The 54,819-nt window shown below is 61.6% G+C and carries 63 protein-coding genes and 1 tRNA gene; 47 read left to right on the top strand and 17 right to left on the bottom strand.

The window, feature by feature from the left end:
- Positions 1-110 precede the first annotated feature (110 nt).
- Positions 111-968 (bottom strand): 3-keto-5-aminohexanoate cleavage protein, encoded by an 858-nt coding sequence (locus BCY78_RS19950; RefSeq protein ID WP_068305353.1) that lies wholly within the window; start codon positions 966-968, stop codon positions 111-113.
- A 97-nt stretch (positions 969-1,065) separates the two neighbouring features.
- On the opposite strand from BCY78_RS19950, the gene BCY78_RS19945 reads away from it, so the two are divergent.
- Together BCY78_RS19945 and BCY78_RS19940 are read left to right on the top strand one after the other, a co-directional pair.
- The gene (locus BCY78_RS19945; protein ID WP_068305351.1) at positions 1,066-1,650 is read left to right on the top strand and encodes a TetR/AcrR family transcriptional regulator; all 585 of its coding nucleotides are present in this window, start codon (positions 1,066-1,068) and stop codon (positions 1,648-1,650) included.
- Between the two features lie 61 nt (positions 1,651-1,711).
- The gene (locus tag BCY78_RS19940) at positions 1,712-2,611 is read left to right on the top strand and encodes a CPBP family intramembrane glutamic endopeptidase (RefSeq protein ID WP_083195189.1); all 900 of its coding nucleotides are present in this window, start codon (positions 1,712-1,714) and stop codon (positions 2,609-2,611) included.
- A gap of 934 nt (positions 2,612-3,545) precedes the next feature.
- Here the strand turns inward: BCY78_RS19940 and BCY78_RS19935 are convergent.
- Entirely contained in the window at positions 3,546-5,189 is a 1,644-nt protein-coding gene (locus BCY78_RS19935) for a 3-(methylthio)propionyl-CoA ligase (RefSeq protein ID WP_068305349.1), read from the bottom strand.
- Between the two features lie 172 nt (positions 5,190-5,361).
- On the opposite strand from BCY78_RS19935, the gene BCY78_RS19930 reads away from it, so the two are divergent.
- Positions 5,362-7,308, top strand: coding sequence for an acetoacetate--CoA ligase (locus BCY78_RS19930; RefSeq protein WP_068305347.1), 1,947 nt, complete (start codon positions 5,362-5,364; stop codon positions 7,306-7,308).
- Between the two features lie 660 nt (positions 7,309-7,968).
- Here BCY78_RS19930 and BCY78_RS24810 read toward each other — a convergent pair.
- Positions 7,969-8,331 (bottom strand): Stf0 family sulfotransferase, encoded by a 363-nt coding sequence (locus BCY78_RS24810; protein ID WP_158515968.1) that lies wholly within the window; start codon positions 8,329-8,331, stop codon positions 7,969-7,971.
- Between the two features lie 303 nt (positions 8,332-8,634).
- Here BCY78_RS24810 and BCY78_RS19920 point away from each other — a divergent pair.
- Positions 8,635-8,720 (top strand) — tRNA-Leu (locus tag BCY78_RS19920).
- 90 nt (positions 8,721-8,810) lie between these two features.
- Here BCY78_RS19920 and xerC read toward each other — a convergent pair.
- The 6 genes from xerC to BCY78_RS25665 all read right to left on the bottom strand — a co-directional run bounded on the left by xerC (position 8,811) and on the right by BCY78_RS25665 (position 11,572).
- A complete protein-coding gene (gene xerC, locus BCY78_RS19915; protein ID WP_068305344.1) occupies positions 8,811-9,851 on the bottom strand; it encodes a tyrosine recombinase XerC in 1,041 nt (346 codons plus the stop codon).
- Complete coding sequence (locus BCY78_RS19910; RefSeq protein WP_068305342.1) at positions 9,842-10,021, bottom strand: hypothetical protein; 180 nt, start codon at positions 10,019-10,021, stop codon at positions 9,842-9,844. Before BCY78_RS19910 ends, xerC begins: the two co-directional genes overlap by 10 nt.
- A gap of 1 nt (position 10,022) precedes the next feature.
- Positions 10,023-10,325 (bottom strand): hypothetical protein, encoded by a 303-nt coding sequence (locus BCY78_RS19905; RefSeq protein ID WP_068305340.1) that lies wholly within the window; start codon positions 10,323-10,325, stop codon positions 10,023-10,025.
- Between the two features lie 169 nt (positions 10,326-10,494).
- On the bottom strand, positions 10,495-11,163 hold the full coding sequence (locus BCY78_RS19900) for a hypothetical protein (protein ID WP_068305339.1): 669 nt from the start codon (positions 11,161-11,163) through the stop codon (positions 10,495-10,497).
- Positions 11,160-11,423 (bottom strand): acyl carrier protein, encoded by a 264-nt coding sequence (locus tag BCY78_RS19895; RefSeq protein ID WP_068305338.1) that lies wholly within the window; start codon positions 11,421-11,423, stop codon positions 11,160-11,162. Before BCY78_RS19895 ends, BCY78_RS19900 begins: the two co-directional genes overlap by 4 nt.
- On the bottom strand, positions 11,423-11,572 hold the full coding sequence (locus tag BCY78_RS25665; protein WP_158515967.1) for a hypothetical protein: 150 nt from the start codon (positions 11,570-11,572) through the stop codon (positions 11,423-11,425). Before BCY78_RS25665 ends, BCY78_RS19895 begins: the two co-directional genes overlap by 1 nt.
- Positions 11,573-11,782: 210 nt before the next feature.
- Here BCY78_RS25665 and BCY78_RS26225 point away from each other — a divergent pair, with 210 nt between their 5' ends.
- Positions 11,783-11,917, top strand: a complete 135-nt coding sequence (locus tag BCY78_RS26225; protein WP_255403194.1) for a hypothetical protein — start codon at positions 11,783-11,785, stop codon at positions 11,915-11,917.
- Positions 11,918-12,150: 233 nt separating this feature from the next.
- Here BCY78_RS26225 and BCY78_RS19885 read toward each other — a convergent pair whose 3' ends face one another.
- The 3 genes from BCY78_RS19885 to BCY78_RS25355 are packed head-to-tail and all read right to left on the bottom strand — an operon-like array spanning position 12,151 to position 13,927.
- On the bottom strand, positions 12,151-12,924 hold the full coding sequence (locus BCY78_RS19885) for a TerB family tellurite resistance protein (RefSeq protein ID WP_068305332.1): 774 nt from the start codon (positions 12,922-12,924) through the stop codon (positions 12,151-12,153).
- A gap of 53 nt (positions 12,925-12,977) precedes the next feature.
- The gene (locus BCY78_RS19880; RefSeq protein ID WP_233499451.1) at positions 12,978-13,652 is read right to left on the bottom strand and encodes a S24 family peptidase; all 675 of its coding nucleotides are present in this window, start codon (positions 13,650-13,652) and stop codon (positions 12,978-12,980) included.
- A complete protein-coding gene (locus tag BCY78_RS25355) occupies positions 13,643-13,927 on the bottom strand; it encodes a hypothetical protein (protein WP_139103243.1) in 285 nt (94 codons plus the stop codon). Before BCY78_RS25355 ends, BCY78_RS19880 begins: the two co-directional genes overlap by 10 nt.
- Before the next feature lie 82 nt (positions 13,928-14,009).
- Between BCY78_RS25355 and BCY78_RS19870 the strand changes: the two genes are divergently transcribed.
- The 29 genes from BCY78_RS19870 (at position 14,010) to BCY78_RS19730 (ending at position 36,381) form a co-directional block, all read left to right on the top strand.
- On the top strand, positions 14,010-14,438 hold the full coding sequence (locus BCY78_RS19870) for a hypothetical protein (protein ID WP_139103242.1): 429 nt from the start codon (positions 14,010-14,012) through the stop codon (positions 14,436-14,438).
- Complete coding sequence (locus tag BCY78_RS19865) at positions 14,431-14,736, top strand: hypothetical protein (RefSeq protein WP_068305326.1); 306 nt, start codon at positions 14,431-14,433, stop codon at positions 14,734-14,736. The genes BCY78_RS19870 and BCY78_RS19865 overlap by 8 nt, the downstream gene beginning before the upstream one ends.
- Positions 14,727-15,740 carry a helix-turn-helix domain-containing protein gene (locus BCY78_RS19860; protein WP_068305324.1) on the top strand — a complete coding sequence of 338 codons (1,014 nt, stop codon included), beginning with the start codon at positions 14,727-14,729 and terminating at the stop codon, positions 15,738-15,740. The genes BCY78_RS19865 and BCY78_RS19860 overlap by 10 nt, the downstream gene beginning before the upstream one ends.
- Positions 15,737-16,261: a DUF1937 family protein gene (locus tag BCY78_RS19855; RefSeq protein WP_068305322.1), complete on the top strand. Its 525-nt coding sequence runs from the start codon at positions 15,737-15,739 to the stop codon at positions 16,259-16,261. The genes BCY78_RS19860 and BCY78_RS19855 overlap by 4 nt, the downstream gene beginning before the upstream one ends.
- Positions 16,262-16,472: 211 nt before the next feature.
- On the top strand, positions 16,473-16,991 hold the full coding sequence (locus tag BCY78_RS24805; protein WP_139103241.1) for a hypothetical protein: 519 nt from the start codon (positions 16,473-16,475) through the stop codon (positions 16,989-16,991).
- A 17-nt stretch (positions 16,992-17,008) separates the two neighbouring features.
- Complete coding sequence (locus tag BCY78_RS19845) at positions 17,009-18,787, top strand: phage/plasmid primase, P4 family (protein ID WP_068305321.1); 1,779 nt, start codon at positions 17,009-17,011, stop codon at positions 18,785-18,787.
- 407 nt (positions 18,788-19,194) lie between these two features.
- On the top strand, positions 19,195-19,950 hold the full coding sequence (locus tag BCY78_RS19840) for a hypothetical protein (RefSeq protein WP_158515966.1): 756 nt from the start codon (positions 19,195-19,197) through the stop codon (positions 19,948-19,950).
- 184 nt (positions 19,951-20,134) lie between these two features.
- Positions 20,135-20,728 (top strand): phage tail protein, encoded by a 594-nt coding sequence (locus tag BCY78_RS19835; RefSeq protein ID WP_068305319.1) that lies wholly within the window; start codon positions 20,135-20,137, stop codon positions 20,726-20,728.
- A gap of 229 nt (positions 20,729-20,957) precedes the next feature.
- Positions 20,958-21,650: a transcriptional regulator gene (locus BCY78_RS19830; RefSeq protein ID WP_068305317.1), complete on the top strand. Its 693-nt coding sequence runs from the start codon at positions 20,958-20,960 to the stop codon at positions 21,648-21,650.
- A 15-nt stretch (positions 21,651-21,665) separates the two neighbouring features.
- Positions 21,666-23,651 (top strand): phage terminase large subunit family protein, encoded by a 1,986-nt coding sequence (locus BCY78_RS19825; RefSeq protein WP_068305315.1) that lies wholly within the window; start codon positions 21,666-21,668, stop codon positions 23,649-23,651.
- Positions 23,648-25,234, top strand: a complete 1,587-nt coding sequence (locus BCY78_RS19820; protein ID WP_068305313.1) for a phage portal protein — start codon at positions 23,648-23,650, stop codon at positions 25,232-25,234. Before BCY78_RS19825 ends, BCY78_RS19820 begins: the two co-directional genes overlap by 4 nt.
- Positions 25,231-25,500: a hypothetical protein gene (locus tag BCY78_RS19815; RefSeq protein ID WP_068305311.1), complete on the top strand. Its 270-nt coding sequence runs from the start codon at positions 25,231-25,233 to the stop codon at positions 25,498-25,500. The genes BCY78_RS19820 and BCY78_RS19815 overlap by 4 nt, the downstream gene beginning before the upstream one ends.
- A gap of 87 nt (positions 25,501-25,587) precedes the next feature.
- Positions 25,588-26,679: a head maturation protease, ClpP-related gene (locus BCY78_RS19810; protein ID WP_068305308.1), complete on the top strand. Its 1,092-nt coding sequence runs from the start codon at positions 25,588-25,590 to the stop codon at positions 26,677-26,679.
- Complete coding sequence (locus BCY78_RS19805; protein ID WP_068305306.1) at positions 26,680-27,060, top strand: head decoration protein; 381 nt, start codon at positions 26,680-26,682, stop codon at positions 27,058-27,060.
- 11 nt (positions 27,061-27,071) lie between these two features.
- A complete protein-coding gene (locus BCY78_RS19800; protein ID WP_068305303.1) occupies positions 27,072-28,082 on the top strand; it encodes a major capsid protein in 1,011 nt (336 codons plus the stop codon).
- 109 nt (positions 28,083-28,191) lie between these two features.
- A complete protein-coding gene (locus BCY78_RS19795; RefSeq protein WP_068305301.1) occupies positions 28,192-28,557 on the top strand; it encodes a hypothetical protein in 366 nt (121 codons plus the stop codon).
- On the top strand, positions 28,557-28,928 hold the full coding sequence (locus BCY78_RS19790; protein WP_068305297.1) for a hypothetical protein: 372 nt from the start codon (positions 28,557-28,559) through the stop codon (positions 28,926-28,928). Before BCY78_RS19795 ends, BCY78_RS19790 begins: the two co-directional genes overlap by 1 nt.
- Entirely contained in the window at positions 28,928-29,704 is a 777-nt protein-coding gene (locus tag BCY78_RS19785; protein ID WP_068305295.1) for a hypothetical protein, read from the top strand. The genes BCY78_RS19790 and BCY78_RS19785 overlap by 1 nt, the downstream gene beginning before the upstream one ends.
- Positions 29,704-30,249 (top strand): phage baseplate assembly protein V, encoded by a 546-nt coding sequence (locus BCY78_RS19780; RefSeq protein WP_068305293.1) that lies wholly within the window; start codon positions 29,704-29,706, stop codon positions 30,247-30,249. Before BCY78_RS19785 ends, BCY78_RS19780 begins: the two co-directional genes overlap by 1 nt.
- 11 nt (positions 30,250-30,260) lie before the next feature.
- Positions 30,261-30,467, top strand: coding sequence for a hypothetical protein (locus BCY78_RS19775; protein WP_068305292.1), 207 nt, complete (start codon positions 30,261-30,263; stop codon positions 30,465-30,467).
- A gap of 13 nt (positions 30,468-30,480) precedes the next feature.
- The gene (locus BCY78_RS19770) at positions 30,481-30,870 is read left to right on the top strand and encodes a GPW/gp25 family protein (RefSeq protein ID WP_068305290.1); all 390 of its coding nucleotides are present in this window, start codon (positions 30,481-30,483) and stop codon (positions 30,868-30,870) included.
- Positions 30,867-31,823, top strand: coding sequence for a baseplate J/gp47 family protein (locus BCY78_RS19765; RefSeq protein ID WP_068305288.1), 957 nt, complete (start codon positions 30,867-30,869; stop codon positions 31,821-31,823). The genes BCY78_RS19770 and BCY78_RS19765 overlap by 4 nt, the downstream gene beginning before the upstream one ends.
- Entirely contained in the window at positions 31,816-32,454 is a 639-nt protein-coding gene (locus tag BCY78_RS19760) for a phage tail protein I (RefSeq protein WP_068305286.1), read from the top strand. Before BCY78_RS19765 ends, BCY78_RS19760 begins: the two co-directional genes overlap by 8 nt.
- Entirely contained in the window at positions 32,455-33,408 is a 954-nt protein-coding gene (locus BCY78_RS19755) for a phage tail protein (RefSeq protein WP_068305282.1), read from the top strand.
- Positions 33,408-33,761, top strand: a complete 354-nt coding sequence (locus BCY78_RS25350) for a hypothetical protein (RefSeq protein WP_139103240.1) — start codon at positions 33,408-33,410, stop codon at positions 33,759-33,761. The genes BCY78_RS19755 and BCY78_RS25350 overlap by 1 nt, the downstream gene beginning before the upstream one ends.
- Positions 33,761-34,171 (top strand): hypothetical protein, encoded by a 411-nt coding sequence (locus tag BCY78_RS19745; RefSeq protein WP_068305279.1) that lies wholly within the window; start codon positions 33,761-33,763, stop codon positions 34,169-34,171. The genes BCY78_RS25350 and BCY78_RS19745 overlap by 1 nt, the downstream gene beginning before the upstream one ends.
- 121 nt (positions 34,172-34,292) lie before the next feature.
- Positions 34,293-35,480: a phage tail sheath subtilisin-like domain-containing protein gene (locus BCY78_RS19740; protein ID WP_068305277.1), complete on the top strand. Its 1,188-nt coding sequence runs from the start codon at positions 34,293-34,295 to the stop codon at positions 35,478-35,480.
- Between the two features lie 86 nt (positions 35,481-35,566).
- A complete protein-coding gene (locus BCY78_RS19735) occupies positions 35,567-36,076 on the top strand; it encodes a phage major tail tube protein (protein WP_068305275.1) in 510 nt (169 codons plus the stop codon).
- An 11-nt stretch (positions 36,077-36,087) separates the two neighbouring features.
- Entirely contained in the window at positions 36,088-36,381 is a 294-nt protein-coding gene (locus BCY78_RS19730) for a phage tail assembly protein (RefSeq protein ID WP_068305274.1), read from the top strand.
- Between the two features lie 150 nt (positions 36,382-36,531).
- Here BCY78_RS19730 and BCY78_RS19725 read toward each other — a convergent pair whose 3' ends face one another.
- Positions 36,532-36,744: a hypothetical protein gene (locus BCY78_RS19725; RefSeq protein ID WP_068305273.1), complete on the bottom strand. Its 213-nt coding sequence runs from the start codon at positions 36,742-36,744 to the stop codon at positions 36,532-36,534.
- Between the two features lie 47 nt (positions 36,745-36,791).
- On the opposite strand from BCY78_RS19725, the gene BCY78_RS19720 reads away from it, so the two are divergent.
- Genes BCY78_RS19720 through BCY78_RS19705 form a run of 4 tightly spaced genes read left to right on the top strand, consistent with a single transcriptional unit; the run spans position 36,792 to position 41,704 of the window.
- On the top strand, positions 36,792-40,058 hold the full coding sequence (locus tag BCY78_RS19720) for a phage tail tape measure protein (protein WP_068305272.1): 3,267 nt from the start codon (positions 36,792-36,794) through the stop codon (positions 40,056-40,058).
- Between the two features lie 9 nt (positions 40,059-40,067).
- A complete protein-coding gene (locus BCY78_RS19715) occupies positions 40,068-40,490 on the top strand; it encodes a phage tail protein (protein WP_068305271.1) in 423 nt (140 codons plus the stop codon).
- Complete coding sequence (locus BCY78_RS19710) at positions 40,490-40,699, top strand: tail protein X (protein WP_068305269.1); 210 nt, start codon at positions 40,490-40,492, stop codon at positions 40,697-40,699. Before BCY78_RS19715 ends, BCY78_RS19710 begins: the two co-directional genes overlap by 1 nt.
- Positions 40,700-40,708: 9 nt before the next feature.
- On the top strand, positions 40,709-41,704 hold the full coding sequence (locus BCY78_RS19705) for a phage late control D family protein (protein WP_233499450.1): 996 nt from the start codon (positions 40,709-40,711) through the stop codon (positions 41,702-41,704).
- Positions 41,705-41,758: 54 nt separating this feature from the next.
- Here BCY78_RS19705 and BCY78_RS19700 read toward each other — a convergent pair whose 3' ends face one another.
- A complete protein-coding gene (locus BCY78_RS19700) occupies positions 41,759-41,980 on the bottom strand; it encodes a hypothetical protein (RefSeq protein WP_068305268.1) in 222 nt (73 codons plus the stop codon).
- Positions 41,981-42,214: 234 nt separating this feature from the next.
- Here BCY78_RS19700 and BCY78_RS19695 point away from each other — a divergent pair, with 234 nt between their 5' ends.
- From BCY78_RS19695 to BCY78_RS19650, 9 genes are all read left to right on the top strand, one after another.
- Positions 42,215-42,445: a hypothetical protein gene (locus tag BCY78_RS19695; RefSeq protein WP_083195185.1), complete on the top strand. Its 231-nt coding sequence runs from the start codon at positions 42,215-42,217 to the stop codon at positions 42,443-42,445.
- Positions 42,446-42,447: 2 nt separating this feature from the next.
- Positions 42,448-42,663, top strand: a complete 216-nt coding sequence (locus tag BCY78_RS19690; RefSeq protein WP_068305266.1) for a hypothetical protein — start codon at positions 42,448-42,450, stop codon at positions 42,661-42,663.
- Positions 42,660-43,208: a glycoside hydrolase family protein gene (locus tag BCY78_RS19685; RefSeq protein ID WP_083195184.1), complete on the top strand. Its 549-nt coding sequence runs from the start codon at positions 42,660-42,662 to the stop codon at positions 43,206-43,208. Before BCY78_RS19690 ends, BCY78_RS19685 begins: the two co-directional genes overlap by 4 nt.
- Positions 43,205-43,528: a hypothetical protein gene (locus BCY78_RS19680; RefSeq protein WP_068305265.1), complete on the top strand. Its 324-nt coding sequence runs from the start codon at positions 43,205-43,207 to the stop codon at positions 43,526-43,528. Before BCY78_RS19685 ends, BCY78_RS19680 begins: the two co-directional genes overlap by 4 nt.
- Positions 43,529-46,235: 2,707 nt before the next feature.
- Positions 46,236-47,993, top strand: a complete 1,758-nt coding sequence (locus BCY78_RS24800) for an ATP-dependent endonuclease (protein ID WP_083195183.1) — start codon at positions 46,236-46,238, stop codon at positions 47,991-47,993.
- A 204-nt stretch (positions 47,994-48,197) separates the two neighbouring features.
- Positions 48,198-48,923, top strand: a complete 726-nt coding sequence (locus BCY78_RS25340; RefSeq protein ID WP_139103238.1) for a hypothetical protein — start codon at positions 48,198-48,200, stop codon at positions 48,921-48,923.
- A gap of 355 nt (positions 48,924-49,278) precedes the next feature.
- Positions 49,279-50,070, top strand: coding sequence for a class I SAM-dependent methyltransferase (locus tag BCY78_RS19660; protein ID WP_068305256.1), 792 nt, complete (start codon positions 49,279-49,281; stop codon positions 50,068-50,070).
- Positions 50,071-50,430: 360 nt separating this feature from the next.
- The gene (locus BCY78_RS19655; protein WP_158515965.1) at positions 50,431-51,540 is read left to right on the top strand and encodes a toll/interleukin-1 receptor domain-containing protein; all 1,110 of its coding nucleotides are present in this window, start codon (positions 50,431-50,433) and stop codon (positions 51,538-51,540) included.
- A 1-nt stretch (position 51,541) separates the two neighbouring features.
- Positions 51,542-52,114 (top strand): hypothetical protein, encoded by a 573-nt coding sequence (locus tag BCY78_RS19650; RefSeq protein ID WP_068305252.1) that lies wholly within the window; start codon positions 51,542-51,544, stop codon positions 52,112-52,114.
- Positions 52,115-52,117: 3 nt separating this feature from the next.
- Here BCY78_RS19650 and BCY78_RS19645 read toward each other — a convergent pair whose 3' ends face one another.
- The 3 genes from BCY78_RS19645 to BCY78_RS26220 all read right to left on the bottom strand — a co-directional run bounded on the left by BCY78_RS19645 (position 52,118) and on the right by BCY78_RS26220 (position 54,567).
- Complete coding sequence (locus BCY78_RS19645; RefSeq protein WP_068305250.1) at positions 52,118-52,609, bottom strand: TIR domain-containing protein; 492 nt, start codon at positions 52,607-52,609, stop codon at positions 52,118-52,120.
- 328 nt (positions 52,610-52,937) lie between these two features.
- Positions 52,938-54,125 carry a calcium-binding protein gene (locus BCY78_RS19640; RefSeq protein ID WP_083195182.1) on the bottom strand — a complete coding sequence of 396 codons (1,188 nt, stop codon included), beginning with the start codon at positions 54,123-54,125 and terminating at the stop codon, positions 52,938-52,940.
- Between the two features lie 319 nt (positions 54,126-54,444).
- Positions 54,445-54,567: a hypothetical protein gene (locus BCY78_RS26220; RefSeq protein ID WP_255403189.1), complete on the bottom strand. Its 123-nt coding sequence runs from the start codon at positions 54,565-54,567 to the stop codon at positions 54,445-54,447.
- Between the last annotated feature and the right edge of the window lie 252 nt (positions 54,568-54,819).

The raw sequence follows: 54,819 nt of genomic DNA, 5'->3' as shown, positions 1-54,819 counted from the left end.
CCCGGGGCCCTGCCGTCCCCCCTCCTCGCCCTCGCGCCGCTGTTCCGCTTCGCGGGGGGCGTGGGCCGGCGCACCGGGGGGCGCAAAGCCCCCCGGTCCTCACCCTCCGCTCAATCCAAACCCCAGATCCCCCGCGCCTCCGCGGCCGAGGCAATCTCCCGCCCCGCCTCCCGCGCCACAGCGGCCAAGGCCTCGACCAAAGCCCCGTTGCCCGAGGCCCGCGCCCCGTCCGGCAGATAGAACGTGTCCTCGAGCCCCGTGCGCAGATGCCCGCCCAGTTCCACCGCGCGGCGGTGCAGCGCCCAGACCTCGGCCCGGCCGATCACCGTCGTCTGCCACGGACAGCCCTCGGGCCGGTACTTCAGCAACAGCGGCAGCAGGTCCGGATCGGCGGGCATGCCCGAGGCCACGCCCATTACGAAATTCACCTGCGGCGCGCTGACCATCCCGACCTCGGCGAACATGCCCACGGACCGCACGATCCCGGTGTCGAAGCATTCGAATTCCGGCTTGGTCCCCGTCTCGCCCATCACCGCGACGATTTCGGCGACCTTCTCGACCGGGTTGTCGAACAACATCGGCGGCCAGGCCCATTGGCCTCCCGCCCGGGTCTTCAGGTAATTCAGCGACCCCGCGTTGCAGGCCGCGATCTCGGGGCGACCGGCGCGCAGGCAGGCGATGGCGCCCGATTGGTCGCGCCCCACCACGCCGGTGGTGAAGTTCAGGATCACGCCGGGACAGGCACTGCGGATCGCCTCGCCCACCTCGACAGCCAGCGCGGGATCCCACGAGGGCAGATGCCCGCGCCCCTCACCCTGTTGGCGGAAATGGACATGCATGCAGACCGCGCCCGCGTCCCAGGCCTCGCGCGCCGAGGCGGCCAGCTCTGAGGGCGTGACCGGCACCGGATGCTGGCGCGGATCCGTCAACACGCCGGTCAGCGCGCAGGTGATAATGGCTTTCGACATCGGGTCTCCTCCCCCGTTGGGACCAGCCTAACGCTGCCCGCGCCGACCAAGCAAGCGCTTGGTTGCGTGTCGTGGCGTCACGAGCTATGCCCGACGTATGGACGCGCCCCTTTTCGATCCCGATAAACCTCGCGACCGGCTCCTCGCCGCCGCCGCCCGGCTGTTCCACCAAAAGGGCTACGCAGCGACGACGGTTCGCGAGATCGGCGCAGAGGTCGGCATCCTTTCGGGCAGCCTGTTCCATCATGTCCGGTCCAAGGAGGAGATGCTGTTCGCGGTGATGGAGCGGGTGATCGCCGCAATGCAGCAGGACCTGAGCCGCGCCCTTGACGAGGCCCCTGATCTGACCGGCCGGCTTCGCGCCCTGATCGCGGTGGAACTGAGCTATCTGCACGGCCCGGCCTCGGACGCGACGGCGGTTCTGTTCCATGACTGGCGCGCCCTGTCCGAGGCGCGCCGCGCGGTCCTTCTGGACGGACGGCAGGCCTATTTCACCCTCTGGCATCAGGTCCTGACCGAGGCCCATTCCGCCGGATTGATCGCGGTCGAGCCCGGCCTGATGCGCCAGTTCCTGCATGGGGCGTTGGCCTGGACCAGCTTCTGGTACCGTCCCGACGGCAGCCTCGATTTGCAGACCATGACCGATCAGGCCCTGACCCTGACGCTCGGGCGTGCTATCTAATCGCCATCGTTGAAGAAACAGAAGGCGCCGCCCGGCCTGCTCGGACGGTTGAAGGAACCGCATGAGGCCAGACGAACGGGCGCCTCACCAACGCCCGACGGAACGTTACGACGACAGGGCGCGGCCTGACCCTAAGCTGCGATCCGACTGGCGCGGGTCTCCGGCGCAGCGCCATCGACCGCGGCTGGGGCCGGTACTGGCGGTCTTGGCCGGATGGCTGGCACTCTCGGGGCTCGGGTTGCTACCGGCGCCCTTCGCCGCCCTGGGCCAACCGCCCGTCCCGCAAGCGCTGGCGGCGATCTTCGTGCTGGTGGCAATTGCCCTCGGCCATTGGACCGCGGTCCGCCTGCGCCGCCCCGAACCCGGCAGCTGGCGCTTCATGGCCCTGCCCGCCCTCTACCTGCCCGTCTTCGCCGCGCTGATCGGATGGTTGGGCGCCCCGCCGCTGACGACCCTTCTGGCCATCGCCGTGATCATGGGATGCGTCGCGCTTTCCGAGGAGCTGATGTTCCGGGGCCTAATGTTCCCCGCCCTGAGGCGCGGCATGGGCTTGTGGCCGGCGGCATGGCTGACGACACTCGTCTTCGCGCTGGTCCACATGGGGAACGCATTGCTATCGGGCGATTTACCCGCGGCCGTGGTCCAAGCAGTCGCGTCCATCCCCACGGGTTTCCTGATGCTGGCGCTCCGGCTGCGCACCGGGTCCTTGTTGCCGGCGATCCTGTTTCACTTCGCCTGGGATCTGGGCACCTTCGGCATCGGCTTTTCCGAGCTGCTCTACCATGCCGAAACCGGCGCGCCGTCGCCGCTGGGGGCCGGGCTGGGTCTGTGGTTTCCCCTGATCTTCGTGCTGCCGAACGCCGCTTTCGCCCTGTGGCTGCTGCGCCCCTCGGTTCGCGGGAAGATGCCCGGCGATCCCGGGCGCGTGTCATCGGAAGGAAATTCCGACCGCGATCAATAGGGTAAGGAGGCAGATTTTTCACGCACCGTGATCCGGGAATGAGTGCATGAAACAGAGCCGTTTTGCCGGCCCGAAAGTTGCGCCCGCGCAGCCTCTGGCCGACAGCTATGAGCGATGGCTGCAATACCAAGGTCCAGCGTAGACGCGTCGCCCGAACTTGTTCACCGCCACAACAGCAAGGTTGCTGCCATAGTGCCTGGGCCGGTTGCGCCTGTCGCCGACCCGGACGGCACCGACCAAAGGAGCCAGCCGCTTCGCGCGGTTCCCCTAGATGCGCCCACGCTCGACGGGCAGATCATCGCACAGCTTGCGGCAACCGTAGACTTTGCCGGTCCCGAGCAAGCCTGCGAGATCGGCTCTCTCAGTCATGGCGTCTCGAACGGGCCAATAACCAGTTTGGCTCTGTGCCGTGGTGGCAGCCCAAACAGCGCCTTCCATGCCGGGCAATTCTGGATGACGGGCCCGGAAGGTTCCTCGCGAGAGGCACACTTCCAGTCGCGGCTGCGCCCCATACCAGCGTCGGATCGAACCAGTTCCAAGCCCCCCCGCCGCATTGCAAAGCAGCGTTGCAATCAAGCCAGTTCGTCGCGCGGTAGAGGGGCGAAATGGGCCTCGTCAGCAGCGGTGCGAGATCCCCGTCGTTGCGGCTCAACGCAAACCCCGCCGCGAGGCGCTCTCCGACAAACGGCAGGGCACGGACTCCCCCCAAGGCTGTGCGAACGGTGTATCACGGCGCACATGTGTGAAAACATCTGCGTCATTTCGTGCCCTGTCCGGCCCAAAATGCGCCCCTTGCTCCTCTTCGTTCCGAAAATATCCTGGGGGGTGAATTTGCGCAGCAAAGAGGGGGGCAAAGCCCCCCTGCTTCCGTCGTCCGAAACCTGCGTGGCGCAGCCATGCCGGGCGAGGACGAAACCCCTCACCCGTCTTCCCCTCAGGCGGTCGGCAGCTTGTAGTCCTTGAACTCGTCCCGCAGCTTGTTCTTCTGCATCTTGCCGGTCGCGCCCAGCGGGATCGCATCGACGAAGACCACATCGTCGGGCAGCCACCACTTCGCGATCTTGCCGTCGAAGTAAGCCAGCATGTCCTCCTTGGTCATGTCAGACCCCGGCTTCTTCATCACCACCAGAAGCGGCCGCTCGTCCCATTTCGGGTGATAGGCGGCGATGCAGGCGGCCATGGCGACGCCCGGATGACCCATGGCGATGTTCTCGAGGTCAATCGACGAAATCCACTCGCCGCCCGACTTGATAACGTCCTTGGTACGGTCGGTGATCTGCATGAAGCCGTCCCCGTCGATCACCGACACGTCGCCCGTCGGGAACCAGCCATGGCCGGCCTTGTCGAAGCGCAGGATGTCGTCGCCGTGGCGGTTGTAATAGCTGTCGACGATCCACGGGCCGCGCACCAGCAGCTCGCCCGAGGTCTTGCCGTCCCACGGCAGCTCCTCGCCATCCGGCCCGACGATCTTCATGTCGACGCCGTAGATCGCGCGGCCCTGTTTCGACAGCACGTCGAAGCGGTCCTCGCCCACCAGACCCTCTTGCCCGCCCTTCAGCGTACAGACGGTGCCCAGTGGCGACATCTCGGTCATGCCCCAGGCATGCAGTACCTGGACGCCGTATTTCTGGTCGAAGGCACGCAGCATCGCCGGCGGGCAGGCCGAGCCGCCGATCACCGTGCGGCGCATGGTCGAGAAGCCGGCACCCTCGGCCTCGACATGGGCCAGAAGGCCCTGCCACACCGTCGGCACGCCGGCCGAGACGGTCACGCCCTCGGCCTCGAACAGCTCATAAAGCGACTTGCCGTCCATGGCGGCGCCCGGGAACACCAGCTTGGCCCCGGTCATCGCCGAGGAATAGGGCAGGCCCCAGGCGTTGACGTGGAACATCGGCACCACCGGCAGCACGGCATCGCGCGAGCTGAGGTTCAGCGCATCCGGGGCAACGGCGGCATAGGCATGCAGCACGGTCGAGCGGTGCGAATACAGCACGCCCTTCGGGTTGCCCGTGGTGCCCGAGGTATAACACAGCGACGAGGCGAGGTTCTCATCAAGCTGCGGCCAGTCATAGGCGTCCGAGGCGCCTTCGACCATTTCCTCGTAGCACATCAGGCCGGGGATCTTCGTCTCGGCCGGCATATGCGCGCGGTCGGACATCAGGATGAAATGCTTCACCGTGGCATAGCGGTGGGCAGTGGCCTCGATCAGCGGCAGGAACTGGATGTCGAAGAACATCACCTGATCACCGGCGTTGTCGGCAATCCAGACCAGCTGATCGGGATGGAGGCGCGGGTTCAGCGTGTGCAGGACCATGCCCGCGCCCGAAGCGCCGTAATACAGCTCCAGATGGCGGTCGGTGTTCCAGGCCAGCGTGCCGACGCGCTGCGTCTGCTTCAGCCCCAGCCCTTCCAGCGCGTTGGCCAGCTGGCGCGAGCGCTTGGCGATCCCGGCCCAGGTGGTGCGGTGGATGTCGCCCTCGGGGCGGCGGGTGACGATCTCGCGCTTGCCGTGGTGGCGCTCGGCATGCACCAGAAGGCTGGAAATCAGGAGCGGTTGGCTCATCATCTGGCCAAGCATGGCGGAATCCTCCTCTAGACTGCGGATATGGGTACCCGAACCTCGGGGGCGGTCAAGCGTCGCGACGCAGCGTCGAAGCGCCCGCTGACCCTGCGTCACGCTCTAGCCGCTTGATCCGTCTGGGTTTCGGGCTCAGGTTGCGGGAGCAAGTCATAAGGCAGGGGAGGGCCGCATGACCGATCTCAGACCAATCCTCTGGGCGCCCACGCCCGAACGCGCGGCGGCGACGCGGATGGCCGGGTTCCAGCGCTGGCTGGCCGCCGAGGAAGGCCTGCACTTCGCTGATTATCCGGCGCTGTGGGATTGGTCGGTCAGCGATCTGCCCGCGTTCTGGACCGCCATCGTCGAGCATTTCGACCTGCAGATCGACAATCGTGGACCGGTGCTGGGCCGCCGCGACATGCCGGGAACCGAGTGGTTTCCGGGCGCGCGGTGCAACTTCGCCGCACAGGTTCTGACCCATGCCGCCAGCCGCCCGGATGCCCCGGCGATCATTGCCCGATCCGAGACCTATGGCCGGCGCGAGGTCAGCTGGGCCGAGCTGGCCGATCAGGTCGGCCGTGTCGCGGCTGGCCTTCGTGCTTTGGGGGTGGACCAAGGCGACCGCGTCGTCGCCATCCTGCCCAACACGCTGGAGAGCATGGTGGCCTTCCTTGCCGCGGCCTCGCTGGGGGCGATCTGGTCGCAGGCTGCGCCGGACATGGGGGCGGTCGCGGTGCTGGACCGCTTCCGCCAGATCGACCCCAAGGTCTTGATCGCGCAGGACAGCTACATCCTGGCGGGGCGCGAGGTCGACAAGCGCGCACAGGTCGCGGGCATTGCCGAGGGGCTGCCGGGTCTGCAGCATCGGATCATGGTTCCGGGCCTGTTCGGTCTGGCCGAGGGGTGGTCGGACTGGGCGGACCTGCCTGCCGCCGAGGCGACGGCGCCGGTCTCACTGCCCTTCGATCACCCGTTGTGGATCGTCTATTCCTCGGGCACCACGGGCAATCCCAAACCCATCGTGCATGGCCACGGCGGCATCCTGCTGGAATGCGCGAAATGCTCGCTGCACATGGATCTGCTGCCGGGCGACCGCTATTGCTGGCTCACCTCCTCGGGCTGGATCATGTGGAACACGCAGTTCTTCGCGCTGATGAGCGGGGCAACGGTGATGCTGTTCGACGTGGCGCCCGGCTATCCCGATCTGATGGCCTTGTGGCGCGCCGCGTCGGAGGAGCAGCTCACCCATCTGGGCGCGGGCGCGGCCTTCCACCAATCCTGCTTGAAGGCCGGGATCACGCCGAAGGAGCTGGACCTCTCGGCTCTGCGGCACCTCGGGTCCACCGGGTCGCCCCTCTCGCCCGAAGGCTACGACTGGATCTATAGCGCGGTGAAGAAGGACCTGTGGCTGGCGCCCCTCTCGGGCGGCACCGACCTGTGCGGCGCCTTCGTCGGCGGCAATCCGATGCTGCCGGTGCGGGCGGGCGAGATGCAGTGCCGGTTCCTCGGCAACGCGGTCCGGGCCTATGACGAGGCCGGGAACGAGGTCTTCGACACTGTCGGCGAATTGGTCTGCACCGAGCCCCTGCCGGCGATGCCCCTGTATTTCTGGAACGATCCCGGCGACGCGCGCTACCGCGAGAGCTATTTCGACACTTATCCCGGCGTCTGGCGGCATGGCGACTGGATCGAGATCACACCCGAGGGCGGCTCGGTGATCTATGGCCGCTCGGATGCGACGATCAACCGGCACGGGCTGCGCATCGGCTCGTCCGAGATCTACCGCGCGGTCGAAAGCCTCGACGAGATCGCCGATTCGCTGGTGGTGGATGGCGAGTTCCTCGGGCGCGACAGTTTCATGCCGCTGTTCGTCGTGCTGGCGGAAGGCGCGGTACTGGATGCGGCGCTGGAAGCGCGCCTGAAAGCCGCGATCCGCGAGAGCCTGTCGCCGCGTTTCCTGCCCGACGTGATCGTCGCCGCGCCAGAGATCCCGCGCACGCTGTCGGGCAAGAAGCTGGAGGTCCCGGTGAAGAAGCTGCTTCTGGGCGGTGATCCGGCCACGGTCGTGAACCGAGACTCGATGGCCAATCCGGGGAGCTTCGACTGGTATATCCGCTGGATGGCCGAACGGGCTTGAGGCTGTGTGCATTGGCGTCCTGTCAGATTTGCACCAGCGCCCTCTTACGCGATGACGGCACTGTCATCTGCGCCTCCCCTTGGCATGGACGATGACGCGATATCGATCTTGAGGGATGCGTGGCTTACCCGCCATGCTCGCCCTTCCTTCTGCGGCAGGACGGCACACAGCCCGTTCGTCATCTGCGGGGATTCTCAGCCCAGATCAAACACGGCGCCGGTGGCTTGGATGCATCCGGCGGGGCGCGCGCAGTTTTCGGTTTCTTCCGGGCACCAGATCCAAGCGCCCGGCGCGGCTCGCCAGCCTAGATTGGACGCAGGCTGGCGCGTCACAAACCGACTTGCACCGAAACCGACCTGATGAGGTGCCTTAGCAGGGTGGACGGAACCCCACCTTCGACGCGTCGTCGAAGAACCTTTCGCGCCAGGCGTCGTGACGGTGATTGGAGAGCTTTGCGGGCCGCCGAGGAACCTTGTTCACGGCATGGTCGAGGCCTTGTGACACCGCCTTCATGTCGAGCTGCGAGTAAGCTTCGTCCGCGACCACATCCTCGGACACTAGTTCCGCTGGGCGTATCGCATGATATTCGAAGACCCGGCTCCATGCCAAATTCTCCAGCGATATTGCCGTGACCTCATTCAAAAGCGGAGGGTAGGAATATTAGACCTCGGCATTGTAATTCGGGTCGATCTGCTTCGTCACGTTGCGACAGGGTGAATTTTCCTTCGCATCTGTCACAGCTTGATAGATTCCCGTTTGCACAGCCATAACGCGAGAAATTTCCTGTGGGACAATGTCGCGCCGCGTCAATTTAATCCACGTCGCGTCTTTGAAGACACGGAAGAATGCCCCGAATTGATTGTTGGTCTGGCTCTCAGGCTCAAGGGATGAAAGGCGGCGATTGACCGGACGCAGCTGATTAACCATGACCTTGATTGAAGATACGCCGTTCCCTGTGCTTGCCTTGCGCATCACCGCGACAAGTTCACCCCCCAATCTTTCTGCTCTGCTGTCGCGACCCAAGGAACTCCGGCGGTTCACGGCAAGCAGCCTGGGACACTCGCCACGACGCACAAGCCGGTCGCCAATGCGGCGCTCTGCGCATCAATGGCTCATGCGACTGCACGATGCCACGTCATCGCGTTCAGCAGGCCGATCGGATCTGACGCCCGTGCCCTCACGCCCCACCAAAGGGCAACGGGTGTCCGAGGCTCTTGCCCCGCCGGGAACAGAACGGAAACAGGCTGGAAATCTTGAAACAAGCGTAGAAACGCTCGATGATGCGGGTTGTACAGATCGGCGTAACGTGTTGATAGACAACGCCGGGGCCGCTTGCTGGAATGGTAGACAGACCGGACTTAAAATCCGTTGCTCGTATGGGCGTGTGGGTTCGAGTCCCACAGCGGCTACCACCCGACGTGAACACTGCATGAACACGCTCTGAAAACGTTAGATAATTTTTGGCGTGGTGCACTCTAGCTTTGCGGCGTGGTACACTTTTGTCACTTCAGCAGCCCGTCGAGACGGTCGACAACCGATTCCGCGAGCGCAGCACGCGCCGCGCTCCGGACGTAAACTTTGGTCTCCGGGCTGCCCATTTCATGCCCGAGCAGGACGTCTATTTCGGCTGAGCTCGCTCCCCCTGCGGTGAGCATTGAGGCCACGCCCTTTCGCACGCCATGTAAGCTACGGCCTTTGAGCCCGGCATCGTCAGCCCACTTCCGGAAAGCATTCCCGAGGCCGGCTGCCGAATATGGGGCGCCGAATGAAGTGAGGATGTAGGTCAGGTTGCCGTGCCCGACCAAGTCGGCAAGCAGCGCGCCCGACATCGGCATCTCAACCACCTCGTGCGGCGCTTTGTTCTGCTCCCAGCGTAGCCACTTGCGGGCGCCCTTCATGACTTCGTGCTGTCTACCGAGTTGGCAGAGGTCGCCTCGACGTGCGGTTGTGCAGGCGGCGAGGATCAACGTCCGGCGGGCCGTTGTGCCGGGGCCATGGAAGGCAAGGAAAGTAGCGATGTCATCTGCCGACCAGGGAGCGAAGCCGGTTGTCTTCTTGCTGAGTCGCTTCACGTCGCGTGCCGGGTTCTCACACGACACGTAGTCGCGTTGGATCGCCCACAGATAGAGGCCGGAGATGGCTTTCAGCAGATTGTCGGCCGCGCCAGGTGTCGCCGACAGCTTGTCGGCCAGCTTCACAACCGCGCTGCGAGGCATGTTTGCGTCTTGTTCGCCGTACTCGGCTATGAGCCGACCGAGGTGGTGCCGCTTGCCCTTTAGAGTGAGTGGGGATGCGAGCTTTGCAGCGACCTTACGCTCAAGATCGTCAAGGAAGAGGGACACCAGCCATTCGATCGACCCGCGCACGGCCTTCGGAGTGACCATGGGGACATCGTCGATCAACGCGGCGTAGTGCTCGTGAAACTCTCTGCTGCCTGGCTCGCCTCGAAGGGTGGTCAGCTTGCCATTGCGGCGGAAGCGATAGCGGATTTTGCCTGATGGCAGGCGCTCGGTGGTCACATACTTAAGGCGCATCACGTCCATGGCTTTGGCTTTCTGTTATCGTGCTGCGGTTCCGCGGGGCGATCAACAGGACCCTCGACGCGGATAGAACCATCGGGCATCACCATGACAGCAGCTATTGGGCCGACTTCGGCTTTGAAGGCGGCGAGGGCGCGCTCGATCTTGGCTTGGGTCAGGCGGGGCGCTCCCATGTTACTCTCCCTCCTCGATCTTGGCCTCGCCTTTCTTGGTCAGCGTGTATCCGGTCCCGCCGAGATCTCCGTCCTCGTTCATCAGGCCCTTACGATAGGTCACCAGACCTTCTGCTCGCAGTTCGGCAATGATCCCTCGGCAGATCTCGCGAGGGATCTCCGTCTTATGAGTCAGGCGCGCGAGGGAGCAATACCAGTCGTTACGAGGCACGGCGCGCAGGACCCTGAGCTTGAGGCCGTCGATTGTAGCATTGATGTCACGCTGCTTTGCCTGTGGGTTTGTCTTGAGGGCTGTATCAGGCATAGGCCTTCCCCTCACGGCCAGCGTTCGTTGTTGCGATTGTCCGCGTGGGGAAGGTCTCGATTTCGGACACGATTTCGGGGGCAATCTGGTTCATGGGGACCTCGGGATTGGAAAAGGCCCCGGCGGTGGTCAGGGTCAGCCGCCGGGGCAGGTGCGCGCCGGTGAGGCTTCAGCGGCGCGGGGCAGTCAGAGGAAGCCAGTAGAAATCGATGACCCCGCCTCCGCGCGGAACGGGCTCCGCGTCCAGATGTCCGGCCTCGGCTAAGGCTGCGAGGCGATCACGGAAGAAGCTCACGCTGTTACGCTTGCGGCCGTTGGCGAGGATCTCGTCGCAAACCGTGCTGGCGCTGGCCGGATACTCGCGGCGAGTGCCGGTCCACCACAGCCGAGACTCCGAGGAACGCGGCCGTGCGTTGATCCGTGCCACGGCTTCGAGGATGTCTGCGTCGGTAATCGGCTGTGTGCGCTTCGGCTGCCACGCCTTGCCGCGCGATGTCAGCGCCCAGACGTAGGGGTCATTGGTCTGGCCCCGGCCGGCAGTGATCTCGACCATGCGATGATCCAACAGGATCCTCATCCCGTTCATCAGCGCGTCGCACTGAGCGGCGGTCTGGCCGAGGACCTCGCGAAAATCGCGACGCGTCAGCGGGCCGCCATGCCCTCGAACAAGGTCGAGGGCGCGCTCCGCCCCCTGCGGCAATGTGTCGGGCACTGGCCTTTCTGTCGGAACGGTCGGCGATACCGCCGATTGCGCGGGCGTAAGACCGATGGCGCGGGCCAGGACGACCGAGGCCGGGGCGGACAGCGTAATGCCGTTGATTGAAGCGCGCGCGTTCATGCGGCGCCTCCGGCGACTGAGAGCTGCCGATCCAGAGCCTCGGCAAGGTCGCCGGGGGTCGCGATTGCGTCAAAGGCCTCGGACGGGAACTCGACGTCGAAGGTGTCCTCGACATCGATCACGAGTGAAATGAGGTCGAGGCTGTCGATGTCGTGGCCTGCAGATCGCGTGCCTGACGCCATCGTCGCGGCGAAGAGCGGGAAGGACTCGGCAATGGCGGGCCGAATGCGCGCCAGAGGGTCCAAGGCCGGGCCGGGCATCAACTCACCTTCCGGCAGGTGCGGAACATGCAGCGCTGCGCATAGAAGGTGCGCTTCAACAGGCACCAGCGGACCCGGCGGGCCATGTCGGTCCCGTCTCCAAGACGGTCGATGACGGTATAGGGGGTGATGTTGGGCGTGGTGTGCAAGTCGGAACTCCCTTGGTGGCCCACGCTCTGCGATCGCGTCTGCGGTGGGTCTCGATGGGCGTAGTATTGGTGGCCAATTGGCCAAGTGTCAAATGCTATCTGGCCATCCGGCTGCAAATGTTGGCCATTAGCGATTCCACCTGCTATCCTGCCCCGGTCAGCGCCGTGGTAGCGCGCATGAGAAAGCCCCGCGCGGGGCGGGGATGGCAAATGAGCGTTCTCGGGATCGACTGGACCTATGGCTCCACATTGGAATGCGGCATCGCACCGACAATCCGCGGCTCGCTAGATGGCCTGATCGCCATCGTCGTCTTCATGAGCATCCTGCGCTTTGCCCCCCGGTAGGGTGCAAATGAAGATGAACCTCAGAAGGCTTAGGGCCAGCGCGTCAGCGATCAAGCCGAGGAGAAGCCAGAGCCGCGTGTAGCCATAATCCGGCTCTGGCGGGAGGTCGCGAAGCGGAATGTCCAGAGCCTCGCTCCGGCTCTCCGCATAGGCGGAAAAGGCGTATCTCTGGCCGACTGAAAAGACCAAGATGCAGGCAGCGGCGGCGGCTCAGATCCTTCCGGAATTGACCATCATTTCGCAAAGAGCTGGAGTTCGTTGTGCAGTTCCATCAGGAAGGTCGTTTCGTCCGGCGCAATTACGCCGTCGGCAGTGATAACGGAACGCAAGGCTCTCGCGAATATTTGCCGCTGCGCATCGGACAGGGACCTGAGACTGCGGCAATGAGAACGGACTGTCTGCTGCGTTGGTGCCATCAAGCCAATGAAGCGCTGAACCGATGCGACATCGTCCTCGGTGCATTGCCCCCCGCCCAATGCGTCGATCTCATAGCGCTCAAGCACATAGTCGACGATCGCATCATGTTCTGTCGGATGGTATTCTCGATCGCATCTGGCTGCAGCGACCAAGAGCGCGACCTGGCTTCTTAACTGAAAGCGCAGGAATGAGACGGGTTCCTGACAGGCGTTGTCCACTTGCTCGGACAGGACTTCACGAAAGAAGTCGGCCCATTCGATGATCTCGCCATCATCAGAAATAACACATTTAACGCGGTCGGCGCGAAAAGTCCGAGCCGCGCGGCGCTCATAACAGTAACATCCCAGAAGGGTTCCCGTTCTGGCGCGTTCGACCGACTTGATGGAAATCCTGCGCCTACTGATGTCGCCGTCGGTGGAGCGATACTCGATTATGCAGGCGACGTCTTCCAGAAAGCTCGTTCCTAGAGGCAGCGCATCCTCGGCCGGATCATCCACAGCTGGCACGATCGCAACAAACCCCTTTGGCATCCGCGGGGGCGGCGCAAGTTCAGGGGTGGCGGCGATGATGCGCTGCAGAATTCTTGGCATGACGGGGAACCTTTCAATTTACACTGAACGGCAGTCGAGCGCTCGCTCGATGCTCAAACCTTTCCGCCGCGCCAGATCACCCGGCCGACGACCTCGATATCTTGCAGCGACTTTTCGACCGACGGGTAGATGTTCCGGTTGTCGGAAATAATCGTGACAAAGCCGCGCTGGGACGCTCGCCCGATCCGCTTCACCAAGAGCGCGTCGCCGCCGTCGCGGATAACGAAGAGCCCGTCATAGGACAGGTCGCACTTGGATCTGTCGACCATCACCACATCATCATCTGCCAGCGTTGGCAGCATCGAGTCGCCCTTTACTGAGATGATGCCCAGATGATCTGGATTGGCTCGCGTCAGGCCGCGGAGGTAGCCGCGCGGGAATGCCAGTTGACCAACGGCTTCCTCATCATAGACCACAACGCCACCTCCGGCGCCGGCCTGCACATCGTAAACATTCACCAAGTCGAAATCCGTATTACCGCCTACTCCAAGAGAAGTGACGGCAACGTCGCCGTCCCACTCGATGCCGAGCGCGGCCGCAAGCTTTCGTCCTGCGTCCGCGTTAGTTGACGATTCTGGCCTCTGCTTGAGCTTGTTGATGATGTCATAGCTCACCCCCGACATGCGTGAGAGCTCGGCCGCGCTGATCTTCTTCGCGGCGATTGCTTCGATGACACGGGTGGCAAAGGGCTTGGTCGTCATCTGGCCAGAAAAACAGATCATGGCCATTTGTCCATTGGCCGATTGGCATTGACAATGGCGGCCAAATGGCCAAGTGTGGCCATATGGAACAGCAGGCCCTCATCGAAGAAGTTCGCGCATACTGCGAGAAATCGGGGATCAGCCCCTCGACTCTCGCCGTCCGAGTTCTTGGCAACAGTCGCTACTTTGACCGCCTCGAACGGCGGATCAAAAAGGGGCAGCGTGATGCCCAGGCCCTTCGGGAGTTCATGCACTCGAACCCGCCCATCGCCCGTGACGTTTCCTGATCCCATCATCGCCATCTCCTTTCTCCCAAGGTGAGCCATACGCCTCCGCTCTCAAGGAAACTCGGTTCCCATGTCTGACGCCTCCGCAAACGCCTTGATGATCCACGCGCTGATGCGCGGCCTCGTTGCCAAGGTCGGCGGTCCTGAGAACGCGGCGCGCCTCATTGCGGAGCAGATGGGTGACGATGAGGACAAGATCCTACACGCGACCCGCAAAGGCACGGTCTCGCGCCGCATCGCGGGGTCTCTGTCCTGGCCGCTAGATGAGATTCTTGCGCTGGAGAACGCTGTTGGTGATCAGCGGGTGCGCGACTGGTTGTTCCAATCGCGGCCAGACGTGGCGAAGGAAGCGTCGCTGATGCAGCTCGCGATCGACGGATCGCGCGAGAGCGGAGAGGCTTTCAGCGCCTTGCTCGCGATGATCGGGCGCAAAGGCTCGCGCGCCGACGCCCGCAAGGAAGTCGCCGAGGCTGTCGCCGTCATGCTGCGCATCCAGGAAGAGCTAGCGGAGGAAGGCGATGACTAGCGCGTTCCAACCGATCGGGGCCTTGGCGGATGCGCAGGCGATGAGCCTAGCGCCGCGTTGTGGTCGGGCCTCAGTCGCGATTGTCACCTGGCTCCGGGATCAGGGCGGCGTGCGAACGCTGCGCGAGATTAGGGATGGACTGGAGGTTCCGATCCCCGAGCTCGAACAGACGTTGGCCAAGCTCGATGATGCGGGCCTCGTCCATCACCGCGACATGACCCTGGATCACGGGACAGAGCGCGTTTGGTACGCGCTTCGCGCCGTGATCAGAACTCCGGAGAACGCCTCATGGATCTGAACAAACTTACTCTTGCTGATCTCGCGACCCTGCGCGCGGGCATCGACGCAATCGCCCATGCCGGCAAGCAGCTGTCCGAGGCCGGGCTTGAGCCGGTGATCTCGCTTGGCGACAGGGAAACGGTGCTGCGCACTTCGGCGTTGCTGGGGGAGCTGGGACAGGGCGAGGAGGTTATCGAACCGATCCGGATCGAACCTGCGCCGCCGCGCTCTGCCGAGCCGGTCACCGAGGCGCCGCGAGATCGCGGTGAGTCGGCGACACTCCAGAGCGGCCCGTTCTCGGACGCAGAACGTGCAACTATCCTGTTGCGCCATGACGCCAGTGAGAGCGCCAGGCAGATTGCCGTACAGCTTGGCCGCAAGACGGGTACGGTTACGATGCTCCTGCGCCAGCTTCTGAAGAAGCGAGGGCAGGACGAGAACAACGGGAGCGGCTCCGGCAACGAAGCCCCCGTCCCTCCCCCCGGGAAAGCGCGCGCGCCAGCGGCTCCGACCGCCAAGCGCTCCGCACCCGCCGACAAGTGCATCGGGTCGCCGCAAGGCGTGTCGAGCGTGGTCGCGACGGCAAAGTGCGCCCCGGGGGGCAAGGATACCCAGACTTCTGAGGCCGCAAAGGCGCCGCAGAGCGCCGCTGCGGAGGCAGGCCCTCGGAAGCCCGCACCGGCCATGGGGCATCCCACGGCCCCGGCCGGTGCGCCGGTGTTTCGCCCTGCAGATCTTCATGGGTTTGAGCGAAATGTCTGGAAGTCGATTGCGGCCCTCAAAGCCGTCGCTGGCATTGATGCCGAAACCGACTTCGACCTGGTCGACGGGCTGATGAGCGGGCGGGCGCTCGCGGAACTGGCGCTCGATCTCGACATCGATGCCGGCAAGCTGCGGGCGCGCTTTGACGACCTGACCGCCTGCATTCGCAATGAACGAGACCAGATTCGCGTGGGCGGGCAGCCCGCGCTACGTCGGGTCTTGCAGTTCCGGATGCTCCAAGAGCGAGGGAGGGCGGCATGAGCCTGCATCAACAGGATCTGAGCGGCACGCCGGTGCCTTTGCCGCCGTTGAAGCGGATTGAATGGGAGCCGATCCTTGCGCCCAAGGGCGTGTGGTCTGCTCTCGTCACACCTGGATCCTCGCCGGACCGGGTCCACCGGCATGCGGCAGGCATGGTCTATCTTTCGACCCCCTACCAACTGGAGGCGCAGATCCGAGGCGCCTGGCACATCGACGCCTCGGTTCGGGCGTCAACGCTGGCGTCAGTCGAGGTCGCCCGCCTGGCCGCGGCAGGCGTCACCGCGATCGCGCCCAGCGTGATGAGGGCCGAAGTCGCGCATGCCCGTGTTCTAGTCGAGGACGCACCTGAGCCCTTGGACGCGGCGTATTGGGCAGAATGGTCGATGCCGATCCTTCGCCTAGCGCGGCTATTGGTGATCCCCGCGATCGCCGGCTGGGATCGGTGCCCGCTGGTCTGGCGCGATCTGCGTCATGCGCTGGCCCACAATGTGCCGGTGCATGTGTATGGTGAGACTGCGTAATGGCCGATCCTGCGCTCCACGGAAATGGCGAGGACTGCCCCGCCTGCAGCCTTCGGCGCGCGGATGATCCGTGGCAAAGGCGTGGCTACGATTGGAATCGCTGCGGCGGTTCCGGTCGGCTGACGTTCCCAATCGAAGACATCGTGGCGGCCCATGTCGCCGACGCCCGGGCACACTACTGGCCCCAGTTCGACCAGCGGGCCGCGACGTGATGTCCGCTCCGCGCCCTGGCGATGTCATCCCACTCACAGCCACCTGGCGCAGTGTCGCGCGGGCCGCAGAACGCCAGGTGGCCGCAGCACTTGATCGCGGTGACAAGGAGCTGGCCGCCGAGATCGCGGCAGAGGCACGCGCCGATGGTGGTACAGAGGAGCGCCGGCGCTATGCGGCCTCCCTCCGCTTGTCTGCCGCGATCGCCTGCGCCCATCCCGAGGACGCGCGCGCCATCTTGTCGGCTGCCTTGTCTGACCTGGGGGCCGGTATGCCGGATCCGCAACGTCCTTTGACGCGTCTGCGCCAGGATGCTGCGTTCTGGGCAGATGTCGCCTGCGAAGCGGAAGTCTCAGAATACGTCGCCGCGGGGCTGAAAAAGCTCGACGGCGCACCGATGGCGCTTGGCATGCGCAAGCGTCTCATGGCGGCCCTGTTCGGGTCGCTACCCATGGCCGATCGCAAGGCCTTCCTCGGCAAGGTTGACCCCCGTGGGCAATTCCAGGGCCGCATTCCCTAACCCAAAGGCAGGATACCATGAGCGAACACGACGACGGGGCCGACGACTTCGGCGGCCTGGAGGCTATTGATGCGGTTCTGGACCCCGAACCCTTATCTGATGACGACATTGACCCGGCTCAGGTCATCGAAGGGTCCAAACAACGCCTGAACGATATCGGCAATGCACATCGCATGGTGATCTACTTCGGCGACGATCTGTTGTTCGTCCCGCGAGTCGGCTGGTTCACTTGGACCGGCAAAGTCTGGGCGAAGGACCCGGATGAGATCCGGGTGTCGCGCCTGTCACAGCGGCTTTGCGAAATGATTGAGCTAGAGCGCTGGCAACTCAGCCTGTCCAACTCGCAGATGGAGTTGATCAGCAGCGAGTCGGAGCTTCTTGACCGCCTCGGTCTGCTTCGGCGCGAGACCGATGATCGCGGTGAGCCTCTGGAACCGGGCAAGATCCGGGAGATCGAGGCGCAGCTCTCGGCTATCGGACGGGTGAAGAAGCGCTTGTCGGACATGCGGGCGGAACACAAGCGGCATGCCAAGTCGAGCGGCAACAAGAGCCGGATGGAGGCCGCGCGAGTTGAGGCCTCCTTCATGCTCGCCCGCGATCTCGAGGATCTCGATCGAGAACCGCTCGACCTCAATACTGAGGGCAGTGTCTTGCGCTTCAAGGTCCAGGTTGAAGACGGCTTCCGCAGGTCTGAGGTGATCGAGATGCCGCATGACCGTGCTGCGTTGATGACGAAGCTGATGGCGGTCACCTACGACACCGTCGCGGAATGTCCCGACTTTGATCGCTTCTTCGAGCGTATCCAGCCCGACGAAACAATGCGCCGTTTCCTGTTGCGATGGTTCGCCCTGTCGATGACCGGTCTGATCGAGCAAAAGCTCGCTTTCTTCTATGGCGGGGGCGCCAACGGGAAGTCGGTGTTGGTGGACATCTTCGCGCGGATCGCCGGCGCCTACGCCGCGACCGCTAAAATCGAATCCCTAACCGGCGCCAACCGCCGTGGCGGCGGCGAGGCAACTCCTGACCTTGTGCCCTTGATCGGCGCGCGGCTGGTCCGCGCCAATGAGCCTGATGAAGGGGTGCGCTGGCAGGAAGGCCTGATCAAGGAGCTGACCGGCGGCGATCCGATCCTTGTACGCGCGCTGCAGAAGGACTTCGTCGAGGTCCGACCATTCTTCACACTAACTATCAACGGCAACCACAAGCCGGAGATCAGAGGCACAGACGACGGCATCTGGCGTCGGCTGCTGCTGGTCCCCTTCGACGTGCAGATCCCGGAGGGGGAGAGGCTGCCGAAGGCCGAACTCGATGCCATGCTTTGGGCCGAGCGAGACGGGATCTTCTCGCGCCATATCGTGCCGGCGTTGCTGGAGTATCTCGAGATCGGCCTCGCGGAGCCACAGAGCGTGCTCGATGCGACAGCCGAGTTTCGAGCCGATAGCGACATGTTCGGGGCCTTTCTTACGGATGTCTGCCTTGTCACGGGTGATCCAGAGCATTCGATCAAGTCACTTGAGCTCATGCGTGCCTTCCAGTTCTGGCAGATGCGCGGTGGCCTCACACCCTTCAAGGATACGACGATCACGCGGCAACTGAAGGACCGGTCGCGTCGATGGCGCAGCCCGGACGGACGACAGTTCAACTCGCGTAAGTCCGGCGGGAACATGCACTACGACGGCATCCGCTTCACTGATCTGTTCCGACGAGACTTCGATCTGGCCCCGCGCGACAGCCAGGGCCGCATCCTGAACCCGACCGGCACGATCTCCTCGAGCGCGGCCGAGGATGACGACTGAGCCGGCCCCGCACCCCTTGGTCTTCACAGTGGGGAGGCTGGGGAGCCAAGCGGGCAGAATGGGGAGGCAGCAAACGCGGGGTGTGGGGGGAAATCCTCCTGTTTGCCAAAGGCTTCGGAGCATGGGGAGGCTGGGGAGGCTGTTTCGCGCTCACGCGTATGCGGTTCTTCGAGTGGGCCGGGCCGGCAGAGCCGAAGTCCATAGGAAAGTGGGAAACTTCCTCCCTTCCTTCCCTTTATTCCCTTCGGCCTTTCAAGGCCTTGAAAACAAAAGGCTCTGTTCGGGGGAAACCCATCCAAGATGCCTCCCTCTTTGAGACCTGATCCTCCCCATCGTCCCTTTGATCTTTGGTGGGAATCAACACCGAGTAGCAACGCAGAAGGAAGCCACAAGATATGGTTTTTGCATTGAAAGAGAGAGACATCGATGCGGCGGTGATCCGCTTGGCCGGGCTACGCGCAGGCGCGCAGAAGGTGCTCGCCCGTGAGTTCGGGGTGATCTTGACGCCTGACAAGGAGAAGGACCGCCTGCGTTTGATGCGCGATCTGTCGCGAGCCCCGGCCAGCTGCGGCCCCGAGATCCTGCCCGCCCCTGCCCGTGGCCGGGTCGAGGCCTGGGCGCCACGGGAGGTGCGTGAGACTGCGGGGGGGTCTGAGCCGCAGCATGCGGGCTTTGAGGGCCGGAATGCGGCGAGGGCGCGGGATGTCTTCGACGTGATGGCGGAACAGGCCGCGCGGCGCGGTGGAACTGCCCCCTTCACGCCGGGCCAAGCCGACGCCGGGCGTCGGTACAGCGTGCTGGTCGAGCGGCATTCCTTTGTTGGCCTCAAATGTGTTTCGGTCGAGGCACAAGCGCGGGGCAGTTCGGGATCGGGGGGCGGAAGCTACATGGACGCAGTCTTGCACGAGGGCGAGGTGATCCGCCGCCTGCAGGCAGCCATTGGAGAGGGCTGGGCTTTGGAGGTGACGCGAAACCGTGGTGGCAATCGGCGCGGCATCACGGTTCGGCGCTTGGTGGATCTCGTCTGCCTCGAAGGCCAATCCGTGTCGGATGTCCTGAAATCCCACGGCTGGGCTGTCTATGGCGACGTCAGGACAAAGGCCTATAAAGCCCTGAGCGAAGCACTAGCGAAGATGGCCGATGCAGCGCCTGGCTTTCGGTAGACAAAAAGTTCTTGACGCTTAACTCCACCGGATCGTATCTCTTTGTCATCATCTACAGTTGCGCCCGCCGGTCACAAGCCGAGCGGGCGCACTGCGTTCAGTGGCAAGCAAGCCCGTCTGGTTGTTCGCTGGATCTTATGACGCGGTCGGATGATTCAATTGGCTTGGACTAGGAGGGCTTCAGATGTTCAGCATCGGAGAGGTCGACGTCCGTGGCTTGGGGCGATTTGAGAACATGCTGGGCGCATTGGGACAGCAAGCGCCGGGCGCCGTGGCGCGTGCTTTGAACCGGACGGGTGACATGGCGCGCACGCAGGTTGTGAAGACGCTGGCCGCGCAAACGGGGTTGCCGCAAAAGACGATCCGGGCCTCGGTCCGCGTGCGCCGGGCTTCGATGGGATCTGCTTCGGGTACGAACCGGGATCTGACCTATACGCTGACCTCGGCGGGCGGGGACGTCTCGCTCAAGTACTTCAAGAAGCGTGAGACCAACGAAGGCGTCCGTGCCTATCTTGGTGACGCGCGTGGTGAGGAACTCTTTGAAGAGGCTTTCTTCAAAGGTGGCCGGTGGCCACGCCCTAGAAGGACGATCAGCTGGAGCAATGGCCGCGCCTTTGTTCGGCGCGGTGGGCGGTCAGATCTCGAAGAGGTCAAGTCCGGGGTGTTCATCCCTGAAGAGATGGTCTCGGGCGCGACCCGTGACGCGTTCGAGGCGAGTGTTGCGCAGAACCTGCCGCGTCGCCTCGATCACGAGATCAGCCGGCTGCTGGGGCTCTAGCCCCCGGCCTGCGCCGCGCCGCTATTAGTACTGGCTTGACCGCGAAATCGCCCGATTTGCCGCGCCGCAGAAAAAGGGACCGTAGGCCTGTCTTGGGCCGCGCGGTGGTGGAACCCCCCGAAGGATCGGCAGTCAGACGGGTTGTTCAAAGCCTTAACACATGGGGAAACAGCTTAACGACAGGCGCTTAACAGCCGGTCAGACCTGACCCCGGACAGGATGACAACGCATGGAGGCAGAGCGCCGAGAGCTATCTCAGGCAGAGTTCGCACGTGACATGGGCGTCAGCCGAGCTGCTGTCAGCCAGTGGAAGGCGAAGGACATCCTTCGCGATGACGCGTTCACGAAGCCGGGCAAGACAGGAAGGGTCGTCTACCACATCGCGGTCGAGCAGGTGCGGCGCAACCGTGATGTCGGGCAGTCGTTGGGCAACGGGATCGGGACCCGGACGGCTATCTACGCTGCGGGAAAGCCGAGAACGCCGACCGAGATCGCGGGTAACCTGTCCTTGCCGGCCGCTCGCAGCGCGCTTCCCCGCGTAGAAGCGATGCCTCAGCCTCAAGCGTTGCCGGAGCTCGATACGATCGAGGACAAGCTGAAGCGGGCAAAGCTCGAAGAGCAGCTGCGCCGCAATCGGATCCAGGCAGCCGATGAGGCGCTGCGTCGAGGCACGCTGATGGACGCCGGCGATGCGCGTGAACAAATGGCGCGGATCGCGGGAATGATGTTGCAGATCTTCGAAGGGGCGCTGCCGGATCTGGCAGCCTCGGTTGCTGCTCGGTTCGGCGTGCCCCAACGCGATGTGCTTCACCTTCTGCGATCGGATTTCAAGAAGGTCCGGGCGAGTGCTGCCAGCAAGGAACGGGCGAGAGCCACCCATACCGATCCAGCGGCAAAAGCCGAGGTTGACCTGGAAGAATGAGGCGGCGGGAAACGGATGCTGGATGTCGATGTCACGAATGCCGCGTGGATGATGCACGAAGTCCTTGGCGAGGTTCTAGAGCCGCCGCCAAATGTGGATTACCTCGCGTGGGCTGAGGAGAACATCGTGTTCTCGTCCCGAGAAAGCCCGATGCCGGGGCCCTACAACCGGGAGCGCTTCAGCTACTTTGACGAGATCCTGCGCGCTTTGTCGCCAGATGACCCTTGCCGAGTCGTGTCGTTGGCAAAGTCGGCGCAGCTGGGCGGGACTGTGCTGGCGAACATCTTCACCGGCGGGTCCATGGACATGGATCCCGGTGATTTCCTCTATGTCCACCCGACGGACGAGAACGCCCGCCGGTGGTCGAAGATGAAGCTTTCGCCGATGCTGAAAGGCACTTCGGCGCTGTCCAGGATCTTCCCGATGAAGGCTCGCGACGGGCAGGATTCGGTGTTCTACAAGGAGCGCCGCGACGGACGCGGGGCGATCCAGATCTCCGGGGCCAACTCGCCGGCGTCTCTGTCGCAGGTGTCGATGTCGCGACAGGTCCAGGATGACCTTGCCAAGTGGGAGATGAACAGCGCGGGGGATCCCGAGACGCAGGCGGACAGCCGGTCTCAGGGCTACGAGTTCGCGAAGATCTTCAAGATCTCGACGCCGATGGTGATCCCCGGGTGTCGGATCACCAAGAACTTCGAGGCGGGCAGCCAAGAGAGCCTGTATGTCCCCTGCCCGGACGATGATTGTGGCTACATGCAGGTGCTCGAGTGGGAGAACATGCTGGCCAGCCTCGATGACGAGCATCCGGAGAAAGCGCACTTCAGCTGCCAAAGCTGTGGCTGCGTCATCGAGGAGCATCACCGGCCGAAGATGCTGCGCAAGGCGGAATGGCGGGCTGCCAATCCGAAGATGAAACGGGTGCATCGCTCGTTCCACCTGTGGTCGGCCTACTCGTTGCTGCAGTCCTTTGAGCGGATTGCACGGGCGTGGCTGGCGGCGAAGGGCGATCCGCCGCGCGAGCAGTCGTTCATGAACGATACGGTCGGCAAGGCCTACCGTGTCTTGGGTGAAGCGCCGGGCTGGGAGGAGATCCGGGATCGGGCGTCGGAATCCGAGTATGTCCGAGGCACGATACCCGCCGGCTTCCCGCTGCTCACTTGCGGCGTGGATTGTCAGGGGGACCGTGTTGAGTGGCAGGTCGTGGCCTGGGGTCGCAACCGGCGCCGCGCCGTGATCGAATACGGGGTCTTCAACGGCCATATCTCGGATGAGGGGTGCCAGTCGAAGCTGAACGGCCTGCTGCAGCAGGGGTTTCGCAACGCCTATGGGCGCAAGATCTCGATCGACATGACGGCGATCGATGGGAACGCCTACACCGAGGATGTCTGGGAATGGGCGCGCAAGCACCCGTCGAGCCAAGTGATCATGGTGCGAGGGGTCGAGCCTGACGGCGCGCCACTGCTTGCCCAGGTGAAGCGAGAGCGCAATCGGCGCGGCAAGGTGATTCGCTATTCCAAGCGGTTCTTCAACTTTGCCGCCTCGGTCCTGAAGATGGGTCTCTATCGCAACCTGCGCAAACTCGATCCGGAGGAGCGTGGGCATATCGCGCTGCCGAAGGGGCTGGAAGACGAGTATTTCCGCCAGCTGACGGCGGAGAGCCGCAAGCCGCACCGCGCCAAGTCCGGCTTCACCCGATACCTGTGGGTCAAAGATCCGAACCAGGCGAACGAGGGGTTGGACACGCATCTGCAGGCCGAGGCGGCATGGATCCGGCTCGCCGGTCCTCAGCGCGATCTGACGGATAGCGATTGGGACCGGTTCATGGGGGAGCGTGAGTGCCCTCCCGAGGAAGTGCAGGGGGACTTCGAAGATCTCCTGCTGCTGGCGCCTGCGCCGGCGTCACCCGCATCAGGCCAGCCCGGGACTTCGGACAGGGCGGAAACGCAACCAGAGAGCGCCAAGACCAAGGCGCGGTCCAGATGGAGAGACAGGACGCGATGAGCACCCCTGCGCTGATCAAGCCGGATGGCACCCCGTTGGTTGCTGCGGCGCGGGCGCCTCGCCTGACCGCGCGCTACCTGCGCGATACGGCCAGCGGGGTGATTGCGTCGCGGGTAGCACCGCTGACCAGCCACCGCGACGACGTGCGCCGGTCCTGGCAGCGAGCGGCGGGGCTGGCCATGGACCTGATCCAGAACAGCGGCCGACTGAAGGGCGCGACGGACCAGGTGCTTGCCGATACGGTCGGGGTGGGCTTGACCTGCACCCCCGATCCGGACCTGGAACGCCTGGGCTATAGCGATGTTGAGAAAGCGGACCTAATCCGGCTGATCAAGAAGCGCTGGCGGGCTTATTGGACGAAGGCCTCGGAATGCGACATGCGGGGCAAATTGACCGGCCCGCAGATGGTGGACATCGCCCTGCGCTGGCACATCGCCTATGGGGAAGTGACCGGCGTGTTCGACTTCTTCGGCGACGATCGTCGCGCGCGCTACGGGCTGACCACCGGCACGAAGTTGCGGCTCTACCCGCCGACGAGGCTGGTTCAGGAGACGCTCGATCATGAGGGTCTGTATCAGGGTGTGCGCCATGACGAGAATGGCCGGGCCATTGCCTATAGGTTCCAGACCTCGACCAGTGGCCTGAAGCAGACGCGGGACTTCGCCGCGTTCGATCAGGATGGACGACCGCTGGTGATGCACATCTTCGACGCGATGGATTCGGAAGACGTGCGGGGGATCTCGCAGCTCACGCCGGCGTTCCGAAAGCACCTGCAGGCAGAGATGCTGGATGACGCCACCCTGCAGATGGCGATCCTGCAGACGATCTTCGCGATCACGCTGACCAGCGAGGCACCGAGCCAGGATGCCTATGAGGCTTTGGAGGTATTGAAGGAAAGCGAGGGCGGTACGAGCTATGCGCAGGAATACCTGGGCTATCTCGGCTCGCAGCTGGACCGGGCGGCGGAAAGCCGGATCTCTGTCGGCGCTGATCCCCGGGTCTCGCATCTGGGGCCGGGGGAGAAGCTGGGCTTTGAGACGGCGAAAGTGCCGGGCCGCGACTTCCTGCCGTTCTCCAATGCGCTGGCGCGGGACATGGCCCGGACCATCGGGATCACCTATGGCGGTCTGACCATGGATCATACGGCCGCGACCTACTCGAGTGTCCGGATGGAGAACGCCTCGATCTGGGCGGTGGTGATGCGGCGGCGTGAGCGCATTGCGGCGCCGATGTGCCAGATGGTCTACGCAAATTGGCTCGATGAGGAGGTCGGTGAAGGCCGGATCCCGTTCAAGGGCGGCTACGCGGCTTTCCGGGCCAATCGAGCCCGGGTCAGCATTTGTGATTGGCAGGGGCCAGCGAAGCCGACGGCGGATGATCACAAGTCGGCCCGCGCGTCGAGCGAGCGGTTGTCGAACGGAACCAGCTCGATCGCGATTGAGACGGGCGATCTCGGGGTTGATCCCGATGCGCTGTTCGAGCAGCGGCAGCGTGAACACGAGCGCTACGTCGGGGCTGGCATGCGCTCGCCTTATGCCCCGCGCGATGAGCGACGGGTCGAGCCGAAGGAGGGCGATGAATGACGGTGTCCTCCAGCGTCAAGATCGGCACGGATCTCATCGACATCAACAAGCCCTGCGACGTGCTGGCGGCGTTGAAGAAGATGCAGCTCAAGCTTGCGACCGGGAGCCTTCGGCAGACCGTGCGTTTCGACGGCGAGGAAGTGACGTTCCAAAGCGCCCATGATCGGCGCCTCGCGCAGTTGATTGCCCAATACGAAGGCCTGTGCGCGCGGGCATCGGGCCGGGGTGGTCGCAGCCGATACGCGAAGCGCTTCCGCTTCTGTTGACCCCTGTCGGCGCCCTGCGCCGGCGGCTCTGAGCGCGCGCGAAGCCCTGGCTTCCTCGCGGCTTCCCCCTCAATCAAGGAGAGAGACATGTCCATCCTGGTGGATGGCGAGCTCGTTTTGTACGGGTTCGTCGGTGATGACTGGTGGGGTGAAGGCTTCACCGCGAGCCAGGTGGTCAGCGCTCTGGCTGAACTGGGCCGCGATGCCGACATCACGGTGCGGATCAATTCCGGTGGTGGCTACACAGACGACGGGATTGCCATCTTCAATGCGCTGCGGGCGCATCGTGGCACGGTGGCGGTGGTGGTCGATGCCATGGCGGCGTCCGCGGCGTCGCTCATCGCGATGGCCGGCGATTCGATCTCGATGCGCGCGGGCTCGCTGATGATGATCCACGACCCCGCGGGCATGACCTGGGGCAATGCGGCGGATCACGAGAAAAGCCTCGAGGTCCTGAACAAGCTCGCCGACGTGATGGCTGACATCTACGCCGAGCGGACGGGCGAAGACCCCTCCGACATTCGCGAAGAGATGAAAGCGACGCTGTGGCTGACGCCTGCGGAAGCGGTCGAGCGCGGATTTGCCACGGAGGTCGAGACCGCCAAGTCGAAGGCCGTCGCGGCCTTCGATTACCGGCTTTACGACAACGCTCCCCAGAAGCTGGTGGCCATGGCGACCCGGAAGGACTGGTCCTTCAAGGCCGAGGCCGCTCGCCATCCGCCCAACCAAGCGCAACCTGCCCATGTAAAGGAGACGCCGACCATGGCAACGAAGACCGAAGGAGCCGGCAGCTCCCGCACCGAGCCGCCTCAGCAGCAGGCGCCGGCGACGTTCAGCGCGGCTGACGTCAAAGCACGCATCAAGGCCATCACCAGCTGTGAAGCGGCCTCGGGCCGTCAATCGCTGGCTGAGCACCTGGCCTTCGACACCGACATGCCGACGGAGGCCGCGATTGCAGTGCTGACCGCCGCGGCAGGTGATGCTCCGCATGGGGTGGATGATGCCCCTCAGGCGCCGGTCGACGCGCCTGCGGACCCGAAGGCCTATCAGGCCCGCCGCACGGCCGCCTCGGACCTCGCCCAGCCCGTGACGATCGAAGGGCGCGGGGCTGGCGGCAGCAAGACCCAGTCCATCAACATGCGCGAGATCTATGCGCGCCGTAACAAGCAGGAGGCGTAAATGGAAAACGCAACCATGCAGACCCGTGCCCTGTCGTTCCTGCTGTCCGAGGATCCCGGTCGTCGGTCGCGCAGCATCGGCACCCTCGTCAGCGGCGAAGGCAAACTGCCCGCCGGCACCGTGCTGGGCAAGGTGACTGCCAGTGCCAAATTTGTGGCGTCGCCCGATGCCGAAGTGGCGGGCAAGGAAGGCGCGGAAACCGCGACCTGCATTCTGGCCTACCGCGTCGACGCCACCGATCAAGAGGTGGAAATCGTCGTGATCGACTGCGACGCCGAGGCCAAGTTGCCGATGCTGACGTTCCACGCGTCGGTGGATGATCAAGCAAAGACCGACGCGAAGATTGCCCAGCTCGATGCTGTCGGCATCCGCGTGCGCTGAGGGGGAAATCCATGGAACAGTTCAACGACCCGCAATTCAGCGTGATTACCCTGACGGCCGCGCTGAACGATCAGCCCTTCGTGCCCGGCCAGATCGGCGCCCTGGGCATCTTCGAAGAAGACGGTGTGAATGTCACCACCATCGAAATCGAGGAAGAAAACGGCGCTCTGAACCTGATCGAACCGACCCCGCGCGGCGCGCCGGGCGTCACGGTGGGAGATTCCACCCGCACTAAAATTCCCTTTGCGATGGACCACTTCGAAATCAACGATGCGGTCTATGCTGACGAGGTGCAGGGAGTGCGCCAACTCGGTAGCAACGATGATCTCGAAACCATCCAGTCTCGGATCGATTCCAAGCAGGTGCGGCATGCCCGGGCGATGGACAACACGCTGGAGCACTACCGGATCGGCGCCATCAAGGGCCTGATCGTCTCGAAGTCCGGCAAAGTCCTGCACAACCTCTATGACCGGTTCAACATCGCGGTCCCGGCCTCGGTCGCGCTGGGGATTGGTGCCGGCGACGTCGCGAACCTGGGCAAGCTGATCAAGGACAGTGTGGTCTTTCCCATCGAAGATGCTCTCGACGAAGGCTATGGCGGGCTGCACGCGATGTGCGGGCGCGATTTCCACAGCTATCTGTGGGGCCAGAAGGCTGTGCGCGAGACTTTCCTGAACACCACCGGTGCCAGCGTTCTGCGCGACGGCATTCCGGATCGCTTCGAGTTTGGCGGGGTGGTCTGGGAGCGCTATCGCACCGGGGGCAAGGCCAAGGCGGCGAATTCGGACACCGCCTACATCGCCGATGGCGAGGCCCGCGTGTTCCCGCTCGGCGTGCCCGACATGTTCCTGACGCGCTTCGGCCCCGCCGACTACGAAGAGACGGTCAACACCATTGGTCTGCCGCGCTATGCCCGGCAATACCCGATGGCGAACGGCAAAGGCCGGCACCTGGACGCGCAGATGAACGTGATCAATCTCTGCACCCGTCCGGCGGCGCTGCGCAAGCTGACCGTGGCCTGACGCGCGATTCACCGACCCGACACGATCCAGCCCGGCGCCCCGCGCGCCGGGTCATCGTCTGCATCCCCAAGCACAAACGTTTCGGCATGCAGAGGACAAGGAGGATGACATGTCCGTAAAGACCAAATGGGTGACGTTCCGCACCAGCATCATCATCCCGGGCGCCGTGCTCGGCGAAGAGGCGGACCGCAAGATCGGCGTGGGCGAGCCTGTGCAGCTGCCTGAGGCCTATGCCAACCATGTCGTGCATGAGCGCTTCGGGGCGTTCTGCGATGCCCCCAGAAAGAGCCGGACCCGGAAACCCGAGGCGACCGTCAAGGTAACGGCGGAACAGGAAGCCGAGATCGACGCTGCCCGGGACGCTGTGGATGCGGCGCAGGCTGCCCTGGACGCCGCCGAGGGTGAAGAGGCGAAGGCCGAGGCCACCGCTGTGCTGGCGACCGCGCAAGCGACGCTCGATGCGCTGTCCGAGTGATGGACGCCGAGCTTCGGGCCGAGCTGCGCGACACGGTGGACGATGTCTTTGCAGAGACCATCCGGCATTTGCCACTGGCAGAGGGCCGGGTGGATAACACGCGCGCTCGGGTCGAGTTCCAAGCGGTGCTACGCACCGGCGAGCGTGATCCCGAGGCGCCGAACTTTGGGCGCGGGGACCGGGCGCGGCCGGCGCTCGAGGCCTCGGGAGGGCACCTCCGGATTGACCGGCTGGCCTGGCCTGATCTGCACCCGCGCAAGGGGGACAAGATCGTCGCGCTGGATCGGGCCGCCCTGCCCGTCTTCGAAATTGTGGCGGTCGATGACCGCTCACACCTACGCCTGATCTGCAAATTGGGGGATGCGAACTGATGTCGCTGACGATGATGGCGCTGCGGATTGCAGCGGTGCAGGCGTTGAGATCGGCAGACACGCTCGTGGCCGGCAATGTCCTCGACAGCCAGATCTCGGCGTTGGACCTGACGGCCGACGGTGAGCTCCGCAGCGACCAGGGGCGTCCCTTCATTGCGGTCTATACAGACGGAGCAAAGACGGGGGAGTTGAGCCAGACGGGATTGCGCAGCAATGGCCAGGTGACCTTGCTGTTCAATTGCGGGGTATCGCTCGCCATGGCGGTGACAGACAAGGAGACCGGACAGGCGCGGATCATCGAAGAGCTGCCGGCGACAGATCCCTATTTCGAGGCCGTTCTTGACATGCTCGATGTGCAGATCGCCCGGACCCTTGTCGATCCAGAGAATGCCTGGGCGCAGGTGTTTGGCGACTTCGTGTCCTCTTATGTCTCGAAGGAGCATCTTCGGGCGAGCGCCCGCAATGACAGCCAGCGACTGGCAGCAGGGCAGATCAAGCTGGTGGTTGAGGTCTTCGCGGATCCAGTGCGTGGGCAGGCCTTGGCCGCGGGCGGGCCGTGGGATCGCTTCCTGGCGCTTCTGAGGGAGGCAGCGCTGCCGGAGCTGGCGCTGTTCGAGTCTTTTCTCGGCGTCCCAGGGGCGCCATCGAGATATCCCGCCTTCGAGCAGTTGACCGGGATGACAGCCCGGACCCGCGACAGTTTGCAGCTGTCGGCCTACGGCGGGCTTGATGGCGAGACAGTCATCGCTGAGGCCGTGTCAGGGATGTCACCATAATGGCGCGTCTGGAAGACTACCTGGATGGTCAGCGCCGTGTCGTTTCCGAGATCAGCCGCAGACGGCAATGGCAGAACCGGACAGGCGTTGTGCATTCGGTCGATGCAGGGCGTGGTCTGGCGAGGGTTCAGCTGAATGATGCAGACCCGCCGTTCCTGACCGGGTGGATCCCTTGGAGTGAACCTTCCGCAGGTTCCAACCGAACCCATAATCCGCCGTCGGTCGGGCAACAGGTCCAGCTCACCTCGGAGAGCGGCGATCTGCACGATGCGGTAATCCAGGGCAGCCTCAACTCGAATGCCAACGGGCGCCCTTCGGCCGCGGGCGACGAATACGTGATGGCGGCCGTGGGTGAGGCCCGGATCTCGATCACGGGTGGGGGCGCGGCAATTGCCCTCACCGTGGGGGGCGTCACCGCGACCCTCTCGGCTGCCGGGCTCGCGCTGACCGGTGGCTCAATCACGCACAACGGCAAGGACATCGGCGACACCCATACCCATGGCGGGATCTCGCCGGGTGGCGCCAACACAGCACCCCCTAACTGATGGAGAGCAGTATGAACAACCAAACCCCTCAGAAGGTCGACTTCGAGGTCACTATCGCACGCCAGATCAACGGTGCGTGGTGCGAAGCCGGTACCCGCGTGTCGCTCTTCCCGGCGCAGGCAAAATACTATCTGCCGCCCTTCGGTACGGGACTGAAGGCGGTGGCGGTGAAGGTGGCCGGCAAGGTCGAGAAGGCCCCTGCGAAACCCGCCGAATAAGCGGGGCGTGCGCATGGATCTCGATCACGAGACCGGTGGCGCGATCACAGGGTGGGACGGCGTGATGCAATCGATCCTGACGATCCTGTCTACGCCGCTCGATACCCGAGTATTCCGGCGTGAATTCGGATCCAAGGTGCCTGAGCTGATCGACGCGCCCATGAACGACGCGGGTATCCTGGCGCTCTATGTGGCCGTCGCGGAGGCGCTCGAGAAATGGGAGCCGCGCTTTGAGCTGACAGACGTCACGCTGGAAGGGGCGGCAACAGGAGTGCTGACGCTGTCGCTCTCGGGGAACTACCGCCCGCGAGCGCATCTCGGTGACCTTTCTTCTGTTCTTGATGAAACCCGTGCGGTGCGGATCCAACGCGACCGTGCCCAGGTTTGGAGCCTTGCCGCATGAGCCGATATGCTGCTCTTGATCTCGCTGCCTTACCGCCGCCGTCGCAGGTCAGGCCCCTGAACTACGATGCCATTCTGGAAGCGAGGCTTGCAGAACTTGAGGGTTACCTCAGCGAAGAGTTCGAGCCTCTCAAAGTCGCCGAGATCATGGCCATCGCCCGTGGTGTCGCCGCAAGCCCGATGCGCTATCTGAATGAAGCGGGCGCCGCCCGAGAGCTCTATCTTGAGAACCGTATCAACGAGGCGCTGCGCTCCGTGTTTTTGTCGACGGCGGTCGGGTCCGATCTGGATCAGATCGGTGCCAACAGGGGCGTCACGCGCAAAGTGCTCGACAGCTCCGATCCAGAGGCGCCTGTCCTTGAAGGCGATGATGCGTTTCGGGCGCGCATCCAGCTTGTGATCGAGGCGTGGTCGCCACATGGCACGGAAGGATCCTGCGTCTACTGGGCCTTGGACGCGGATGACCGCGTCGTTGACGTGGCGGTCTATGGCCCGAACCACGGTCTGGATCCGGCCATTCCGCCCGCTGAGCCGAGAATGGTCATTCTGTCCAGAGAAGGGGATGGAACAGCGGATGCGGCGTTGCTGGAGGCGGTGTTTCGGAATTGCACGGCAGACAAGCGCCGTCCTGTTGCAGACAAGCTGACTGTCGTGTCGGCGCAGCCGGTGGCTTACGCCATCGAAGCTGTCTTGCATGTCACCACCCCGGAAACCGCATCGGTGGTTCAGACGGCGGCACTGGAGGCGGCGGAGGCGTTCGTAAAGGGCCGCATCCGCATTGGCCGGAAACTCTACCGCACGTCGATCGCTGCGGCCCTCAATGTGCAAGGGGTGGTTGATATTGAGCTCGTACAGCCTGCCGCGGATATCGAGATCGGGCCGTTCGAGGCGCCGCACTGCACGGGCATCACGCTGACGCTGCAGTCGATCTCCGGCGGATGGCGTGATGTCTGAGGGCCAGGGCACATTCCTGCCGCCGACCTCCTCATCGCTGGCGAAAGCGATGGATCTTGTGGAAGCCCGCCTCTTGGCGCTGCCTGTCGATCTTCTCACCAAGGATCCAGGCCGCGTGCATGTGGGTTTGCTGGATCATCTCGCCTGGGAGACATCTGTCGATGTCTGGGATCCGAGTTGGCCAGAGGCGGTCAAGCGGCGCGTGATTGCCGCGAGCGCGGAGGTGCACCGGTACAAGGGCACACCCTATGCCATCAAGGCTGTTCTGGCCTCGCTCGACCTCGACGGTGGCGTGATCGAGTGGTGGCAGGACGGCGGCAGCGGGATCCCGGGTACGTTCGCTGTGCAGGCGGATATCGCCCGCTCCGGGGAGATCTTGCCGGCATTCGGGCCGAAGATGCTGCGGCTTCTGGTCGATCTTGTTCGAGGCGCGGCTCCGATGTCGCGGTTCTTCGAGGTCAATCTACACTACGCGCAACAGGCGGGCCTGCCCTTGGCCTGCGTGGTTTCGATGGGCGCTCGGCTGAGTGTGCATCCGCAGATCGATACAAGTCTTTCCGAAACTGCCGAGGTTCCAATGGCTTTGATCATTGCCGCGAACGCTCGGCTTGAAATCGATGGGGCAGGCTGAATGTCCATGATCATTACCAATGCGGGGCGGAACGCGGTGGCGGCCGCCCTTGCCAACAATACGCCGATCACCGTCACGGAAATCGCGTTCGGGACGGCGGATCGGTTCCCGACCGGCGGTGAAAGCGCCCTGACATCGGAAGTGCTGCGCAAGGCAGTCCTGACCCATGGTGTCACGGAAGACGGCAAGAGCTTCTTTGATGCCAGGCTCGAGGCGGAAGACGGCCCCTTTGTGCTCTACGAGATCGGGTTGTTCGATGCTGCTGGCACGCTTTTGTTCATCGGGCGCATCGAGGGCTTCAACAAGCTGGTGATGCTGGACCAGCCGGTGACGCTGGACATGCGGGTCTATGTGTTGACCAGCCAGTTCCAGAACGTCGTGGTGCAGATCGACACGTCCTTTGCCTTTGTGCCTGCGGCGCGGACGATCACGGCCTCCGGAGGATTGTCGGGCGGCGGGGACCTGTCGCAAGACCGTGAGCTCTCGCTCGATTTTGGCAGTCTCGACTTGGCGGTGGCTGGCGCGGTCGATCTGACGGAAGATACGCTCGTCCTATATGACGCGAGCGAGCAGGCCTTCCGGGCCCTGAACATGGACGTCCTCGCCCAAGCAACTCTCGGGACGGCGCATTTTGCGACCGCAGCTGCCGAAGAAATCGCCGGCAAGGCGAGGTGGCTCCTCAAGTCTGCCGCTTACACAGCTTCGCCTGGTGATCGCGTCGCTGCCGATGTGTCTGGCAGTGCGTGGCAGCTGGATTTGCCGGCCGCTCCGGAGGCCGGGGACAGTGTCATCATCTCGGTCGTCGACGGAGACGTGACGACAAACAATCTGACGATCGACGGCAATGGCGCCACCGTGATGGGCGACGCGACCTTGGCGATTGACACCGCAATCGGGTCTGTCCCGGCCACTATCCTGCTCGTGTTCACCGGATCTGAATGGAGGATCGCATAATGCCTAATCTGAGTGATCTACTCGGCGGTGGTGGTGGAGGTTCTGGCATCACAGTCGGCTCGAACTATGCCAACGGCACGGCGAGCGCGACCATCGTGAACGCTGGCGCAAACCCGAATGGGGTGCTGATTTGCACTGCCAGCATTTGCTTTGGGAGTGTCGTCGCCATTAACAACACCTTCACCATGAAAATTCTATCCGGGTCAAGTATTCTGATAGAGGCGCGTGGCGCTAGGGACAATGGAATGAACGCATCTTCTTTGAGCGGCATTATTGTTCCCGCAGGTGAAAGCCTGAGCGTCGAAACGGATACATCCGCTGCTGTTTACCACATCACATATGAGGTGCTCTGATGGCACGCTATGCACAGGTCACGGGCGGCATCGTGACCGCCATTAACGTCACCACCGCCAACCCCGCTGAGGGTTGGATCGAAGTTGGACCGGACGTGGCGCTTGGCTGGACCTATGATGGCGAGACCTTCAGCGCGCCGGCCGCCGCTGCCCCTACACCGCGAGCACTCACCCGCCTTGAGTTCGAGGTGCTGGTGCAGGCTGCTGCAGGTTTGACAGCCGAGCAATTCATGGCCGCGTTGGACGATCAATCGGCGGAAATGCGTCTGCTTTGGCGTCGTCTCGGGATTGCGACTCAGGTCGAGAAGGAAAACCCGTTGGTGCAAGCGGGTTGGCTTGCCATGGTCGCCGCGAGCCATCTGACACAGGCACAGGTCGACGCAATCAACGCAGCCTGGCCTGAAGGCTGATTGTCCGGCGACCTCGATTCATCGATCCAGGTCCGCCTCCTATTCCCTCTGAACCTTGGCAGATCCTGCCCCATCCCCCGGCCACGCGTGCCGGGCTTTATTTTGCTCAAAGGAGACAGCGATGAGCTTTGCAAGCTATCACCACGGCACGCGACTGGCCGAGTCCACGGAAACGCCGGTCCTGGTCCAAATCGCGCAAAGCGCGGTTGTCGGGCTTCTGGGAACGGCCCCGGATGCCGATGCCACGAAGTTCCCGTTGAATGTGCCTGTTCTGTTGCCGGGCTCGCCGGCAGCGGCGGCGGCCCTTGGCGCGGCGGGCACTCTCAAGGATGCGGCTGATGACGTGTTCGACCAGATCGGTGCCTATGTGGTTGTGATCCGTGTGGAAGAGGGGCTCGACGAGGCAGCGACCAAGTCCAACCTCGTGGGCGATGCGGCCACGTTGACCGGGGTGCATGCGCTGAAGAAGGCGGAGGCCATCCTCGGCATCAAGCCGCGGCTGATCGCCATTCCCGGCTTCTCGGCGCCGGCAGATGCCGCAACGCTGAACCCGGTCGTGGCTGAGCTGAAGGGCGTACTGGAGGCGCTGGAGGCGGTGGCCTGGGTCGATGGGCCCGACACTACGGATGCCGAGGCGGTGTCCTACGAGGCCCTGATCGGTTCGGGGCGCGTGAAGGTGGTGGATCCGAAGGTCCTGGTCTGGGACACCACCAGCAACGCCTATGTCTCGCGTCCGGCTTCGGCCCGCTTTGCCGGTGTCCAGGCGCGCGTCGATATCGAGCGCGGCTTCTGGCATTCGGAATCGAACAAGCCGATCAACGGCATCGGGGGCGTCTCTCGCACCATCACCTATGGGGCACAATCGAACCTGCTGAACGAGAACCGGGTGGCAACCATCATCAATCTCGGCTCTGGCTTCATCACCTGGGGCAACCGGGCGAGCGCAGGTGATGCTCTGTGGGCCTTCCTGTCGGTGCGGCGCACCGCGGACTTCATCAATGACGCGCTGCGCCGGGCCTATTTGCCCTTCGTTGACCGTCCGTTCAGCGCGGCCAATGTGAAGTTCATGCTGGAAAGCGGCAACGCGGCGATGCGCCAGTTTGGCCCCAAGGGTCTGGGCGCGATCATCGGCGGCCGTGTCTGGCTCGATCCCGACAAGAACCTGCCTCAGGATATGGCGGCCGGGAAGATCACCCTCTCGGTCGAGTTCGAACCGCCGGCGCCGATGGAGGACATCCGCTTCATCACCCATCGCAACATCCAATACTACCTGGATCTGACGCAAGCGGCGCTGTCGGCGGCGGCGTGATCCGCAGCTTCTGACCTCTCACCCCTCCCCTTCCTCCCTCAGTGGGCCGCATCAGATGCGGCCCCATTTGTTCAGGAGTTCCCCCTATGAAATCCACCCCCGCCTACATCCTGCGCAACTGCGCGCTTTGGGTCGATGAAGACATCAAGGTCGGCCAGGCCTCGGAGATGTCGATCTCCATGCCGAAGGAGAAATCCGAGTCCTTCCGCAATGCCGGTATGATCAAGGAGCGCAAAGTGCCGATGGGCTATGAGCAGGATGACCTCGAATTCTCCCTGACGGCCTTCGACCCGGCCACGCTGAAGCTGATGACCGGCAAGCCTGGCGTCGAGCATCAGTTCATGGTCACCGGCGCGCATGTCGACGAAGACGGCACCACTCACAGTGCGGTCTACTTCGTGCGCGGTCGTCTCGTGTCCCCTGATGCCGGCTCCTGGAAGCCGGGTGACAAGGCCGAGCTGAAATGCAGCGTGGTGCAGAACTACGCCAAGCTGGAGATCGACGGAGAAGAGATCTTCGAGATCGACGACTTCGAGTTCTCGGCAGGCGGGGTCAGCCAGACTGGCGACATCCGCGCTGCACTGATGCTGAACTGAGGGGGGTGGTGATGGACTATCCCATTGAAGTCACGCTGAAGCGGCCTGTGGTCATTGGCGATCAGACCTACGCGACGCTGTCCTTCGATGAGCCGGATCTCGCGACGTCGCTTGCCGTGGATGAGGCGAAGACCGGCGCTCGCCAGACTGTCGTCCTGCTCGCCGGCATGGCCGGTGTGCCGGAGGCGGTGATCCTCAAGATCAAGGAGAGCGACTACCGCGAGATCGGCAAGCGCGTCCTCGATCCCTACCAGAAGGACGTCCGCGCGCGCATGGGGGAAAGCTCGGGAAACGAGGACGCGTAGCGGCGGACTTGCGCCGTTCAGCGGGCTTTGTCGCGCATGTGCTCTCGACGCCTGTCTCCGAGGTGCTCGCCATGAGGGTGAGCGACTTCCTCAAGTGGCAAGAGGCCGCGCGCGAGGTCTTCGCCGCGACACGCGTGCGCTTCTAGGCGCTCAATCGTCGGAGAGGTGCTTCTGGAACGCGTTCAGCGTGTCGCGGCGCCTGAAGGGCCGGACGATGTCCCGCGTCGCCGCTCGGTACAAGAGGAACAGCACAAGCGCGAAGCCAAGCGCCGCCCAGATCCCCGCAACCCATCCGATCAGGGCCGTCGCCGCGAGAGCGGCGGCGCCCATCACTATGACGAAGATGATGGCGACGAATTCCATTCGTCAAGGATGCCGTCTCGCATCAAGAATATCAATGCAGGTGATCCATGGCCCGGCGTATCGAGACCGAACTGAGCATCCGCGCGGTGGATCGCTTCTCCAGCGAGCTCAACCGTATGCGCACGGTGACGGGCCGGTTTGCGGATGGCGTGCGCACAGAGCTCGGCCGCCTGCAGAACCTGCGCGGTCCCTTGCGGCTGATCGAGGACTTCCGCACGCAGCAAGTCGTCGTTCGCGAATCCGGCGTTGCGCTGCAGCGTGCTCGCGAACGTGTGCGCGAGCTGCAGCACGCGATCCGCACGACGCGTCAGCCGACGGCCGCCATGCGCCGCGAGTTCCAGCAAGCCCGCAATGCCGCAGAGCGCCTGGAACAACGGCATGCCCAGAACCGCCGCACTCTGGCGGGCCTTCAGACGCAGCTGCGTCAGGCTGGGGTCAACACGGCCGATCTGGCCGGCGAGCAGAACAGGTTGGTCGGATCGATCGACCGCGTGACCACGGCCTTTGGGCGCCAGATGGACCGCCTCGAACGCATTCAGACGATGCAGACGCGCATCGCCGATGCGCGTGAGCGCATGGATCGCTCGCTGGCAACCTCGGCCAACATGTCGTTTGCCGGGCGCGCGACGATGGACACCGGGCGGCGCATCCTGACCGCATTGTCCGGCCCCATTCAGCAGGCCATCGACTTCGAATCCGCGATGGCCGATGTGCGCAAGGTGGTCGACTTCGACAGCCCCGAGGCGTTCCGGCAGATGTCGGATGACATCCTCGAACTCTCGACGCGCATCCCGATGTCGGCGGAAGGCATTGCTGCGATCGTTGCGGCCGGCGGGCAGGCAGGCATCGCACGCGAGGACTTGCTCGCGTATGCCGAAGCCGCTGCCATGGTCGGTGTCGCCTTCGACATCTCTGCTGATCAGGCAGGCTCGAGCATGGCCTCGATCCGAACGCAGTTGGGACTGAGCACTGACGGCACCATGCTGCTGTTCGATGCCATGAACCATCTGTCGAACAACATGGCTTCCGAGGCTCCGCAGCTTCTGGACTTCACGCGCTCGGGTCTTCTGGCCACAGCGCAAGGTTTCGGATTTGCAGCTCAAGAGGCATTGGCGTTCGGGTCGGCAATGATTGCTTCCGGTGCGGCCCCCGAGGTCGCTGCGACTTCGTTCCGGAATATGGGCCGTGCACTGACGCGCGGAGCGTCAGCCACTGACCGCCAGCGCGAAGCGATGGAAACCCTCGGCCTTGATACCGTCGATGTTGCACGCCGGATGCAAGACGATGCCGTGGGCACGACCCTCGACGTGTTGGACCGCATCGGCAGCCTGCCGGAAGAACTGCGCCCTGCGCTGATCTCGGATCTGTTTGGTGATGAGGCGCGGGCGCTGGCTCCGCTCCTCAATGATGTTGATCTACTGCGTAGCGCTCTGGGCATGGTGGCAGAGGAGAGCAATTACGCCGGCAGTGCGTCGGAGGAGTATGGCACGCGCGCGGAAACGACCGCGAACAACATCCAGTTGATGCAAAACCACATCGCTCGACTGGGCGTCGCCATTGGAGAGGTTGTTCTGCCACCGTTGAACGAGCTGTTGGAGATGGCGGGCGGTGTCATTGACCGGGTGGTCGAATGGACACGCGCGCATCCCAAGCTCACCAAAGCTCTGGTTTACGGGACAGCCGCCGTGGGAGCCTTGGCCGTCGCAGGCGGTGCTGTGCTGACGGCAGCAGCGGGGTTGATCGGCACCATGGCGGTCCTGCGTTTCGGGATGGTCAGCCTTGGCGCGCGTGCGGCCTTCGCGGCAGGGGATCTGATCGGGATCGGGACGGCGTTTCGTGGTCTCCGCCGTCTTCCCCGGCTGGCGCTGTCGGCGCTGCTCACGCCACTTCGCTGGACGAGCCGGCTCTTGCCGCGCATTCGCTGGGCGTCACTGGCCGGGCGTTTGTCTTGGCGAAGCCTGATCACGCCGCTGTCCTGGCTGGGACGCGGCGCGCTACGCTTCATTCCCGTCATCGGTTGGGCCATACTCGCCGGCGAGCTTGCCTGGAACCTGCTGATCAAACCATTGGGCTGGGACGAGTATCTGCCCACAATCGACTGGGACCGTGTCTGGAATGCCTTCTCCTGGGATGGTTGGCTTCCCTCGGTTGACTGGTCGGAGATTTTGCACGCCATCGATTGGCCGGAATGGGTGGGCGATTTTGCGTGGGTGGATGTCCTGCCGGAATGGGGCTGGGACTTCATCTCGGAGTTCGACCTGAGCAACGTCATCACCTGGTCTCCGCCGCCATGGCTCGAATGGCTTCGGGACTGGATCAATGAGCCGGCAACATCCGTTCCCGGCGTCATCGATGACACTGAGTTCGCGCAACTGACTGCTTCTCAGCAGGCAGCGGTTCGGGTGCTCGGTGAGCATGCAGACGGTGAGGCCTTGCCGACGCCAGAGCGACTGCAGGGGCTCAGTGCGATTGCCGAGGAACTGCGGGCTGACGTCGCCGCTCTGCGCGCTGAGCTCGATGCCATGCCTGCTCCGCAGAACGCCTATGACATGCCGTCGCCGCGCCGGGCTGAGCTCGAAGGTCAGCTTCGAGGGCGGCTGCAAGATCTCGAGCAGGTCGAGCGCCAGCTCGCGGAGAACGAAGTCGCCGCGACGGCTTTGTCTGACGCGATGCAGGTGATTGGCGAAACGGATGTCTCGCCGACCATCAACACCGATTCCATCGATGCGGCCCTGGGCCGGGTACGGGAGATCGCTGCGGAGCTCCGGACGCTGGGGGGAGAAACGCCCCGAACGGCCGGGCCACAGCGACCGCAACGTGTTCGGCCGGCTGGTGCGCGCGCTGGCGGAGGGCCGATCCGCCTTGGATTGCCCTATCTGGTCAATGAGCGGACAGCTCGGTCCGAGTGGATTGTCCCAAGCGGCTCGGGCGGCGTGCTGAACGTGTCTCAGGCACAGGCCGCGTTTCGGTCGGCAGTGGGCGGTTTGTTTCCATCCGGGCTGCCCGGTCTCCCATCAGGCGGAAACGCAGCACTCGCACGGTTGCACAGCGGAGCAAGGTCGTTGCAAGGCGCCACACTGGCGTCTTTGGCCCCGGCGCTGTCAGCGGTTCGTGCGGCGATGGCCCCGTCTGGCGGGGCCGGACAGGGCGCGGGGGCGGGCCGTTCACGCGGCGACCTGCAGGTGCATATCAACGGCGGCATCCGCATCACCGCGCCGTCTGGCATGACGGATCCCGGGGCTATCGCGGATCTGGCGGCAGATCGCATCGCGCGACGTGTCGCCGGGATCATGGACGCGAGTTTTACCGATTGAGAGAGGACAATGGCTGGACCTGTCACCATGGCGCTAGGGCCGTTCCTGTTCGAAAGCCATGGCTTTGGCTATGCGGATGTGGGACGTCAGCTCGATACAAGTTGGGCTGAACTTGAAACTGCAGGGCAGCTGAATGCCCTGCAGTGGACCGGGCCTCGCTCAGAGACCATCTCGATCACCGGGGTACTCTTCCCGCAAGCCCACGGCGGCCAGGCGACATTGGATGGTGTTCGCCTGGCCGCAAAGTTCGGCATGCCCTTGATGCTGGTCTCCTTGGGGGGGCGGGTGTTCGGCATGCATGCGGTGCAAAAGATCGATGAAGATCGGGCTTTCCATGACCGCAAAGGGACCCCGGGAAGCAATGCCTACACAATAGAAGTCAAGCGTCTCGGCGCCGGGTTCTCGCTCCTCTCGCTGCTGGGGATCTTGTGATGGCGCGCGTGCATGTCACCACATTCGGTGAAGCGTTGGACCTGATCTGTCTGCGCGAATACGGCGCGCAGGCGGGTGCGGTCGAGCGGGTCCTCGTTGTCAATCCGAGGGTGGCGCACATCGCTCACGCGCTCCCCGCCGGCACTGAAATCGTATTGCCCGATATCGACCTGTCGGTCTCGGGCTCGCAACCGAAACTCTGGGATTGAGGGCTCAGTTTGACCCATCCAATTGTTCAGGTCTCTGTCGACGGTGTGCCCGCCTCGGGGCCATTCTTCTCGCGGCTGATCGACCTCACCATCACCGACCGAGAGGGGATCCGGTCCGACACGCTGGAGATTGTGCTCAATGACCCTCCGCCTCATGTGCAGTCCCCCCGGCGCGGGGCGCGGATCGAGGTCACGATCACGACGGGGCTCAGCGGCGGCTTCGTCGGTGCCTACATCGTGGACCGTGTCGACTTCGCGTTTCTGCCCTACACCGTCACTGTGAAAGGGCATTCCGCCGACCTCACCTCGGCGCTGAAAGAAAACAAGTCTCGGCATTGGGACGACAAGTCCGTGCGGCAAGTGGTCGAAGCGATTGCGGCAGACCACGGTCTGGAGACTCGGATATCCGACGCCGTGTCCGGCCATGTCTATGACTGGCTCGGACAGCAGGATGAATCAGATCTCCATTTCCTCGAGAGGATTGCCAGCCGGCATGGGGCTCTGTTCACCATCAAGAACGGCACCCTGCTTTGGTTGGAGCGGGGCACCGGAAAGACGGCTGACGGAACGTCGATCGCGCCGGTCACCATCATGCCGCAAGAGGTCATTCTTGGCAGTGGTCGGATGGCGGAGTCGGATGTCGACCGTTTCGCCACGGTCAAGGCGTACTGGCAAGACCGCGAAGGGGCGACGCGGCGGGAAGTGGTCGTCGAGGCGGATCCCGAAGCTTCGGGTGAGCATGTCCTGCGCGATCCCTTCGCCTCTCAAGCGGAGGCCGAAGCCGCGGCTCGAGCCGCCGTGCGTGAAATGCTTCGCGGCTCGATCGACATCTCCTGCGCAATCGTCGGGCGGCCTTCACTCATGGCGGGGCAACCAATTCGATTGGCTGGTGTCCGTCCTCTCATCGATGGGCGCGACTTCATTCCGGACCTGGTCCAGCACAGCTACTCAAAATCAGCAGGCCTGCGCACGCAGTTCACGGGAAAGCTAAAAGCCGACGAGTAGGGAAAGGGCCACACAAGTGCACCTGCAAGACAAAATGCGGAGCGTATTGAGAGATCAAGAGCTTTCGCTCTGCCCAGGCTTGGATGTTGCAGGAAGGAGGGAGATTGCTTTGTGAAGCAGAACTTCGAGACCCGACTGGATCGACACGTTCGGGACTTCAACGATCACGAACTCGCGTTGGCCGTTGTGCATCCTGATAAGCTGAACATTCGCAATTCCCGACGTTGTAATGTAGGTCACGTGCTCGATTATCCAGTCCGTATTCTCGATGGTCATGACTCTTAAAACCCTATTTCACCTGCATATTTTTCTGGACGGTCAATTTTAGCAGGGCCTTCGATCGATTTTAAAGACCCCAAATAGATGTGTCTCGGAATTTAGTGCGCCGCGAACGCGAGTCGACAGTTCAATCGGCTCGATAACGCTTTGTTCAAGCGTGATGCGTCAGGGGGTTTGGCCTGCTCCCATGACATCGTGCTCTGGCCTGATCTACCCCCGTGAAAGGACAACATGTTGGAAGCCGTCAAGGAATGGTGGGGGGTCCTCACCTCTGCCGTGCTGGTGCTCGTGTGGCTGGTCAGGCTCGAAAGCCGCGGCTTGGCAAACGAGAAAGAGCTCCGCCGTCTATGGGCGCAGCGGAAAGAAGACCTCGCTGAGGCCAAGGCGGCGCGGGACGCCACCAATGACATGCTGCGCGAGATGCGCGGTGACATCAAAACCTTACTGTTCCGGAGGGACTGACGATGAGGCTGGTCGACAAGTGGCAGCGCGTACTGCTGCACTCGCACTCGATGCGCGCGCAATTCCTCGGACTGATCGCGCTGTGGGTTCCCGAGATCCTCTTCGCGCTCATCGGCTATGATGCCGTAGCACCTCAGGTCTGGTTTGCCCTGGGGCAGGTCCTGATCCTGTACGGGATGATCGGCCGGATGGTGAAGCAGCCGAAGGTGTCGGGATGATCCAGCATATTCTCTGTGCCGCTTTCGCAGTCTGTACGGCCACGGCCGCGCCGGTTCAGGACCGGGCGCCGACATGGGCGCAGACGGCCGTTCATCTGGTGCCGCTCCTCGAGATCGAGGAAGGCCTGCCCTGCAATGATGACCGCTGCGAGGCCTATCTCGATCGTATCGCCAGCCCGCCTGTTCCGACGATTTGCTCGGGTATCACCGAGGGTGTCCGTATGGGCGACGTACGAACCCGGGTGGAATGTCGCGCGGATTTGCGCCGCGAAGCAGAGCGATACTGGCGGGGGTTTCGCAACAGCTTGAGCGAGACCGGCTATCTGGCGCTGACGGTTTGGGTCGATACCGCGTTCTCGTCGTTGACCTTCAACATCGGCATTGGGGCCGCCTCTAACTCGACGGCGGTGCGGCGCCTCAATGCCGGTGATGTCCGCGGGGCTTGCGAGGCGCTGACCTGGTGGACGCGTGCAGGCTCGCACCAGCGGATCCTGTTCCCGCGCCGGCAGCGAGAGCATGCCATCTGTATTCGAGGGTTGCCATGACACGCGCTGTGATCCTGCTGATCCTCTGGCTGATTACATCTCTCGCCGCAGGCGGGATTGGCTGGAGCTGGTGCGGATCGCGCGCGGCCGCCGCTCTGGCAACCTTGCAGGCGGCGCAGCAGGCCGAACTAATAGATGCGGGCGACGCCCTATCTAGGCGCGAATACGAGCTGCGGCAGGCGCATGACGCGCTGGCTGTCCGAGCCATGGAGCACGAAGATGACGCGCGCGCTGACCCTGACCCTTGCCGGCTGCCTAGCGCTGACAGCCTGCAACGCCTTCGGACGCGCTGGGGTGCAGCGACCACCGCCCCCGACTGAGGCGCGGATCCCGTGCCGCGCGCCAGCCGAGTTCTTGCGTGCCGGCGATTGGGAGCTTATCGCCGGGCGGATGGGCGATGAGCTGGTGCGTTGCGAGGGGCGGCGGGCGTTGGCCGTGAATGCACCCTGAGCGGAGCGTCAGGGCAATTCGCACTCTTCGTCAGTTGGGGGGGGGAGGGCCGAGACCATCCGTTGCAAGATCAACGCCGATAGAGTGCGATAATGACCGCAGTATCGCTGCAACAGGGGTGCCCGCTGGGGCTTCGACTTGCCTACCTCATTGCGCCGTACAGCTGCGTGAGCTGGCCGTTTGGACCGCCACAAGGAGCAACTTGGGCCGCAAGCAAAGAGAAGGTTTGCACAGGCCCATCCTGACTGTGCAGAGTTGCCGCAGCCCGAACATAAGCCAGGTTGGCAAAGTCCAACCCCGTGTAGATTGCCTGAACACGGTGCTGCCCGAACTGCTGTATGCCGAGACTCACAAGTGCATGCATGTCCGCATCATAGGCGGTACGTCCAGATGTAGGTATCCCTCCGCCATTTGCGTCGACGTAGGAGATATATCCTGCGAGATTGGTGTAAGCCTGCAGGCATGTAGCGAAGCTTTCCGCTGTCGTAGCTTGGACGACGCCTGGGAAGGCCACTGCGGCTAAGAAAACAAACTTCTTCAACGGGAGACCCTATTGGAACGCGGGGCTCAATTCGGCCACGTTCGCTTTCTGGCGATAAAATGGGTCAGAATTTTGTCATGCGATCGAAGTTTGATTGGGCAGGCAGGCGCAAACCCGAGGTGACCTGTTCGCGGCGCCCTGCCCGGCTCCTGTGTGGCTTCCTGCGCGGGCGATGACGCAGCGCGAGGCGGAAACCGCTTGGCGCTCCGACCGGCTGCCCCTTGCCGACTGTGGCGAGCGGCTGGGGCTCATCGTGCTGTGGGTGGGGGCGAGGCAGAAGGGCGACCGAAGCCGCCCTCCCAATTGGTCAGATCCGGCGAGCGGCCTCTTCACTGCCAACAAAGTGTGCCGGTTCAGCACTTCGCTGACACGGCCCTGGTTGACATCGAACTTTGCCGCTATCTTGCTCTGGATTTCACCGTCCAAATGCAACTTCCAAATCAAGATTGCATCGTTGTCTGATAGCCGTCGGCTTTGAGGGCGCATTCAACGCATCGCGGCTGTCCCACATTAGAGCCGCTGGACCACGCGCTTGACGTGCCCTCACGGCATGGTCTAAAACCAAACCGTGAATTCACAAACACTCGCTGACCAACGGCGGGTTTTCTTTAAACGCAGGATGTTCGAGCATCCTGCGTTCTTTTATTTCGAATTCGTTCCCGTGAGTCCAGTTGCAGACACAATATGTGGTCCGTGGTCAACGCCCTGCACCCCATATGATACAACGAATGCCGTCAAACCCTCGGATCGCTGCCCCGATACGGCGCATGCTCCGCGTTGCTCGACCACGACCGGATGATGCTGGGAGGCCGGCCCCGCCGCTTGCACGGCGCGAACCGTAGCCGGTCGAACGCCATGAGCGTGGTCGGATCCTCGCCCCGACCGTGACGCCTAGCGCCACCGCCAACGGTCGCAGTATCCCTCGGCGATCAACACCTCGCCAATGTCCTCGCCGCTCGATACGGCGCACACCCCGACCTCGCGATCCCATGACCGCCGCCCCTCAAGTGTGCAAGTGAGCTGCTGTCCGCGCACAAGCTCGGTGATGCGCTGTGTCGCGCGCTCACCGGCAGCGGTGCCGGTCTCTGCGCAGTCTAGGTTTGCGATACGGATCGGGATCAGACCGACGACGATAGTGTCGCCATCGCGGATCCTCGTCACTACATCGATGAGCCGCGCGCCTGGCTCGGCCGCAGACTGACTTGTATTGGAGGTGGGTGCGGAAACCCTGCGAGCCCCTGTTGCGCCCTGCCAAGCATCTCCACCGCGCGTAACCCGTGGGCCGTCGGCAGTGTTCGACGTACCGGGCATGATCTCTGAGACAGCTGAGCCGATAGCGTGGTTCCCATAAACCCAGATGATGACCAGCCCGACAGCCGTGAAGGCAAGTTGCGACATGGCGCGTGCAAGGCGGCGAGCGAAGGGTGGGCGTCGGAATCTTGGCATGTCTACTCACACGGTTACGGGGCGAAAAATATGGCGCGGGAACACGGCAGAACTAGGGCAGAAGGTACCTCCTTGCTCCTCTGCTAGGCGCCAGATTCTCATGCTATGTGCTTATCATGCGATTTCATGAACTTAACTTCATACACGGCGTGGCGCTCTACATCGTGTGGCCGCAGAGCCCTGAGGGCGAGCGCGCCACCGTCGCAGCGGGGACGCTGAGTTCGATGCTCCGCGCGTGGGAGACGATCCAAGGCGATTACCTCCCGGATTAGCTCACGCTGCAAAATGGTGCGATGGTCATGCGGCATCGGTCGGCGCTGCAGCGTTGATTTCATCGTCTCTCAAGCGCCGGGTAGTAGGGGTGAACATAGCTAGGGAACGGGAGCGACCACGGTCGGATTGGGCGGAGAGCCGACATTCGCTGCGGTTGGCACGAACGACCGCGATGCATGAGAATGACCTTCAAAGTCCTTGCGAGATAATGATGTTTCCAGCATTCTATAGACCTACCAGCTTTTAGATCTGCTGACGGAAGCTATTAGCCCTGGGCCGCCCCATTGCAACGCGATATAATCCAGTAAGGTTCCTTGATGAGTAGAATAAAGTCCATTGAGTTCTTTGACTACAAAACATTTTCCAGATTTACGGTTTCCGCAAAGGCAAGGAATATCCTTGTCGGCCCAAACAATGCAGGCAAGTCCACAGTTTTGGACGCGTTCAGAATTTCATTCGATGCGCTAAGGTATGCTGGCCGGAGAAACGCATTCTTTAAAACTCAAGGTGATGATGGCGTCTGCTCAACCTGGGAGGTTCCAATTTCTGCCATTCAGACTGACATGAGGTATTGCATACATAATTTTGGTGATGGCCGCGCAAAGATATCACTAAAACTGGAGAACGGAAACTCCTTCATCATTACCGCACCCGGCGATGGCCCCTTGGAGTGTTACTTGAAAACAGAACTTCAAGCTCGAAAAAACACAAGGTTTTTGCGGGACCAGTTCCCGCTGGATTTGGCGATAGTTCCAACGCTCAGTCCTCTAGAGCAAAATGAAGAGCTTGTTCAGCAGGAAACGGTTGAAAGAAATAGATATGGACGGCTCGCCAGTCGAAATTTTCGGAATTTTTGGCTTCATAAGACAGAAGCGGAATTTGAGGCGTTTGCTGACTTGGTTGAGTTGGGCTGGCCTGGTATCAGGGTACAAAGACCCGAGATCGAGCGAGGCGGTCAACGCCCAGTAGTGCGCATGTACTTTCGTGACGGACCTCATGTCAGAGAGGTGCAATGGGCTGGGTTCGGTTTCCAAGTCTGGATGCAAACTATGATGCATCTCGCAACCTCCAAGCATACGTCTACGCTTATCTTGGACGAGCCCGATATTTACTTGCACCCTGACTTGCAGCACCGTCTCCTCAGGCTAGTCGGCCAAAGGGTTGGTCAGTACTTCATAGCCACGCACTCAACTGAAATAATAAATGACGTCGAACCCGGCGAAGTCTTAATTATCCGACCCGGATCTAGGAGCGCGAAGAGAATTCAGGGCGAAGCGGGATACTCGGATGTCTATTCAGCTATCGGCAGCTCAGAAAATGCACAGTTTGCCAGGTTGGCAAAAACAAAAAAGGTTCTGTACTTCGAGGGCAAAGATGCAAAGATACTTTCCAAAATTGCCAAGAAACTTGGTGGTATGGATTTCATCTCAAACTCATCCGTTACTCTTATGAAGACGGATGGGTTCGCAAATTGGACTAGAGTTACGACGTCCTCTTGGGTGTTCGAGAACTTCTTTGGGTTCAAAATACCTGTCTGTGCTATTTTTGATCGTGACTATCGTTGTGATGAAGAGATAAACGAATTTGTAAAGGACGTGAGCGTTGGAGACACACTCTGTCGAGTTCTGCCACGCAAGGAGATCGAGAACCTCCTGTTGGCGCCTGAAGCGATAGTTGCTGCTGTAGAAAAATTCGGCCGTGATCAACTGCAAGATAACTGGAAGAAAACTGTCCTCGACGCGATCGACACGAGCGTCGATGAAGTGAAATCAAAAACTCTGTCTGCGAGGATAGGAGCAAGGATTGCCTTTGAAGTTGGCAAAGGGTCAAAGAAAGACATCGCGACCATTTCTGCGGAAGAGGAAGCTGACTTCACAACTCGCTGGAAGGAAGAAAGCTTCCGATACTGTGTCGTTCCTGGCAAATTGGTGCTCTCCGCAATAACAAAAAGAATACAAGAAGAGTTGAAGGTCACGGTGACTTCATCGCGGATTGTCGATGAAATGAAAGTTGCTGATATCCCCCCAGAGCTTTTCGAAACCTTAAAGGACGTAAAGCGTCACCTCGACGCCTAGCATGAATGCGTTTGATTGCCGGGCTAGGACGTGGGATCTGCTTTTTCTTTATTGCTACCCTTACACACAGGTGTGACGAATGGTCACTTTGGGCCGGCTGCACTGGTGCGACAGAGTTGGAGCCTCGTTCTGCTTTGTGTTTGGCCCTGACTGCGGTCGTAGGCTAGCGAGTTAACATACTGGGGTGCAGTTGATGGATGAGGGATGCGACGCTTGAAGAGGCCCGAAAAGAGTAAACCTAGCGAGTTGTCCGTACAGCAATTGTGGGTCAACAGATTGGCAACCTGCGTTGTGGTCTCCGCTGGGGGCGGATTCGTTCTTGCGATCTATCTCGGAGCGTTCGCTAAAGCGGAGCTGAGAGAAGTAGCTTCATGGGTGACAGCTTTAGCAGCCGTCGCGTCTGTCATGGTTGCAGTAGTTGCTGTGATGTATGTCTCACAGACCCTAAAGGCCACCCGAGAAACACTCGATGCGACACGAGACATGGCAAGAGAACAGAGCCGGATTGGAGATTCGCAAATCAGGCCCTATATCGTTTTTGAAAGCCTCTCCAATGAAACCCCGACTGGCGGAATTGGCTCAGTGAGCATCGTGTTCAAAAATGTTGGAGTTACCCCAGCTGCATCTATAGAGTTTAATTCCCTTGTTGAGGTGGGCACCTTGATTGAAATTGACGAAGACCATTCCGTCTGGCAAGCGGACGAGTATGAACATCGCTTGGACGCAAGATATTGCGCCGCATTGAGTCAAAATTCAATTCACACTGTTTCTGACCGCAATATTCACCTGAAGGATATTGATGATTCAGAAGAGTTTTTACTTCGCGTCACCTGTCGGTACCGGAACTTCGACAGAACGAAAATATGGAAGGAAATACACACATTCTCTATGCTCAACGAGGGTGGAAAGCTTGTGACTCGGTATCAGTAGTCCTGCATCTGACTTGGGAAGCCCAATTCCACTTTTGACTCGTTCTCAGTAAAGCTCCGCGACCCAGGTTACGGTTTCAGGGTTGGGGCCAGCCATCATCTACAGTTGGTATGTAGATCTGCATAGCTGACCTTGACATGTAAGGACATGCTGCATGACGTCACCGATAGCCGGTTTTGGGAAGCTGCGCCGCGGCAAAGCCCGACCTGGCGAAGTTCGGGTTTGGGCCGAAAGCCGACCACCATTGCACCGTCTCCAGGTGTTTGATCCCACGTTAGCGGCGGGTTGGTGCGAATGCAGTTCATCGCAGTAGGCCAGGCTATGCTAGGATGCCAATTGATCCGAGGAGGGACGAATGACTTTTCAGTTGGCCGGCAATGGACCGCAAGTCTATGAGAAGGTGATGGTGCCTCTCTGGTTTGGACGCTGGGCTGACGCCCTTATGGAACTGCTCGAGCTCCGACCGGGCGAGAACGTCCTGGACGTCGCTTGCGGCACGGGCGTCACGACCAGGATGGTCCGAGACAAAGTGGGATTAGACGGATCCGTCACGGGCCTTGACGTCAACGCCGCCATGATCGCTAAGGCTAAGAACCTCGCGGATGGGCTTGACATAGGATGGCTTGAACGGGACGCATCTGACAGTGGCCTGCCAACAGGAGCGGTTGACGTCGTCCTTTCGCAACATGGCTACCATTATTTCCCCGACAAGCCCGCCGCATTGGCCGAGTTCCGGCGCGTGCTGGCTCCCGGCGGGCGCATGGCGCTCTCTATTTGGGACGGGCACAGCGCTTATACCAAGGCCGTTTGCATGGCCGTGGAACGCCACATCTCGCCTGAGATCGCAGCCAAGCAGCGTGCGCAAAGGCAGACTCCATCCGCAGACGAACTGTCGGCCCAGCTCAACGCGGCCGGCTTCTCTGAGGTGCGTGTCGTCAGGCAGGAAATAGACATTGAAGTGCCACCGGCGCGCACGTTCGTTCCACTTCATCTCGGCTCGATGCCCATCGCGGCTGCCTTCGATGCGCTTCCCGACGACAGGAAAGCCGCCCTTATTGAGGATGTTAAAACCGAGATGACCCCGTATGAGAGGGGCGACGGACTGGTCTACCCAGATGCGGTGCACGTTGCGGTGGGACGCAGGTAATCGGCAAAGCGCCTCGGATTGAGATAGCCGGTTTGGGCTCGGAGCCGTCGTTCGCTGCATTTCGCTCCAATGTCCGCTGTGGGCCGGGAGCGGACACGGCCGCATTGGGCGGGGAGAAGTCATTCGCTGCGACAACGAGGTAGGCTCTAGGAGGGGCGGAAGCGGACTTCCGGCGGCGCAGCAAAGTAACTGTGGCATCAAGCGCATGCGCACGTCCATCTCGCGAAAGCTATCGGCCTCATAAATGCAAAGATTGTGTATCTTGACAAAGAGCTGCTACGGTTCCGCACGAATTGACCAGGAGAGTTTGGAGTGTCGCAAGCGATGTATCAGGTGTTATTTCTAGGGAGGCGCCAACGCATGCGTGACGCGCTGATCGAAAGGCTCTCATCGGCTCTGTCTGAACTTGGGCTTCCAAAAGAAAGTATAGATTTTCTTGAAGAAGGATCGAGGTCAAATAGGAAAAAGAATATACCAACGATCGCGATCTTCTTGGGATACCAAGGGGCTGACGACGATCCTCACAATGATCTGTTGAAATTAATTGACGAATCAAGCGTGATTATTCCAGTCGTAGAAGATCTAAGCCAGGTTTCAAATTACCTTCCCAGCGCTCTTCTGCACATAAACGCTATAGCGGCATCACTCCCGGATAACAATTTAGAGCGGATCGTCACTCTGGTACTGGAGAACTTCAAGCTCCTAAGGCAGGAGCGGCGAATCTTTATCAGTTACAAGAGATCTGATTCTCAGGCTGTAGCAAATCAGATTTACGACGCTCTTGACGCTCGCGGTTTTGATGTATTCATCGACGTTCGGTCCGTTCCTCCAGCGGAGGATTTTCAGGATATTCTTTGGCACAGGCTGACGGATTCGGACGTGGTCGTCCTATTAGACACGAAGGGTTTCCGCGAGAGCCGTTGGACCACCGAGGAATTGGCTAGGGCGAATTTGAGCAATATCCAAATACTCCACATGTTGTGGCCTGAGCAGGAGGAGGACCCAGCAACAGCGTTCAGCCACTTTTACTTCGTAAAACCTGAGATGCTCAGTAAAGCGGACCCTGTCGAACTTTCAGAAATGGCAGTGGCAGAGGTTTGCAATCTTTGTGAGTCTCTGCGTGCGAGAGCTATCGCAGCGAGGCATAGGTACCTTGTTGACACCTTTTGCGATCTTGCGCGAGATCTCAACTTTGAACCTAACGTCCAGCCGGCCAGATGGATATCGTTAGAAGCCGGGGATAAACGAGTTGTCGCGGTCCCTGCCATCGGTATTCCCACTTCGGAGCGGATAGATCAGATATTCAAAAGCGTGTCGGAGGAGGGTTTCGAGGGTGGCGAAAAATGGGTTTTGTACGATAATAGGGGCGTCCTTGCGCGATGGGTTCAACATCTCGATTGGTTGGATGGATATTTGCCGGCTCGAACAATAAGTGTTCCGAAGATGGCCGAGAGCTTGGGAGAACTCTGATATGGTCAGAATATTTCTTTCAGCCAGCATCCCGCTGCCGACCCGAAATCCAAAGTACTATGAGACCGTCGATTTAATTCTATTGCGCGAGGCTATCAAGGCGCTTGCGGAAGCGATATTGCCTCGTGGTCATATCACATTTGGTGGACATCCGGCGATCACCCCAATGCTTGTTCAATATATTCGAGCCGCTTCCCTCCCGAAACGGAATGTGACGCTTTTTCAAAGTGCGTTCTTCTTAAAGGACTTCCCCAAAGAGAACGAAGAGTTCTTAGACCTAAGGGTAACTCCGATGGAAAAAAATCGAGATTTGAGCCTTGCGCGGATGAGGAATGAGATGATCGATAGTGCTGACTTCGACGCGGCAGTGTTGATTGGTGGAATGGAGGGGATTGTGGATGAAGCCGCCTTATTCAGGCAAATTCATCCATCAAAGCCCATTTTTCCGGTTGCTTCGACCGGCGCTGGCGCCGCGGAAGTATTCCACAGCGGTGAGTATCCGCAAGAGCTTCTCGATGACCTCACTTTTACGACGCTATTCAGACGCCTACTGCTTGGAGGCCAGCTACAGTAAGCTCTATAACGATTTCCGTAGGCGGATTGCCTCTTCGACCCATGATACAATGTTATTCGAAATGTGGTCGTAGACTTTCTTACTGTCCGAAACGGGAGGGTCGTAGCATTTCGCCCAGTTGGAAAGAGGCTTGCCCTGGACAGTGAAGCCACTAAACGGGTTATTGCCTTTTGCGGTCTTGGATGAATTGCGATCCAGTAGGTTATGGATGTGGATGCCTAAGACACCCTTTCCGTCGTCCCATCCCTTTTTGATTTCGTAGTTAATCCACTTTCGCCCCGCAGTCTCGGAGCCAATCAAGAGGATCACGCAAGACTTGCCTCTCATCTGCTCGTCAATCCACTTTTGGATGGCTGCGTCCCCACCTTTCTTGATTTCCTCCCATTTGTTGCTGCCAAGAAGGGGCTGACCTTCAATGGAGCCAATGTTCTTGATCGTTTGGACGCGCCAATTATCAAGATTGTAGTGGAAGCTGTAGAAGCATTTTCTGGCCATGACATCACCTTTTACTTTTCTTATGCACGAACATATAGAGTCTCAATTGCCAATCAAGTTTTTCGTCTGTGGTCTGTCGTTCGGCGTGCTTCGATTGAGAGGGTCATTAAATCGACCGGCTTGCTGTGGGTTTGCTGGCATGCCCAAGGCGCAGGCGACCTGTGACGCGCTTTGTGCCAAGGGACGATACGCGAATTCCACTTTACTGGATACGTCTCCGCACCGGAGGATTCGCTGTCGCGACGAATGGCTGGTTGCGTCTTGCTGTGCCGCAGCGATCTTTGAAGCCATGAAAGGCAGCAATGGGCCGAAAACGGCCGCTCGCCACTTAGATCAGCAGGATGCCAGGGTCCTGTAGTAGCTGCTCAAGGGTGTCATCTGGCAGGGCACCGCGGGGAAACGAAATGTAAATCGAGTCTTCGTCGCTAAATCTGAATGTCAGACCAAAATTGCGAACATTGGACGAGACTTCCATGAACGCAAGGAGTTGAGACCCGTTTGTTATTCCAAGTTCACTCAAGTCCATACGGTCACCTTCTTCGGGTGAAAAGTCATATATGCTGTCATTGCCCTCAGTATATATAAACAAGTCAGCTTCAAGATCTCCAGATCCGCCTACTTCGTTGATTCCAAAGTACGCTCTGTCATCCCCAGCGCCTCCTTCCAAAACGTCAGCTCCTCCATTGCCGCCCAAATAATCGTCACCATCGCCGCCATAGATGGTGTCGTCTCCAATCCCGCCGTTCAACCCATCGTTTCCTGACCCACCATAGAGCAAGTCGTGGCCGCTATCGCCCCATATCCCGTCGTCACCAAGACCGCCGAAAAGCGTATCGGCGCCATCACGTCCAAGCATGGTGTCATCGCCCACCCCACCTCCGATGAGATCAAGGCCGGCGCCTCCACGAATGGCGTCGTCGCCCGCTCCGCCCCAAGCAGCGTTTACATTAAAGACTAGATCATCTTCACCTGTGTGGATGAAGTCGTTCCCGGCTCCGCCATATAGAATGTCATTGCCTGGGCCGCCATAGAGAAGGTCTACACCGTCGCCCCCGTAAATCTCGTCGTTTCCACCTTCTCCCTCGATTCGGTCATTACCAGTGCCTCCGTAAGCCGTGTCGTCGTTGTCACCTGCGTAGATCTCGTCATCTCCGGACCCACCACCTAAGATGTCAGCACTCAGCCATGAAATGAGGCGGTCGTCGCCGCTGCCGCCCCACATTACATTCTTGTTATCTTCTGTATCGTTCTCGCCGGCCAAAAGTTCATCATGGGTGGCACCGCCATAAATGGTGTCATTACCTAAGCCGCCGTCCAGGAGATCATAGCCCGCACCACCAAAGACTAAGTCATTTCCGGCACCGGCATAAGCATAGTCATTGCCATTACCTGCATAAATCACGTCCCAGCCAGAGAATGCGTAGACTGTGTCGCCTCCATCACCTGCGAAAATTGTATCGGAACCGGATGTGCCTTCGAGCCAGTCGAATCCTGCGCTCCCTCTGATAATTGGCATTCTATAATACTCTCTTGTATGGCAATGCTAATTGCGTGGTCGATTCAGGTGCGTTCTCGGTTATGAAGCAGACTTTGCCTGGTGGACATTCGCAGCCATAGCGGTTGAGCCTCCATGTTTGTGATGGTCATAGCTGCATTAACCACTGACGGAATAAAGGCTATTGTTTCAGGCGTTTAATCTATAAAGTCACAGAGCGGCATATTGCCGAAGCAACAGCCTATGACCTAAGACACGCTCGGCCTCACATAAACTTCAACCCACACAGCGTTTATCGATCCTGTTTATGTTGTTTTGGATTTGCAGACGCAACCATGGTTCAAACGCCAGTGTTGCTCGGGTCAGTGACCATGATGTGATACTCGTCAGAAGCCAGTGCGGGAATCGGGGAGGTGAAATAGGCAGCCGGTTTGGCCAGCGCTGTATTGGCAAATTTCTTCATTGCAATCTCCTCGAGTTACAGGGTGGCTCTTAGTCACAAATTGATCGCTTTCAAAGATCAAGAGCACTTATTGTGGGTTAAGTGTAACATTGCCGGCTTACTTTTAGCGGATGATCATCGCGGAAGTACCATCATCGATGCAGGCTCCGGAATTCCCGGCTTGCGCATAGCTCACCCAAATCATCTGCCGCGGCGCAAGGATCGTCAGGCCGTCGCAAAGCCCGTTTGCCCCTTCCGGTGAGCCCTTCTCGA

This window comes from Pararhodobacter sp. CCB-MM2, assembly GCF_001691415.1.
Taxonomy (GTDB): domain Bacteria; phylum Pseudomonadota; class Alphaproteobacteria; order Rhodobacterales; family Rhodobacteraceae; genus Pararhodobacter.
Note: the sequence above shows the minus strand (reverse complement) of the source record. Positions and strands in the feature narration are given on the sequence as shown.

Coding starts and splice junctions, on each gene's coding strand:
- BCY78_RS19845 (WP_068305321.1), top strand. CDS start 17,009: ATGAGCGAACACGACGACGGGGCCGACGACTTCGGCGGCCTGGAGGCT.
- BCY78_RS19895 (WP_068305338.1), bottom strand. CDS start 11,423: ATGCCCGGCCCGGCCTTGGACCCTCTGGCGCGCATTCGGCCCGCCATT.
- BCY78_RS19885 (WP_068305332.1), bottom strand. CDS start 12,924: ATGCCAAGAATTCTGCAGCGCATCATCGCCGCCACCCCTGAACTTGCG.
- BCY78_RS19720 (WP_068305272.1), top strand. CDS start 36,792: ATGGCCCGGCGTATCGAGACCGAACTGAGCATCCGCGCGGTGGATCGC.
- BCY78_RS19695 (WP_083195185.1), top strand. CDS start 42,215: ATGTTGGAAGCCGTCAAGGAATGGTGGGGGGTCCTCACCTCTGCCGTG.
- BCY78_RS19770 (WP_068305290.1), top strand. CDS start 30,481: ATGGATCTCGATCACGAGACCGGTGGCGCGATCACAGGGTGGGACGGC.
- BCY78_RS19745 (WP_068305279.1), top strand. CDS start 33,761: ATGGCACGCTATGCACAGGTCACGGGCGGCATCGTGACCGCCATTAAC.
- BCY78_RS19715 (WP_068305271.1), top strand. CDS start 40,068: ATGGCTGGACCTGTCACCATGGCGCTAGGGCCGTTCCTGTTCGAAAGC.
- BCY78_RS19815 (WP_068305311.1), top strand. CDS start 25,231: ATGACGGTGTCCTCCAGCGTCAAGATCGGCACGGATCTCATCGACATC.
- BCY78_RS24805 (WP_139103241.1), top strand. CDS start 16,473: ATGTCCGCTCCGCGCCCTGGCGATGTCATCCCACTCACAGCCACCTGG.
- BCY78_RS19860 (WP_068305324.1), top strand. CDS start 14,727: ATGGATCTGAACAAACTTACTCTTGCTGATCTCGCGACCCTGCGCGCG.
- BCY78_RS19810 (WP_068305308.1), top strand. CDS start 25,588: ATGTCCATCCTGGTGGATGGCGAGCTCGTTTTGTACGGGTTCGTCGGT.
- BCY78_RS25355 (WP_139103243.1), bottom strand. CDS start 13,927: ATGGCGATGATGGGATCAGGAAACGTCACGGGCGATGGGCGGGTTCGA.
- BCY78_RS19805 (WP_068305306.1), top strand. CDS start 26,680: ATGGAAAACGCAACCATGCAGACCCGTGCCCTGTCGTTCCTGCTGTCC.
- BCY78_RS19650 (WP_068305252.1), top strand. CDS start 51,542: ATGGTCAGAATATTTCTTTCAGCCAGCATCCCGCTGCCGACCCGAAAT.
- BCY78_RS19755 (WP_068305282.1), top strand. CDS start 32,455: ATGTCCATGATCATTACCAATGCGGGGCGGAACGCGGTGGCGGCCGCC.
- BCY78_RS19645 (WP_068305250.1), bottom strand. CDS start 52,609: ATGGCCAGAAAATGCTTCTACAGCTTCCACTACAATCTTGATAATTGG.
- BCY78_RS19910 (WP_068305342.1), bottom strand. CDS start 10,021: ATGGGAGCGCCCCGCCTGACCCAAGCCAAGATCGAGCGCGCCCTCGCC.
- xerC (WP_068305344.1), bottom strand. CDS start 9,851: ATGGACGTGATGCGCCTTAAGTATGTGACCACCGAGCGCCTGCCATCA.
- BCY78_RS19950 (WP_068305353.1), bottom strand. CDS start 968: ATGTCGAAAGCCATTATCACCTGCGCGCTGACCGGCGTGTTGACGGAT.
- BCY78_RS19685 (WP_083195184.1), top strand. CDS start 42,660: ATGATCCAGCATATTCTCTGTGCCGCTTTCGCAGTCTGTACGGCCACG.
- BCY78_RS19800 (WP_068305303.1), top strand. CDS start 27,072: ATGGAACAGTTCAACGACCCGCAATTCAGCGTGATTACCCTGACGGCC.
- BCY78_RS19900 (WP_068305339.1), bottom strand. CDS start 11,163: ATGAACGCGCGCGCTTCAATCAACGGCATTACGCTGTCCGCCCCGGCC.
- BCY78_RS19730 (WP_068305274.1), top strand. CDS start 36,088: ATGGACTATCCCATTGAAGTCACGCTGAAGCGGCCTGTGGTCATTGGC.
- BCY78_RS19725 (WP_068305273.1), bottom strand. CDS start 36,744: ATGGAATTCGTCGCCATCATCTTCGTCATAGTGATGGGCGCCGCCGCT.
- BCY78_RS19835 (WP_068305319.1), top strand. CDS start 20,135: ATGTTCAGCATCGGAGAGGTCGACGTCCGTGGCTTGGGGCGATTTGAG.
- BCY78_RS19880 (WP_233499451.1), bottom strand. CDS start 13,652: ATGGCCATGATCTGTTTTTCTGGCCAGATGACGACCAAGCCCTTTGCC.
- BCY78_RS19775 (WP_068305292.1), top strand. CDS start 30,261: ATGAACAACCAAACCCCTCAGAAGGTCGACTTCGAGGTCACTATCGCA.
- BCY78_RS19735 (WP_068305275.1), top strand. CDS start 35,567: ATGAAATCCACCCCCGCCTACATCCTGCGCAACTGCGCGCTTTGGGTC.
- BCY78_RS19690 (WP_068305266.1), top strand. CDS start 42,448: ATGAGGCTGGTCGACAAGTGGCAGCGCGTACTGCTGCACTCGCACTCG.
- BCY78_RS19710 (WP_068305269.1), top strand. CDS start 40,490: ATGGCGCGCGTGCATGTCACCACATTCGGTGAAGCGTTGGACCTGATC.
- BCY78_RS19820 (WP_068305313.1), top strand. CDS start 23,648: ATGAGCACCCCTGCGCTGATCAAGCCGGATGGCACCCCGTTGGTTGCT.
- BCY78_RS19655 (WP_158515965.1), top strand. CDS start 50,431: ATGCGTGACGCGCTGATCGAAAGGCTCTCATCGGCTCTGTCTGAACTT.
- BCY78_RS19870 (WP_139103242.1), top strand. CDS start 14,010: ATGATCCACGCGCTGATGCGCGGCCTCGTTGCCAAGGTCGGCGGTCCT.
- BCY78_RS19785 (WP_068305295.1), top strand. CDS start 28,928: ATGTCGCTGACGATGATGGCGCTGCGGATTGCAGCGGTGCAGGCGTTG.
- BCY78_RS19830 (WP_068305317.1), top strand. CDS start 20,958: ATGGAGGCAGAGCGCCGAGAGCTATCTCAGGCAGAGTTCGCACGTGAC.
- BCY78_RS26225 (WP_255403194.1), top strand. CDS start 11,783: ATGAGCGTTCTCGGGATCGACTGGACCTATGGCTCCACATTGGAATGC.
- BCY78_RS25340 (WP_139103238.1), top strand. CDS start 48,198: ATGCGACGCTTGAAGAGGCCCGAAAAGAGTAAACCTAGCGAGTTGTCC.
- BCY78_RS19825 (WP_068305315.1), top strand. CDS start 21,666: ATGCTGGATGTCGATGTCACGAATGCCGCGTGGATGATGCACGAAGTC.
- BCY78_RS24800 (WP_083195183.1), top strand. CDS start 46,236: ATGAGTAGAATAAAGTCCATTGAGTTCTTTGACTACAAAACATTTTCC.
- BCY78_RS19905 (WP_068305340.1), bottom strand. CDS start 10,325: ATGCCTGATACAGCCCTCAAGACAAACCCACAGGCAAAGCAGCGTGAC.
- BCY78_RS19795 (WP_068305301.1), top strand. CDS start 28,192: ATGTCCGTAAAGACCAAATGGGTGACGTTCCGCACCAGCATCATCATC.
- BCY78_RS26220 (WP_255403189.1), bottom strand. CDS start 54,567: ATGAAGAAATTTGCCAATACAGCGCTGGCCAAACCGGCTGCCTATTTC.
- BCY78_RS19660 (WP_068305256.1), top strand. CDS start 49,279: ATGACTTTTCAGTTGGCCGGCAATGGACCGCAAGTCTATGAGAAGGTG.
- BCY78_RS19700 (WP_068305268.1), bottom strand. CDS start 41,980: ATGACCATCGAGAATACGGACTGGATAATCGAGCACGTGACCTACATT.
- BCY78_RS19780 (WP_068305293.1), top strand. CDS start 29,704: ATGGCGCGTCTGGAAGACTACCTGGATGGTCAGCGCCGTGTCGTTTCC.
- BCY78_RS19640 (WP_083195182.1), bottom strand. CDS start 54,125: ATGCCAATTATCAGAGGGAGCGCAGGATTCGACTGGCTCGAAGGCACA.
- BCY78_RS19790 (WP_068305297.1), top strand. CDS start 28,557: ATGGACGCCGAGCTTCGGGCCGAGCTGCGCGACACGGTGGACGATGTC.
- BCY78_RS19740 (WP_068305277.1), top strand. CDS start 34,293: ATGAGCTTTGCAAGCTATCACCACGGCACGCGACTGGCCGAGTCCACG.
- BCY78_RS19930 (WP_068305347.1), top strand. CDS start 5,362: ATGACCGATCTCAGACCAATCCTCTGGGCGCCCACGCCCGAACGCGCG.
- BCY78_RS19680 (WP_068305265.1), top strand. CDS start 43,205: ATGACACGCGCTGTGATCCTGCTGATCCTCTGGCTGATTACATCTCTC.
- BCY78_RS19765 (WP_068305288.1), top strand. CDS start 30,867: ATGAGCCGATATGCTGCTCTTGATCTCGCTGCCTTACCGCCGCCGTCG.
- BCY78_RS19855 (WP_068305322.1), top strand. CDS start 15,737: ATGAGCCTGCATCAACAGGATCTGAGCGGCACGCCGGTGCCTTTGCCG.
- BCY78_RS19865 (WP_068305326.1), top strand. CDS start 14,431: ATGACTAGCGCGTTCCAACCGATCGGGGCCTTGGCGGATGCGCAGGCG.
- BCY78_RS19945 (WP_068305351.1), top strand. CDS start 1,066: ATGGACGCGCCCCTTTTCGATCCCGATAAACCTCGCGACCGGCTCCTC.
- BCY78_RS19940 (WP_083195189.1), top strand. CDS start 1,712: ATGAGGCCAGACGAACGGGCGCCTCACCAACGCCCGACGGAACGTTAC.
- BCY78_RS25350 (WP_139103240.1), top strand. CDS start 33,408: ATGCCTAATCTGAGTGATCTACTCGGCGGTGGTGGTGGAGGTTCTGGC.
- BCY78_RS19935 (WP_068305349.1), bottom strand. CDS start 5,189: ATGCTTGGCCAGATGATGAGCCAACCGCTCCTGATTTCCAGCCTTCTG.
- BCY78_RS19760 (WP_068305286.1), top strand. CDS start 31,816: ATGTCTGAGGGCCAGGGCACATTCCTGCCGCCGACCTCCTCATCGCTG.